General features: G+C 36.0%; 57 protein-coding genes and 2 pseudogenes (1 of these 59 running past the window's edge). 33 read left to right on the top strand and 26 right to left on the bottom strand.

The window, feature by feature from the left end; all coding sequences use genetic code 11:
* Positions 1-1,003, bottom strand: partial view of a methionine adenosyltransferase gene (gene metK, locus WFN33_RS17205; protein WP_004719464.1) — the 5' portion only. It extends 164 nt beyond the left edge of the window; the window shows 1,003 of its 1,167 coding nt (coding positions 1-1,003); the start codon lies at positions 1,001-1,003; its stop codon lies beyond the left edge, outside the window.
* 270 nt (positions 1,004-1,273) lie between these two features.
* Here metK and WFN33_RS17200 point away from each other — a divergent pair, with 270 nt between their 5' ends.
* From WFN33_RS17200 to WFN33_RS17175, 6 genes are all read left to right on the top strand, one after another.
* Positions 1,274-1,408, top strand: a complete 135-nt coding sequence (locus tag WFN33_RS17200; protein ID WP_336954234.1) for a hypothetical protein — start codon at positions 1,274-1,276, stop codon at positions 1,406-1,408.
* A gap of 163 nt (positions 1,409-1,571) precedes the next feature.
* Positions 1,572-3,560, top strand: a complete 1,989-nt coding sequence (gene tkt, locus WFN33_RS17195) for a transketolase (RefSeq protein ID WP_336954233.1) — start codon at positions 1,572-1,574, stop codon at positions 3,558-3,560.
* A 718-nt stretch (positions 3,561-4,278) separates the two neighbouring features.
* A complete protein-coding gene (locus WFN33_RS17190) occupies positions 4,279-4,557 on the top strand; it encodes a hypothetical protein (RefSeq protein WP_336954232.1) in 279 nt (92 codons plus the stop codon).
* Between the two features lie 383 nt (positions 4,558-4,940).
* Positions 4,941-5,537: a hypothetical protein gene (locus WFN33_RS17185; protein ID WP_336954231.1), complete on the top strand. Its 597-nt coding sequence runs from the start codon at positions 4,941-4,943 to the stop codon at positions 5,535-5,537.
* Complete coding sequence (locus tag WFN33_RS17180) at positions 5,489-5,932, top strand: hypothetical protein (protein ID WP_336954230.1); 444 nt, start codon at positions 5,489-5,491, stop codon at positions 5,930-5,932. The genes WFN33_RS17185 and WFN33_RS17180 overlap by 49 nt, the downstream gene beginning before the upstream one ends.
* 138 nt (positions 5,933-6,070) lie before the next feature.
* The gene (locus WFN33_RS17175; protein WP_336954229.1) at positions 6,071-6,313 is read left to right on the top strand and encodes a hypothetical protein; all 243 of its coding nucleotides are present in this window, start codon (positions 6,071-6,073) and stop codon (positions 6,311-6,313) included.
* Between the two features lie 279 nt (positions 6,314-6,592).
* Here WFN33_RS17175 and WFN33_RS17170 read toward each other — a convergent pair whose 3' ends face one another.
* Entirely contained in the window at positions 6,593-7,069 is a 477-nt protein-coding gene (locus WFN33_RS17170; RefSeq protein WP_336954228.1) for a transposase family protein, read from the bottom strand.
* Positions 7,017-7,319: a transposase family protein gene (locus tag WFN33_RS17165; protein ID WP_336954227.1), complete on the bottom strand. Its 303-nt coding sequence runs from the start codon at positions 7,317-7,319 to the stop codon at positions 7,017-7,019. The genes WFN33_RS17170 and WFN33_RS17165 overlap by 53 nt, the downstream gene beginning before the upstream one ends.
* A gap of 286 nt (positions 7,320-7,605) precedes the next feature.
* Here WFN33_RS17165 and WFN33_RS17160 point away from each other — a divergent pair, with 286 nt between their 5' ends.
* The 5 genes from WFN33_RS17160 to WFN33_RS17140 all read left to right on the top strand — a co-directional run bounded on the left by WFN33_RS17160 (position 7,606) and on the right by WFN33_RS17140 (position 10,378).
* Positions 7,606-7,935, top strand: coding sequence for a YcgJ family protein (locus tag WFN33_RS17160; protein ID WP_419327821.1), 330 nt, complete (start codon positions 7,606-7,608; stop codon positions 7,933-7,935).
* Positions 7,936-8,983: 1,048 nt separating this feature from the next.
* Positions 8,984-9,199: a cold-shock protein gene (locus WFN33_RS17155; RefSeq protein ID WP_336954225.1), complete on the top strand. Its 216-nt coding sequence runs from the start codon at positions 8,984-8,986 to the stop codon at positions 9,197-9,199.
* Between the two features lie 100 nt (positions 9,200-9,299).
* Positions 9,300-9,527, top strand: coding sequence for a hypothetical protein (locus WFN33_RS17150; protein WP_336954224.1), 228 nt, complete (start codon positions 9,300-9,302; stop codon positions 9,525-9,527).
* A gap of 70 nt (positions 9,528-9,597) precedes the next feature.
* Positions 9,598-9,804, top strand: coding sequence for a hypothetical protein (locus WFN33_RS17145; RefSeq protein WP_336954223.1), 207 nt, complete (start codon positions 9,598-9,600; stop codon positions 9,802-9,804).
* Between the two features lie 358 nt (positions 9,805-10,162).
* Entirely contained in the window at positions 10,163-10,378 is a 216-nt protein-coding gene (locus WFN33_RS17140; protein ID WP_336954222.1) for a hypothetical protein, read from the top strand.
* A 128-nt stretch (positions 10,379-10,506) separates the two neighbouring features.
* Here WFN33_RS17140 and WFN33_RS17135 read toward each other — a convergent pair whose 3' ends face one another.
* The 3 genes and pseudogenes from WFN33_RS17135 to WFN33_RS17130 form a co-directional block, all read right to left on the bottom strand.
* On the bottom strand, positions 10,507-10,725 hold the full coding sequence (locus WFN33_RS17135; protein ID WP_336954221.1) for a hypothetical protein: 219 nt from the start codon (positions 10,723-10,725) through the stop codon (positions 10,507-10,509).
* A 102-nt stretch (positions 10,726-10,827) separates the two neighbouring features.
* Positions 10,828-10,989, bottom strand: a pseudogene (locus WFN33_RS20485) (hypothetical protein); the annotation flags it as partial.
* A 75-nt stretch (positions 10,990-11,064) separates the two neighbouring features.
* Positions 11,065-11,465 (bottom strand): annotated as a pseudogene (locus WFN33_RS17130) (OsmC family protein).
* A gap of 310 nt (positions 11,466-11,775) precedes the next feature.
* Between WFN33_RS17130 and WFN33_RS17125 the strand changes: the two are divergent.
* Positions 11,776-12,354: a YceI family protein gene (locus WFN33_RS17125; protein ID WP_336954219.1), complete on the top strand. Its 579-nt coding sequence runs from the start codon at positions 11,776-11,778 to the stop codon at positions 12,352-12,354.
* An 84-nt stretch (positions 12,355-12,438) separates the two neighbouring features.
* Here WFN33_RS17125 and WFN33_RS17120 read toward each other — a convergent pair whose 3' ends face one another.
* From WFN33_RS17120 to WFN33_RS17105, 4 genes are all read right to left on the bottom strand, one after another.
* Entirely contained in the window at positions 12,439-13,473 is a 1,035-nt protein-coding gene (locus WFN33_RS17120; RefSeq protein WP_336954218.1) for a DUF6670 family protein, read from the bottom strand.
* 33 nt (positions 13,474-13,506) lie between these two features.
* Positions 13,507-14,130: a hypothetical protein gene (locus tag WFN33_RS17115; protein WP_336954217.1), complete on the bottom strand. Its 624-nt coding sequence runs from the start codon at positions 14,128-14,130 to the stop codon at positions 13,507-13,509.
* A gap of 114 nt (positions 14,131-14,244) precedes the next feature.
* Positions 14,245-15,243, bottom strand: coding sequence for an AraC family transcriptional regulator (locus WFN33_RS17110; RefSeq protein ID WP_336954216.1), 999 nt, complete (start codon positions 15,241-15,243; stop codon positions 14,245-14,247).
* Positions 15,244-15,452: 209 nt separating this feature from the next.
* Positions 15,453-15,845, bottom strand: coding sequence for a helix-turn-helix domain-containing protein (locus tag WFN33_RS17105; protein ID WP_336954215.1), 393 nt, complete (start codon positions 15,843-15,845; stop codon positions 15,453-15,455).
* A 66-nt stretch (positions 15,846-15,911) separates the two neighbouring features.
* Between WFN33_RS17105 and WFN33_RS17100 the strand changes: the two genes are divergently transcribed.
* Positions 15,912-17,135 (top strand): MFS transporter, encoded by a 1,224-nt coding sequence (locus WFN33_RS17100; protein WP_336954214.1) that lies wholly within the window; start codon positions 15,912-15,914, stop codon positions 17,133-17,135.
* A 72-nt stretch (positions 17,136-17,207) separates the two neighbouring features.
* Here the strand turns inward: WFN33_RS17100 and WFN33_RS17095 are convergent, their stop codons facing one another.
* Both WFN33_RS17095 and WFN33_RS17090 read right to left on the bottom strand, forming a co-directional pair.
* On the bottom strand, positions 17,208-17,762 hold the full coding sequence (locus tag WFN33_RS17095) for a lipocalin family protein (protein WP_336954213.1): 555 nt from the start codon (positions 17,760-17,762) through the stop codon (positions 17,208-17,210).
* Between the two features lie 76 nt (positions 17,763-17,838).
* On the bottom strand, positions 17,839-18,048 hold the full coding sequence (locus WFN33_RS17090) for an acyl-CoA thioesterase (RefSeq protein WP_336954212.1): 210 nt from the start codon (positions 18,046-18,048) through the stop codon (positions 17,839-17,841).
* 251 nt (positions 18,049-18,299) lie between these two features.
* Here WFN33_RS17090 and WFN33_RS17085 point away from each other — a divergent pair, with 251 nt between their 5' ends.
* On the top strand, positions 18,300-18,614 hold the full coding sequence (locus WFN33_RS17085) for a hypothetical protein (RefSeq protein ID WP_336954211.1): 315 nt from the start codon (positions 18,300-18,302) through the stop codon (positions 18,612-18,614).
* On the opposite strand, the gene WFN33_RS17080 is transcribed toward WFN33_RS17085, so the two are convergent.
* The 4 genes from WFN33_RS17080 to WFN33_RS17065 form a co-directional block, all read right to left on the bottom strand.
* Positions 18,611-19,144, bottom strand: coding sequence for a ClbS/DfsB family four-helix bundle protein (locus WFN33_RS17080; RefSeq protein WP_336954210.1), 534 nt, complete (start codon positions 19,142-19,144; stop codon positions 18,611-18,613). The two genes, WFN33_RS17085 and WFN33_RS17080, sit on opposite strands and share 4 nt — an antisense overlap.
* Before the next feature lie 201 nt (positions 19,145-19,345).
* Positions 19,346-19,615: a putative hemolysin gene (locus WFN33_RS17075; protein WP_336954209.1), complete on the bottom strand. Its 270-nt coding sequence runs from the start codon at positions 19,613-19,615 to the stop codon at positions 19,346-19,348.
* 321 nt (positions 19,616-19,936) lie between these two features.
* Entirely contained in the window at positions 19,937-20,653 is a 717-nt protein-coding gene (locus WFN33_RS17070; RefSeq protein ID WP_336954208.1) for a glutamine amidotransferase, read from the bottom strand.
* 67 nt (positions 20,654-20,720) lie between these two features.
* On the bottom strand, positions 20,721-21,287 hold the full coding sequence (locus WFN33_RS17065) for a TetR/AcrR family transcriptional regulator (RefSeq protein ID WP_336954207.1): 567 nt from the start codon (positions 21,285-21,287) through the stop codon (positions 20,721-20,723).
* A gap of 94 nt (positions 21,288-21,381) precedes the next feature.
* Between WFN33_RS17065 and WFN33_RS17060 the strand changes: the two genes are divergently transcribed.
* Both WFN33_RS17060 and WFN33_RS17055 read left to right on the top strand, forming a co-directional pair.
* Positions 21,382-22,128, top strand: a complete 747-nt coding sequence (locus WFN33_RS17060; protein ID WP_096734377.1) for an SDR family oxidoreductase — start codon at positions 21,382-21,384, stop codon at positions 22,126-22,128.
* 162 nt (positions 22,129-22,290) lie between these two features.
* Positions 22,291-22,878 (top strand): 2-hydroxychromene-2-carboxylate isomerase, encoded by a 588-nt coding sequence (locus tag WFN33_RS17055; protein ID WP_336954206.1) that lies wholly within the window; start codon positions 22,291-22,293, stop codon positions 22,876-22,878.
* A 171-nt stretch (positions 22,879-23,049) separates the two neighbouring features.
* Here WFN33_RS17055 and WFN33_RS17050 read toward each other — a convergent pair whose 3' ends face one another.
* Positions 23,050-23,967, bottom strand: a complete 918-nt coding sequence (locus WFN33_RS17050; protein WP_336954204.1) for an AEC family transporter — start codon at positions 23,965-23,967, stop codon at positions 23,050-23,052.
* 147 nt (positions 23,968-24,114) lie between these two features.
* Between WFN33_RS17050 and WFN33_RS17045 the strand changes: the two genes are divergently transcribed.
* From WFN33_RS17045 to WFN33_RS17035, 3 genes are all read left to right on the top strand, one after another.
* The gene (locus tag WFN33_RS17045) at positions 24,115-24,987 is read left to right on the top strand and encodes a LysR family transcriptional regulator (protein WP_336954288.1); all 873 of its coding nucleotides are present in this window, start codon (positions 24,115-24,117) and stop codon (positions 24,985-24,987) included.
* Positions 24,988-25,039: 52 nt separating this feature from the next.
* The gene (locus WFN33_RS17040) at positions 25,040-25,459 is read left to right on the top strand and encodes a hypothetical protein (protein ID WP_336954203.1); all 420 of its coding nucleotides are present in this window, start codon (positions 25,040-25,042) and stop codon (positions 25,457-25,459) included.
* A gap of 90 nt (positions 25,460-25,549) precedes the next feature.
* Positions 25,550-25,888 (top strand): immunity protein Imm33 domain-containing protein, encoded by a 339-nt coding sequence (locus WFN33_RS17035; protein ID WP_336954202.1) that lies wholly within the window; start codon positions 25,550-25,552, stop codon positions 25,886-25,888.
* Between the two features lie 133 nt (positions 25,889-26,021).
* Here WFN33_RS17035 and exaC read toward each other — a convergent pair whose 3' ends face one another.
* The gene (exaC, locus tag WFN33_RS17030; protein ID WP_004719517.1) at positions 26,022-27,533 is read right to left on the bottom strand and encodes an acetaldehyde dehydrogenase ExaC; all 1,512 of its coding nucleotides are present in this window, start codon (positions 27,531-27,533) and stop codon (positions 26,022-26,024) included.
* 359 nt (positions 27,534-27,892) lie between these two features.
* Here exaC and WFN33_RS17025 point away from each other — a divergent pair, with 359 nt between their 5' ends.
* Positions 27,893-29,074: a transcriptional regulator gene (locus WFN33_RS17025; protein ID WP_336954201.1), complete on the top strand. Its 1,182-nt coding sequence runs from the start codon at positions 27,893-27,895 to the stop codon at positions 29,072-29,074.
* A 57-nt stretch (positions 29,075-29,131) separates the two neighbouring features.
* On the opposite strand, the gene WFN33_RS17020 is transcribed toward WFN33_RS17025, so the two are convergent.
* The 3 genes from WFN33_RS17020 to mdh form a co-directional block, all read right to left on the bottom strand.
* Complete coding sequence (locus WFN33_RS17020) at positions 29,132-30,094, bottom strand: alpha/beta hydrolase (RefSeq protein WP_336954200.1); 963 nt, start codon at positions 30,092-30,094, stop codon at positions 29,132-29,134.
* A 41-nt stretch (positions 30,095-30,135) separates the two neighbouring features.
* Complete coding sequence (locus WFN33_RS17015; protein WP_336954199.1) at positions 30,136-30,978, bottom strand: SDR family NAD(P)-dependent oxidoreductase; 843 nt, start codon at positions 30,976-30,978, stop codon at positions 30,136-30,138.
* A 200-nt stretch (positions 30,979-31,178) separates the two neighbouring features.
* The gene (gene mdh / locus WFN33_RS17010; protein ID WP_336954198.1) at positions 31,179-32,351 is read right to left on the bottom strand and encodes an iron-dependent methanol dehydrogenase; all 1,173 of its coding nucleotides are present in this window, start codon (positions 32,349-32,351) and stop codon (positions 31,179-31,181) included.
* 674 nt (positions 32,352-33,025) lie between these two features.
* Between mdh and WFN33_RS17005 the strand changes: the two genes are divergently transcribed.
* Complete coding sequence (locus WFN33_RS17005) at positions 33,026-34,144, top strand: OmpW/AlkL family protein (protein ID WP_336954197.1); 1,119 nt, start codon at positions 33,026-33,028, stop codon at positions 34,142-34,144.
* A 178-nt stretch (positions 34,145-34,322) separates the two neighbouring features.
* On the opposite strand, the gene WFN33_RS17000 is transcribed toward WFN33_RS17005, so the two are convergent.
* Positions 34,323-35,861 (bottom strand): acetyl-CoA C-acetyltransferase, encoded by a 1,539-nt coding sequence (locus tag WFN33_RS17000; RefSeq protein WP_336954196.1) that lies wholly within the window; start codon positions 35,859-35,861, stop codon positions 34,323-34,325.
* A 312-nt stretch (positions 35,862-36,173) separates the two neighbouring features.
* Here WFN33_RS17000 and WFN33_RS16995 point away from each other — a divergent pair, with 312 nt between their 5' ends.
* From WFN33_RS16995 to WFN33_RS16985, 3 genes are all read left to right on the top strand, one after another.
* Positions 36,174-37,565 carry a 3-oxoacyl-ACP reductase gene (locus WFN33_RS16995; protein WP_004822281.1) on the top strand — a complete coding sequence of 464 codons (1,392 nt, stop codon included), beginning with the start codon at positions 36,174-36,176 and terminating at the stop codon, positions 37,563-37,565.
* 191 nt (positions 37,566-37,756) lie between these two features.
* The gene (locus WFN33_RS16990; RefSeq protein ID WP_336954195.1) at positions 37,757-38,611 is read left to right on the top strand and encodes a MaoC family dehydratase; all 855 of its coding nucleotides are present in this window, start codon (positions 37,757-37,759) and stop codon (positions 38,609-38,611) included.
* An 80-nt stretch (positions 38,612-38,691) separates the two neighbouring features.
* On the top strand, positions 38,692-39,954 hold the full coding sequence (locus WFN33_RS16985; protein ID WP_336954194.1) for a serine hydrolase domain-containing protein: 1,263 nt from the start codon (positions 38,692-38,694) through the stop codon (positions 39,952-39,954).
* A gap of 116 nt (positions 39,955-40,070) precedes the next feature.
* On the opposite strand, the gene WFN33_RS16980 is transcribed toward WFN33_RS16985, so the two are convergent.
* Positions 40,071-40,658, bottom strand: a complete 588-nt coding sequence (locus WFN33_RS16980) for a TetR family transcriptional regulator (RefSeq protein WP_336954193.1) — start codon at positions 40,656-40,658, stop codon at positions 40,071-40,073.
* Positions 40,659-40,772: 114 nt separating this feature from the next.
* Here WFN33_RS16980 and WFN33_RS16975 point away from each other — a divergent pair, with 114 nt between their 5' ends.
* The 5 genes from WFN33_RS16975 (at position 40,773) to WFN33_RS16955 (ending at position 49,959) form a co-directional block, all read left to right on the top strand.
* Positions 40,773-42,260, top strand: coding sequence for a SmvA family efflux MFS transporter (locus WFN33_RS16975; RefSeq protein WP_336954192.1), 1,488 nt, complete (start codon positions 40,773-40,775; stop codon positions 42,258-42,260).
* 712 nt (positions 42,261-42,972) lie between these two features.
* Positions 42,973-45,192 carry a DNA polymerase III subunit gamma/tau gene (dnaX, locus tag WFN33_RS16970; RefSeq protein ID WP_336954190.1) on the top strand — a complete coding sequence of 740 codons (2,220 nt, stop codon included), beginning with the start codon at positions 42,973-42,975 and terminating at the stop codon, positions 45,190-45,192.
* 515 nt (positions 45,193-45,707) lie between these two features.
* A complete protein-coding gene (locus WFN33_RS16965; RefSeq protein ID WP_336954189.1) occupies positions 45,708-46,445 on the top strand; it encodes a hypothetical protein in 738 nt (245 codons plus the stop codon).
* A 34-nt stretch (positions 46,446-46,479) separates the two neighbouring features.
* The gene (gene mgtA / locus WFN33_RS16960) at positions 46,480-49,227 is read left to right on the top strand and encodes a magnesium-translocating P-type ATPase (protein ID WP_336954188.1); all 2,748 of its coding nucleotides are present in this window, start codon (positions 46,480-46,482) and stop codon (positions 49,225-49,227) included.
* Between the two features lie 12 nt (positions 49,228-49,239).
* Positions 49,240-49,959, top strand: coding sequence for an MgtC/SapB family protein (locus WFN33_RS16955; protein ID WP_336954187.1), 720 nt, complete (start codon positions 49,240-49,242; stop codon positions 49,957-49,959).
* 365 nt (positions 49,960-50,324) lie between these two features.
* Here the strand turns inward: WFN33_RS16955 and WFN33_RS16950 are convergent, their stop codons facing one another.
* The 3 genes from WFN33_RS16950 to WFN33_RS16940 form a co-directional block, all read right to left on the bottom strand.
* A complete protein-coding gene (locus WFN33_RS16950) occupies positions 50,325-50,756 on the bottom strand; it encodes an acyl-CoA thioesterase (protein ID WP_336954186.1) in 432 nt (143 codons plus the stop codon).
* A gap of 227 nt (positions 50,757-50,983) precedes the next feature.
* Positions 50,984-51,787, bottom strand: coding sequence for an OmpW/AlkL family protein (locus WFN33_RS16945; protein WP_336954185.1), 804 nt, complete (start codon positions 51,785-51,787; stop codon positions 50,984-50,986).
* 482 nt (positions 51,788-52,269) lie between these two features.
* Entirely contained in the window at positions 52,270-53,424 is a 1,155-nt protein-coding gene (locus tag WFN33_RS16940) for an iron-containing alcohol dehydrogenase (protein ID WP_336954184.1), read from the bottom strand.
* Positions 53,425-53,544: 120 nt separating this feature from the next.
* Between WFN33_RS16940 and WFN33_RS16935 the strand changes: the two genes are divergently transcribed.
* Genes WFN33_RS16935 through WFN33_RS16920 form a run of 4 tightly spaced genes read left to right on the top strand, consistent with a single transcriptional unit; the run spans position 53,545 to position 57,310 of the window.
* Positions 53,545-54,048, top strand: coding sequence for a low molecular weight protein-tyrosine-phosphatase (locus WFN33_RS16935; protein ID WP_336954182.1), 504 nt, complete (start codon positions 53,545-53,547; stop codon positions 54,046-54,048).
* 40 nt (positions 54,049-54,088) lie between these two features.
* Positions 54,089-55,117 carry a UDP-N-acetylmuramate dehydrogenase gene (gene murB, locus WFN33_RS16930; protein ID WP_336954181.1) on the top strand — a complete coding sequence of 343 codons (1,029 nt, stop codon included), beginning with the start codon at positions 54,089-54,091 and terminating at the stop codon, positions 55,115-55,117.
* 13 nt (positions 55,118-55,130) lie between these two features.
* Positions 55,131-56,279 (top strand): YdcF family protein, encoded by a 1,149-nt coding sequence (locus WFN33_RS16925; RefSeq protein WP_336954179.1) that lies wholly within the window; start codon positions 55,131-55,133, stop codon positions 56,277-56,279.
* Positions 56,279-57,310: an alpha/beta hydrolase gene (locus WFN33_RS16920; RefSeq protein ID WP_336954177.1), complete on the top strand. Its 1,032-nt coding sequence runs from the start codon at positions 56,279-56,281 to the stop codon at positions 57,308-57,310. The genes WFN33_RS16925 and WFN33_RS16920 overlap by 1 nt, the downstream gene beginning before the upstream one ends.
* The last annotated feature ends 361 nt before the right edge of the window (positions 57,311-57,671 follow it).

Genomic DNA, 57,671 nt, shown 5'->3' with positions numbered 1-57,671 from the left:
AATGCTCACGAACCAATTGGATAATCAATTCATCAGATACTTTACCGGTATTAAATGTGTTGATCGAAATGGAAGTCGGCTCAGCAACACCAATTGCATAAGACACTTGAATTTCACATTTATCCGCTAAACCTGCTGCAACAATATTTTTTGCAACATAACGGCCTGCATACGCTGCAGAACGGTCAACTTTTGATGGGTCTTTACCCGAGAAAGCACCGCCACCATGACGCGCCATACCACCGTAAGTATCTACAATGATTTTACGACCGGTTAAACCACAGTCTCCCACTGGACCACCAATCACAAATAACCCTGTTGGGTTGATGTGAAATTTAGTACCTGCATGGAACATTTCAGCAGGGATAATTTTTTTCACGATTTCTTCAATCACAGCTTCTTTAAGATTGGCTTGCGAAATTTCAGGATCGTGCTGAGTTGAAAGAACAACTGCATCTAAGCGAACAGGTTTGCCATTTTCGTAGGCAAATGTTACTTGGCTCTTTGCATCGGGGCGTAACCACGGTAGTGCGCCGTTACGACGTAATTCAGCTTGTTTTTCCATTAAGCGATGTGCATATGAAATCGGTGCTGGCATTAACACATCAGTTTCACGGCTTGCATAACCAAACATTAAACCTTGGTCACCAGCACCTTGGTCTTCTGGTTTCTGACGGTCTACACCTTGTGCAATTTCAGGTGATTGTTTACCCACCATGTTAATCACAGCACAAGTTGAACCATCAAAACCTAAATCGGTATGGTGATAGCCAATTCCATTTACGGTATTGCGGACAATAGTTTCAAAATCGACATTTGCAGTCGTTGTAATTTCACCTGCAAGAACGACTGCACCAGTTTTTACTAATGTTTCGCATGCAACCCTAGCGTATGGGTCTTCTTTTAAGATTGCATCCAAGATAGCGTCACTGATTTGGTCAGCCATTTTATCTGGATGGCCTTCGCTCACAGATTCCGAAGTAAAAACAGCATACTCGCGCATGAAAGTCCTATCACAGTAATTTATAAAGACGCAATATGTTACATCGACTTCAGCCTGAGGACTAGCATTACCTGACTAAAATGCATGAATTAAATTCATTTTCATGTGTTTTTAATTGATATGCTCATGAGTAAAATTGATAAAAGATTGCGATTGGGTATTGTTTCTGGGCAAATCACCAAAAGTGTGGCAGTTTGAATTCAAGTTATCATGATTTTTTATCACGTGAAACGCTTTAGCGAGATCTTGTTCTATTGAATAATGATCAGCATGAAATTTTCAAAATTTAGACTGAATTGGATGGTGAAAGAATGTCCGAATGTAACTGCATCGCTTAAACATAATCAAATTTGTTTTGCTGATGTTGATATGTTCGATGTGAATAAGAAAAAAGACCGTTTTTAACGTTGATTTAAGACTATTCAGTATATTTTTTAATTAATTTGCAACCTAAGCGGATAAATATAGACTTAAGTCTTTACCCTGATCGCTTTTTTTAAGACAATACATCCCAGTTTTTGAATTTTCTATTCATCTTCCTATATTTTAATTTATTGGACTCTGATTTATGACAACCCCGCTGAATGAACGTCGTATAGCTAACGCAATTCGTGTATTGGCTATGGATGCTGTGCAAAAAGCTAATTCTGGACATCCAGGTGCTCCAATGGGGATGGCAGATATCGCTGATGTCGTATGGCGTGAATTTTTAAACCATAATCCAAGCAACCCACAATGGGCAAACCGCGACCGTTTTGTATTGTCAAATGGTCATGGTTCAATGTTGCAATATGCTTTGCTTCATTTAACGGGTTATGATCTTTCTATTGAAGATATTAAACAATTCCGCCAGTTACATTCTAAAACTCCTGGTCACCCAGAATTAGGTTATGCACCAGGGATTGAAACGACAACAGGTCCACTTGGTCAAGGTGTTGCCAATGCTGTAGGTTTTGCACTTGCTGAGAAAACTTTAGCAGCACAATTTAATAAAGAAGATATTCAAGTTGTAGATCACTTCACTTACTGTTTCTTGGGTGATGGTTGCTTAATGGAAGGTATTTCCCATGAAGCATGTTCACTTGCTGGAACATTAGGTCTTGGAAAACTCGTTGTTTATTATGATGACAACGGTATTTCTATTGATGGTGAAGTAGAAGGCTGGTTCTCTGATGATACAGAAGAACGCTTTAAAGCTTATGGTTGGCAAGTACTTCGTGCAGACGGTCATGATGCAGATGCAATTCGAGCTGCAACAGTTGCTGCGCGTGCAGAAAGCTCGAAACCAACGTTGATTATCTGTAAAACGATTATTGGTTTAGGTTCGCCAAACAAACAAGGTAAAGAAGATTGCCACGGTGCGCCACTAGGTAATGATGAAATTACATTAACTCGTGAAGCATTGGGCTGGAAAGAAGAGCCGTTTGTTATTCCTGCCGATGTTTATACAGCTTGGGATGCAAAAGCAAAGGGTTCAGCCTTAGAAGCTGCTTGGAATGACGTTTTTGCAACCTATGCTGCAAAATACCCAACAGAAGCGGCTGAGTTAAAACGCCGTGTCAATGGTGACTTGCCAGCAGAATTTTTGGCACAAGCGGATGCTTATATTGCTGAAGTGAATGCAAAAGGTGAAACCATTGCAACACGTAAAGCAAGCCAAAATGCGATTCAAGCATTTGCCCCTTTACTACCTGAAATCTTAGGTGGTTCTGCTGACTTGGCTGGTTCAAACCTTACACTTTGGAAAGGCGCGAAAGGGGTTGAGTCTGATCCTGCGGGTAACTATGTACATTATGGTGTGCGTGAGTTTGGTATGACTGCAATTGCCAATGGTGTAGCATTGCATGGTGGTTTCATTCCTTATGTAGCTACATTCCTTATGTTTATGGAATATGCTCGTAATGCAGTTCGTATGTCTGCATTGATGAAACAACGTGTGATCCATGTTTATACCCATGATTCGATTGGTCTAGGTGAAGACGGTCCAACACATCAACCTGTTGAGCAAATTGCATCTTTACGTGGTACACCAAATTTAAATACGTGGCGTCCATGCGACACAGTTGAAGCGTCTATTTCTTGGAAATCTGCTTTAACACGTAACGAAGGCCCTACAGCGTTAATTTTCTCTCGTCAAAACTTACCATTCCAAACACGTACTCAAGCTCAGATTGAGAATGTTGTGAAAGGTGGTTATGTATTGGCTGAAGAAAAAGGTGAATTAAAAGCGATCATCATTGCGACCGGTTCAGAAGTTTCATTGGCGATGGAAGCATATGCACAACTTGAGGGTGTGCGTGTGGTGTCTATGCCATGTGCGGAAGAATTTGTTAAGCAAGATGTTGCATATCGTGAAGCGGTATTACCATCAAATATCCGTGCACGTGTTGCAGTTGAAGCTGGACATGTAGATTACTGGTGGAAATTTGTAGGTTTAGACGGCAAAGTCATTGGTATGTCAACTTACGGTGAGTCTGCACCAGCCAAAGATTTGTTCCAATTCTTTGGTATTACCACAGAAGCAGTTGTTGGCGCTGTAAAAGAATTGACAGCTTAATTCTTACATTGTTTAAATATAAAACGCCCCAACAGGGGCGTTTTTTTACCTTTGTTAAATCTTTTAAAATAACAGACAATGGCTTTTTTTCCTTAAAACTGAATTATTAATTCTAGGGTAACAAGCTGGCAATTTTTTAAAAGCGAAATGGCAGCGTAACAGCAACAGTTAGAATAAAACCCCATCCACCTAAATCGAAAACTTTTGATACTGCAAGAGATGCAAAAGCTTGGGCCAAAGAACTTGAGGTCACCTTGAAAAATGAAAAGGTGCAAAATTTTAAACATATAGTTTTTAAAGATGCTCTGATTGAATATCGAGAAAATGTATCTATAAATAAAAAAGGTGCATCCCAAGAAATCACCAGAATAAATTACATCTTTAAAAAATATGGACTGTTCAAAGGCTTTGATAAATGTAGATAAAGAAATGCTTGTTAAATGGAGGGAATTGCGTTTAGAAACCGTTAAGGAGGGCAATTGTTCGCCGTGATCTAATAATGTTTCAAGGCTTCTTTGCATGGTGCATAGAAACAAAAATATGGTTAGGTAGTAACCCACTCAAGGATGCGTCCATACCTAAATAATCAGAGCATAGAGAGCGTGTTATTGCTGATTGGATTAATGATGATTCAAAAGTCTTAATCCCCAAGAAGAACAAGCATTGTTGTGAGATATCAGACAATGAAGCAAGAGCAGTACGGCGACTGATCTTAGATATGCAAGGTCAATCTGAAGCATTGGATGAATGGCTGGATGCTATAGTTGATCGATATTTTTATAGCAGTTCATGGCCCCAAATGGTTATTAAATCAGGTACAGTGGATATGCCAGTTATTGCTCGCGCAGAAAGGGATGCTTGTTTTGATGTGAAGTGTGGCTTAGATGCATTAAATGTGAGGTATCCATTTATTCAATATAAAGCACACTGCTTGACCCTGCACAGGGTATATGGCATATTTCTTGTTATAGTGGGCAAAGTTATGGTAATCCGCTAGATATTAAGCTCACTTTTAAGTGGGCTTTTTGCTTTTTAGAAATACAAATAAAAACAGATATTATAATACTGTAGAAAAATTGGAAATTATATGAGTAAACGGTGAGATCAGTAACCTAAGACCACTTTTATTTAGATAATTTAAAACACTATACTTAACTGTTGTTTATTAAAAAAATTTATATTCAAATTATATGGAAGTTTATTTACTCATTTCTATTTACTTTAATACGCATGAATATTGAAATTTATCTATGTTGCTTTTATTTTAAAACTAGAAGATGGAATAATTATTTGATTTATATAGGTTAAATATTTTACATATATTCTTGTTAATTATTTATTCAGGATGAGACAAGCTCAAAATTATTAAAAGGTAAAAAGATGAAAAATATATTAAGTGGCTTAGTGCTAGCATTTATGTCTAATCATATATATGCGGCTGTAACATGTGGTACGTCAACATCAACACTTCCTACTTTAAATAGTGTTTATAAATCAGGTGAGTTTAGAATTTTCTACTCATCAAATCCAAGTAATGCTGATTACATACCAAATCAAACTGATCTTAATAATAATGGTATTCCAGACTATGTTGAAAATGTAGCAATACAAGCTAATGCGACTACAGAAGCTTTAACTAGCCTTAGATTTGTTCATCCTTTAAATAGTGAACGATACGCGGGTGCGGCAAAATTCATTGATATCCATTTAACAGCTTTAACTGGCAATGGTGTAGCGTATGAAAATCCTTCAATATTTATTAATAAACCAACCAAAGAAGGTAAATGTGCTCTTAACATATATATTCGAAATAATATTGAGAGTTTTACTGGAGATTATTGGGTTACAGGAACGCACGAAATTTTTCATCTTTATCAATATGACTATAATCAATTTAAAGGTGGCTGGTACCTTGAAGGAATGGCTAAATGGCTGAAAGTCTTTTGCAATCGGGTACTCAAAATGGAGATGGCCTAACTCCATTGCCAAAAGAACAAAAAAAATTAACAGCAGAGGTTTATGAAGTACCATACAATCAATTATGGAGTCGATTAGCCGTACTTTCTGATACAACAAATGGTCAACTAAATCTTCCGCCAAATTTAATAAACCGAACATACCTAGATGGCACAAAGGTGTTTAAGGATGACAAGTTAAAAGGTTATTTATTTATTAAGAAAACTTTAGAAAGTTTGAAAATTAAATCAGATCAAATTTCTTCACAAAATGGTCGGAATCCTCATAATTGGGACGAAATAGATCAGTCTAATCCTGCTAATAGAACATTAATGTTAAAGGCAATCCAAGATTCAATGTTGCAATTTGGGATGAATCAAACAACAGAAGAACAAGAATTTTTACTTTTACAGTAAGAATATGATTTTCAATAGTTTTAAATTTAAAGCTCACTTTTAGTGGGCTTTTTTATTTTCTAAAGCTTATAAATTATAATTCAATTAACAGGCTGAATTTAGTAGTATCGACCTAGAGTTCATTGCATTGAGATAATCATGAAAAATAAATATTTATTTCTATTTGTCATATTTATTTGTATTGGTTTTTTTATTTTATTAGTTAAAGGTGAATTACAATTATCTCAATCTGGCGGTATTGAAAAGGAATGTATAGGAGTAAATATTCCTGAGAGTGTAAAATATACAAAGTCCCGACAATATTGTACTTGTTTCAATAATCAGCTTAATTATAAAGATAGCAGTAGTGCTCAAAGTTTTTGTTTAAATAAAATTAACTAAAAATAAATTTTATCCGTCAAATAGTTTGATGGATTCACCATGACCGCCGAAAGGCGGTTTTTTATGTCAGGAGAAAATGAATGACACGTGAAGAACGCCAACATTATGTAGATGTAATTAAAGCCCTCTACAAAACCTCTATTTCAGTTGATGAAGTCAAATTTCAGATGAAGTAGTAGATATTGTAGATACAATTCTTTATGCAATTCGAAATTGCACTATGAATCTTGGTATTTTTATTTCTATTGTTAATGATGTTACTTCTGAAATAGACTTCTTTCATAACTCACTTTTACTCAGTTCTAAATTATAAATTCCTGCAATAAAATTGAACCTTAAGACAAACTTTTTCCATCTATTTCGATATCGCTCTGCAAGGATTTTGAAAGTCTTTAATGTTCCAAATACATGCTCAATCCCTATTCTTCTTTTATTAATTTCTCGATTATATGTTTTTAGTAAAGGATCTAATTCACAACGTTTTTTAGCCTTGCACGGTAACAAGCTATTGGGATATATAGTATAAATCCCTTGATAACCTTTATCTTCCAGAATAAATGAATTTGTTGGGACTAAATGCAGATTGCGTTTGAACAGTTCAAAGTCATGTACAGCGCCTTTGCTCATGCATAAACTTAGTATTTGCTGAGTTTTACAGTGAATGATCGCTTGTACTTTAAGCGTATGAGTCTTTTTCTTACCACTATAGCTTTTTTTCTGTTTTTTTAGGCCTTTGAATTGGAGTTTCAGTAGCATCTACAATCACCAAATTCCAGTCTATACCTTCACCTTCGGGGATATCTTTGGGTAAATTAAACAAACCTGACTGGATTAAACTAACTTCAACTTGACGAACAATTCTGGAAGCTGTTGGCTCTGATACACCGTAACTTGCAGCAACATGAAATAAGGTTCGGTATTCTCTCCAATAGCTTAAACAGAGTAGTACTTGATCTTCAAGACACAGTTTCGGTGGTCTGCCTTTAGATGGAATTTGCATCTGCATTTGTTCAACCATTAGAGAAAATGTTGAACGAGATATGCCTGTATAACGCTTAAACTGGGAATCAGAAAGCTTTGTTAAGTTGAGATATTTCAAATACAGATTATGCTTGAAAATCTTAAATTTTAATCTATTTTTTGACAAGTTCATCAATACTCAATAATGTAATTTTTTATTTATATATTAGTTTAAAAGTAATAATTGTTTATCCTTAATCAGATTGAACTTATAATTTTGCTTTATTTTTTTAGGATCAAAAGTGAAAATTTATAAGGGATTTCTTAATCTCATTGGTTGCACATGTTTAATCATCAGCTCTTCAGTGATAGCAAAAACAAGCATTAGTGTTTTTTCACCTAAAAAAGGTGTGATTTGTGATAAATATATTTGTGCTGATAAGAAAGGTGTATCAAAATCCCTTACGGCCAAATATTTAGGGACTAAGAAAGCGAGTAAAGCTTTTTCACAAAGCAATTTTGACACATCAGCATTTACACTTTCTAATGGGGTATTTTGTGATACAAATACAAAAAGATGTCATGTAGATCGATATTTTGAGAACGGACATAGAAGTAAAGTTGATAAAAGCATGACTGATAAGCTTTTTAATTATAAATAGTTCTTTGTCATAAATAACTTAAAGAGCTCGTCTAAAGGTGAGCTCTTTTATGATCGAAATGTGGAAATTAACCAATATAATATTCTTAGCAAAAAAGAAAACCATAAAATAAACCAAGAACAAGGGCGTTACAAAAGGCAAAGCAAATTTAATTTGAAGTTAATGGGCACAAATTGGAACAGATGAAATTTTCTGATTGAAAAGAACCCAATATATAGAAATTATTTTGAGTGAACATAAAATTTTAAAAGAAATAATCATTGAAATTTGTATATTCCCATGATTATGAAATCAATTATTCAATAAATTTTTGTTATCTGATATGAAACAAAATAAGAATGATTATCTACATCAAATTAGATATGATAAGGGCAACTATTAATTTATCAATATAGATGAAATTACAAAAGACAATTGTAGAAATTTTATAACTTTAAAGGACTATGGATTGCATATTTCAAAGATTGTATTTAAGAGTTGAATAAATAATACATGTAAGATTTTTATAATTATAAAACTGTTGATTACAGTTAATAAAGTATCAGAAAAATCATTATGAATTACATTAGTCGTCATAATTGATATAAATAAGACCAAAATTAAAACATAGAATTTGCTATTAAGATATTGATTTGTCATGAAAAACTCATTGTTTAATTGTTATATTGTAACATTTATCTCTAGAGACTTGTATATTAGATATGTCATGAAATGAAAAGAATTATTTATTTGTAGAAATAATAAAGCAAAAATAATCGTAAGTGTAAGTTAATAAATGAAATTTTAACATTAAATTTTAATAACTATAAGCATTTATGAAGAACTTTTATAAATAAAATTAATATACATATAAGAAAACTTGATTATTTTTGTTTTGGGTGTACAATAAACTTAACTAGAAAAAGTCATGTTTGGTAAATCTTCTCTAAGTACCGCAGTATTAGTCATAATCCTTCGTTTTTTTCAGATTTTAAGCTCCATTCTTTATTATTTCGATGTTACAGAATAGTCAATAAAATGGCTAAATTTTTAAAAAATAGGATTTATTATGTCTAATTCAAATGTTATGAAAGGTACTGTTAAGTGGTTTAATGAAGCCAAGGGTTTTGGTTTTATTCAGCCAGAATCAGGCCCAGATGTTTTTGCTCACTTTAGCGAAATCGCTAGCTCTGGCTTCAAAACTCTTGCTGAAGGTCAACCCGTTGAATTCAGTATTGCACAAGGTCAAAAAGGCCCAAATGCTATAAATATTGTTGCTGTATAAGTAACTATAAATAGTAAAAAGAAAAGCACTAATTAGTGCTTTTTATTTTCTCTTAAAATTAATTTTAAGATTGTTAATAAGTTTGAATTTAGGATGTAAATTGTTAAAAATAAATGATTTAATTGCAAAATCTAAAAATGGTACAGAAATTCTTGTGTCTTTGATTCCTCTAAATAAAATACAAAACACACGTGAAGGCTTTAAAACAGTAGAGGTTGGAAAAAGAGTTCTTCTTTCATCTGGAATTGAAGTTGATTTGAATTTAGATGGACGGACCTTCTATGCCTCTTTAAATCAACTATTTAAATTAAATGATAGAGTTATTTAAAAAACTCAATTAGTTACTGAAAACTTAGGTGGATTCTTCATTTCTGCCAAAATTTTATTAGGATATCGTAATGCTTAAACAAAGTATCAGTGTTAAAGACCAGTTTGGAATTAAATATCTCATTCAGGCAACCGTGGATAATTATTTCGCTAATACCCAATGTTTTTCAAATTTAAAATACATTACAGTTGAAGGCGAAGACATACGACCGAGTTTTGAAATGTTTTTTCAAAGTAAGCTCACTGGTAAAATTTTTAAAATTGATAAAATCTCTTAGTTATAATGAATTTAGTGTTTTAAAGGGGATGAAGAGCAAATACCTTAATTAAAGTGGAAGCAGGTATTTACATCGCTTATTTCAACTTGCATTTTAAAAATATTAGTGTATTTATAACGTATTCAAATTTATTTGAAATTTGTTATTTCCGTGAAAGTGCAACAAAATTGCAACATTCTAAATTATTTAATTGATTTATAAGCAAATTATTTGCCCCAATTGGGGCGGTTTTATTTTGTGAACTTGGTTTGTAAATTAACTAAATTTTAGTAGCAGTTTTTTGCAATAGGTATATAGTTGTGCCATTCATTGGGTATTCATGAAACATGGTGATACATATCCCATAAGTGAGGAAAATATGAGCCTTTATGAACAAATTAGTGATGAAATTACCTTGATGGATGCAGGTGAGCAAAAGTGGATTGGGCAGGATTTGCCGCTTGAATCTATGGTTGCTGTTGAGTTACTGCTACAAGATTTTCAAGAAGATAAGTTGATTAAGATCCGCCGTAAAAACCATGAAAAGCACTCTGGTTTAAAACAGGTTGATCGTGTCTTGGTTGAGAAGTTATAAGTTTAAAAGCCCCGTAAGGGGCTTTGATATTTTAGAAATATTTTGCAGAACAATCGTACAAAAACTGACTCAAGTAAATTAGTTATAAATAAAACTTTGATAATTCAAATGATATTAACCTAGAAAATTTAAGATAAACGATCCATCATATTTTTAATACGTTTTTCAGCATCGCCCAATGAAATATCATGATAAAAATCATCTACAAATGGATGTTCCTTAGCGAGATATGGAATCAAAATAGTTCTTAAATTACCAGTTTGGGTATGAACAGACATCAGTGTCGAAGAATCACCAAATTTATATTCAGAAAGAAAATTACACAGCGACCAAAAAAGTGATTTCATGATTTTCTTTATTAAAATGATCTTAATAATCTTGAAAACTTTTTTCACCTACAAATACCCATAAGCCAAATTCGAGCTCACAACAACGATTAATAACTTTTTTTAAATACAAGGTATAAAATGGTTAACTTGATCATGGTGTGTAATCACACAAAAGTCATTATGGATAACAGCTAGATTACTTTTAGCTTCCTCGGAAAGAATTGCAAAATAATTGGGATTAGAAAAACAAAGTGTAGGCCATACGGATTGATGTAATTGCCTACATTTTTGACAGGACGTTTTGTATCATATTTTTACGCTACTATTATGAATATGTGCTTGTCCTATGCTTAGCATTTAGCATTCAATTCCCAACTCTGTTTGAATTTGAATATTTGAAGTCAATAATTTATGAACAGGACAACTTTCTGTAACTTTAAGCAGGCGTTTATGTTGCTACTCGGTGAAATCACCTTTAAGAAAAATTTTCCTTGAAATATTATTCTCAACTACTTCAGGGTTTAAAGGTCAATCTAATTGTACATGTTCAATTTTAGCCCTTTATGATTTGAATACATTTCTAAGTTGCTCACAGTACAAGCAGATTATGTAGATAATAGAAATTAAATCGGATTCTGTGCTGTATCTTGAACACCCTTATCGCTAGGTTTATCGGCATACCATGTATGTCCTTGGGGATGGGTGAGTGTCACACGATAAGGTGTCTGTGTACTTTCTACTTGAGCAAGATTTGCCATAAAATGTTCATCAGATAAAAATAGACCAGTATCATCAATATAAAATTTTCGGAAAATTTTTCAGTTTAATTTATTGCTTTATAAATTTTAGATTTGAATGTGACCTATGGTCAATGTTTTTCTTAATTACTTTTTAAAAAATAAATAATTATAAAACAAAGTCTTGTTTTGTTTTTTTAGGGTTGGATTAAGTTTTTAAAATGGTCATTATAGAATCGTTGCATATATGCAACATATCGTATTATCAATAACAGTGAATTTATACGGGAAGTGTATACACTAATATCCATTCGATAGCGAGAATATAAAGATGAACTTTAAAGCATTAACATTGGGTTTGGCCGTAGCATCAGTTACAACTTTCAGTATGGCAAAGCCTGTAGATTACAAAATTGATCCAACACATACTGCAACAGTATTTACTTGGAATCATTTCGGTTTTTCAACACCTTCAGCAAACTTCAGTGACATTCAAGGTACGATCTCTGTTGATAATGCAAAACCAGCAGACTCATCTGTCAATGTAACTATTCCATTAGCTAGTTTAAATACCAATGTAGCAGCATTAGACGAACATTTAAAAAAGGCAGATTTCTTTGATGCTGAAAAGTATCCAAATATCACTTTTAAAAGTACTAAAGTTCAAGCTTTAGGTAAAAATAAATACAAAATCACAGGTAATTTAACTGTGAAAGATGTGACTAAACCAGTTATTTTAGATGCTGTTTTAAACAAACAAGGTGAACATCCAATGACTAAAGCGCAGTCAATTGGTTTCAATGCAACGACATCATTTGACCGTTCAGCATTTGGTGTTGGAGCATACGTGCCAAATGTAGGTGATAAAATCACTGTAAATATTACAACAGAAGCGTCTGTAGCAAAGTAATATTTAAATAGATCAAAGGCTTATAAGGTGGATATAACTTGCTTTATAGGCCTTTTTTATCGCCTAGTTATAAGTTGAATTGATCTAATCAGTACGGATATCTAAATATTCAATATAACCAGTACCTTCAACTGGACTCCCTTTGAATGTACCTTTGTATTGATAGCTTCCTGCATAGCCTCCAGCCATGCCATATTGAAAATCTGCATTTGTTAGACCATCAATACGTATTAACGAATTTCCATTATTATCATTCACGCACCATGAGAAAGTACGAGGTAAACGCATTGATAAACCATTCGGTGTTATAACACGTTGAGCTTGAAATGCATGGACATTAAAATTAAATCCATTTGAATGAATACTGCCATGATCATCTGTAGAACGAATATATACTCGACGTTGCAATACAAGATTTAATGGGCCAAGAACTTCGACAAGTAGGACTTGAGTTTTCTCATCGATATTTAAAATATGATAAGTAAAATAATTGATATATAAATTTACATCTACTGCACGAGCATATTCATAAGTACAAAGTCCTTGAACTGAGGTTTTCTTACCTTGATATTCAAGAAATCCTTCATATGTACATAATAATGCCCAGTGATCATATAAACCTAATGACATTTGTGCAAAATGTGCAATTTTATCAGTCGCACGAATCTTTAAATCAAAATTGAAATCATGACCTTCACGATGCGCATGAAAATTTGGATATGTGCCTTTTAATAACAAGTCATTCCCAAATTTTAAGGATGAACCATTACTTTCCAATTTACAGTCATTTTCTACACTATAGCCATTAAAGTGTTTGTCTGTACCCACTGCTGTGCCTATTAATACATTTGCTGTATCAAGCGCAGTGGTTTGGATCAAATGTTGATTTCTAAAAATTTTTACACGTGGTTGACCAACCACAATTAAAAGATTCAAAAAATTAAATGGTACATTAAGATTCGGAATCATAACCCCATAATGAACGCAAGAATATTTTCCTCGTGGTGTATGCGTTGGCGTATTCACCTCAAAAGGTTTTCCGTTGATTGTCTCTGAACAATCGATAAAATTATGTAAAAACTTTGGCGCAGCAATGTGTTTGGGTAATAATCGTTTCATCTAAATGATCCTTAATACTTTATTTGTTAAAATTTACAGTTCTAATGAGATGCCTTGACGAGCACTTTTTATATCCAATGCACTCTTAGAAGTAATTTTAAGATATGATTTTGCAAATATTTTCTGTGATGTCTTGTTTAGGATTATTTCAAAATTTTTAGGTAGATTTATTCCTAGAGGATTGCTTTCTTTAATCGAAAGCTCAGTAAAAACACGTGTTCCCATTATATAATCAAACCACGGACGTGTAACACACCAATTGGCATTTTGATTACTAGCCATATGATGATCATAGTGCCAAGGGATCCGTTTACGCGCATATTCAGGGTCTAGGTGAGATTTTGCATGTACTCGCCAATAATTCCAAATCCCATAGTATAAGCCGGCAGTAAAAAATGGTGCAATGGGTAAAAATACAGTTGAAACCGCGGCTATACCTAACAATGCGGTTTTTTCATTATAAATTTCTGCATTTTTAAACATAGATTCACGATATCCTTCATCATGAAACACATGTGTTCTGGCACGTTTATGATGTGCTATATGTGTGAAGCAAGGGCTATTACGGTGTTTACTTGGAAATTCATGCAACCATACCTTATGTGCATACCATTCAAATCCATTCGCAACTAAAAGGCCAATTGGAAAACCTAACATCTCTAATCCTTTTCAATTAAGAAATAAACATCAGTGTAGAAAAGAACAGCTCATTTTTTTTGACTGAAAAGCTAACTCGTTAAATGTCATTAGAATCAAGTTATAGCTAAAAAATTATTTTTGCTTACGCTGGCGATAATGGGATGGCGTTTCATTTGTCCAGCGTTTAAAGGCACGTGAAAAGGCGGAAGGCTCAGAAAAACCAAGTAAATATACAACTTGATCTATGCTTATATTGGGATTCATCAATAGTTTTTTGGCCATTTTTTCACGGTAAGTTGCCAAAACTTTTTCAAAAGTCGTATTCACTTCTTTAAGATCTGCACGAAGTTTTCGTGGCTGCAGCCCTAAATGTTGGGCAATTAATTTTAAATCTAATTGACCTGATTCTAATAAACCGGAGCTGAGTAAGTTTTCTATATCATTAATTAAATAATATTTATCGACAACTTTCACCTGCTGTTTAGCAACATGCTCATGTATTTTTAATAGCATTGGTTCAGCTGATGCTGAAGCTAAGCTCAATATTTCAGCATCAAAAACTATACAGCCGTGCTGCATACCTAAACGAGTAGGGCATTTCCAGATACGTTGATATTCATCTAAGCTCGCACCTTGTTGGTATGGCAACCATATTTCTTTGGGATTAAAATGATTGTTAGTTATATAGTTCAAAAAATTAAGCATAACGCTTATGGCGCATTCTAGATAATGACGAACTGGGTGCTGAAGATTCGTGATCATTGCATTTTGATTTTCAATGTGTAAATGAGCCACAAAAGCATCAGTAAAAATTTTTTGATAACGCAAAGCTCTTTGTAAGCCGTCCCCAAATGTAGGACTACTCATAAAAATGTATTCTAATATTTCGCCTCTAAAAATGGGGAAATGTTCACCTACATGAAGTCCGATATTTTGATCAGCACTGATTTCTTCAGCTATTTCCCAAAAGCGTTGTTGGGTCGAATTATCTCGCCGAATGGTTTTGTCAGGTGGTTGTTCAGATAATCTTATTTGTGAAAATATCCGATTTGCATCCAAATTCATTTTATTTAGGGTGTGATATGTTAACCAGAGGAAAACACCAGAATCACTAGATTTGTTTTGATCCATAAATCAAAAATACCGATTTCAACATATACAATTAATACTCATAGATCAGGCTACAAATGTATAAAAGTCATGAAAATTTAAGCTTGTTTTATCATCTTAGAGAAAGCCATTTGACTGTTCAATGTCATTGCGTGCTAATTTTAATTATTGTTCTACAATCTAATTTAGCTATTCAACAAATACGCCTAACAATCTTTTTAAAATGTCTTTTATTTCTGAGCAGCCTTCTCAACTAGTCGCTTAAAGCTAGGGCATTGCAAATGCGATGGTGCAGGGCAGTCACCTACGTGGCGAAGTATGTCACGGAGTGCGATCAATTTATGAATTTGAAGATCAATCTCATCGGCTTTTTGATGAATAACACTTGGAGAAAGATCAAGTGCGCCACGACTATCGAACATTGCTGCGATCTCTTTAAGCGAAAAGCCCGCCGATTTTCCCATTGAAATCAAAGTGAGTCGTAACAGAACTTCAGAAGAAAATTGTCTACGTAATCCATGACGAGAAATTGAGAAAATCAAACCGATTTCTTCATAATAGCGTAGTGCTGAAGGTTTAATTCCACTTTTTGCTGAAACTACACCAATATCAAGAAATTTCATACTTGACCTCAAGTCAACTTGAATTAGTAGTATGTGATTAAACACCACTGCTGACAAGAGCGCAACATGACAGAGCAGACAGAATCGATAAACAAGACCCAAACTGGAATCACCATCACTTTGGCGTTATCCATGCTATTGGCATCGCTGGTGACAAGCATTGTCAATATCGCCTTACCCATACTTGCTGAGGTATTTCTACTGCCATTTAATCAAATACAGGCTATTGTAATTGGATACCTTGTCTCGCTGACGCTCTCTGTTGTCATTGCTGGACGCTTAGGTGATCGATATGGATGTAAGTCTATGCTGATCGTTGGACTGATTATATTCAGTTTGGCTTCACTGCTATGTAGTGTTGCACCTAACTTATGGATATTGGTTGCTTCACGATCATTTCAAGGAATAGGTGCGGCATTCTTAATGACACTTGCAATGGCACTGACACGTCATACCGTCAGTAAATCACAGTTGGGAAGAGCAATGGGAATGCTTGGAACGATATCAGCTTTAGGTACAGCACTTGGACCAGTGTTGGGTGGGTTTCTGCTTGTTGTGAGCGGTTGGCAAGGCATTTTGGGATTACAGTTTATACTTGCGGGTATCGCGATTATTCTGGCTTGGGTACTGCTGCCTAATGATTACATTAAAAAAGAAATTCCTGCACTAACTTCTTTGCAACCAGACACGAACATAACACAAAACCTCATGGTTAATTTGCTGGTTGCCGCCGTTATGATGACCACACTTGTCATTGGACCTTTTTATCTCAGTCTTGGTCTAAACTTGAATCAAATACAAGTGGGTTTGATTATGGGGATTGGGCCAGTGGTTGCTATCTTAAGTGGGATTCCATCGGGTCGACTTGTCGATCGTTGGGGCAGTCGCTATATCGTCACTACAGGGTTGATTTTTCTGATTATCGGTAGCTCGATGCTCGCTATCTTACCGAAATTGATGGGTATAAGTGGCTATATTATGCCGATCATTATTTTGACTTCGGGTTATCAACTGTTTCAGGCAGCCAACAATACCATGACCTTGGCAGATGTTCCCAAAGCTCGACAAGGGATGGTATCAGGACTTCTTAGCTTATCTCGTAATATGGGCTTAATTATCGGGGTTTCAGTGATGGGAGCTATTTTTTCATTTGGTGTCGGCACAAATCAACTCACTCAGGCAACGGCTTTAGCAATCATTGATGGGATGCAATTTACCTTTTTGTGTGCTGGAGCATTGATGATTGTGGGGGTGCTCATCAGTTTTGTCTCATTTCGTAGACAATATTGATAAGAAGGATTTGTAGCGTAATCGTATAAAATGAGCTAGATCTAACAAGCCCTTTTAAGGGCTTGTATGCGTTTATTTTTGTTTGGTTTCAATTAAATCACTTAAATTATAACCTAAGCTTTTAGCATAATTTAAATATTCTTCAGTTGTGGCTGGATCAAGCTGTGGAGATCGACTGAGTAACCATAAATATTTTTTGTTGGGTGTACCGATCAATGCAACTTGATAATTTTCATCCAGCTTTAAAATCCAATAATCACCACGCCCCACAGGTAACCAACGAAGTATTTTTGGTAAAAAACTTACTTTTAATTTGGAGTTCGTAGGCGCGTTTTGTACATATGCTTCGCCAATTGATTGTTGAAGCTTGCCATTTTTATCGTAACAACGATTATCTACTTTGATTGAGCCATTTTCATTTAAGGAATAATCAGCAGTAACGTTATAATCGCATTTATTTTGAAAATACATTGGCTTGCGTGCAATTTCATGCCAAGTACCCAGATACCTCTTTAAATCTACATTTTTAACGGTTTGAATCTTTTCATTTCCTGCATAAGCAAATGCCGCAACACTAAGTAATGCTATTCCACCGACGAGCGTTAATATTTTAAACTTGTTGTTCATGACATAGCCCTATATTTAAGTATTTAATATATATATTCATTATGTCGCGCCTGATGCGGGGATATTGTAATTTTGCTTACAAGTCATGTAGTTTTTTCATGTAAAAATCTCTTCTAAGCAGTCCAAGTTGTCTTTTTCTTGCGATAATTTCATCATGCTGGTAAGGCAGTATTTCAGCCAATTGATCAACAGTTAAATGGTTGTTTTCAATGAGAAAGCAATCTTGATCTGTTGACCAAGCAGAGGATAACAATTGTTTTGTGTTTGGCTTATTTCTATAGGACATGGGATTAAATTTTTTACACCTTAAATGGCTGACAATCAATAAAATTGCGAGTGATTGAATTTTAACGCTCTGCACTTTTAGCGATATAAATTTGATATATTTATATCAAATTTTGATTTTGTTACTTAATCAAGATTTTAATATGTACTTTAGAAAAACTCAAATTTTAATTGTTATCGATAAATTGAGAGGGTGATATAAGATATAAATAGTTTATGATCAGCTTAACCTAAGAACGATGAAGCAAGTTTATGAAAAAAATAACAATGGTATTATTGCTTATGCTTACAGGTTGCATTACTCCAAATCCTCATAGTTTGGTACTGATGAAACAAGAAAAACCCATTAAAGTCATGCATGAGCAACTGGATGATGAAAATACCAGTAATGAGGTAAATAGAGCATTATTATGTGGTGAATATGAGCGTGTCTATAAAACAGAATACCTGCCTGCTTTAATGAAATATGATAAATCATTAGGGCAAGAAAAACCAAAACAGTACTATTTGGATGAATTAAATAACACCATTTCTCAATATTTAGAACTGAAAAAAATAACCTGTTAAGGCTTTTTAGTTTGTTCAGTATTTATGTTGAGTTTCTTCCATTTTCTGATTTGAACTCTAAAATTGGTAAAAGGGGCGACAGTGTTGATATGAATCCATTTATACAGTGGCCAGTTGGCAGGTGTGGTTGCCCATTTACGTTGATTTATTTCAAATAGTTCTCCATCTGTTAGATTTTCAATCCAGTCTGTGACTTCTTTGACCTGTTTAGATAATAACCGAGTATTTTCTTTTAATGAATGCTGGGCATGGGTTTGATAAAAATTTTGATATAGACTTGCTAAGTTATTCCATTTATAACCTTCTTTCGGCATTGAAACGGGGAAACCTGCAAGTTCTTTGCTTTCCCATTCTAATAATAAATTTACCCATCCCAATTGATAGGATAAATTTTGGGCAGGGGTTTTATCTACAGTTGCAACTTTATGATCTTTTAAGTCTTCGGATATTTCTTCAAATTCTGTTAAATATTGATTTAATGAATTATTGATTGCAACAATCAGTTCCTGTTTAGATTGATAGGTTTTCATCTATTCAATATTCCCAAAATAAATACAATACTGTTTATATTTAGTGCAAGTTTAGATCTAATTTATTTTAATTATGAAAAGGGTGGAGCAACTCATTACCGTAGTGAATATATAGTAATGAGTCTGAAATTAATGCCAATAGAAAATGAGTCATTCAAGAAGGCTTGTCTATTGTTTATATTCCGCAGCGATTATTCAAAATTATTTAGCAGCAGCTTGCACATCGCCTTGTGCACTTCTAAACAACTTCCATTCATCAACCACTGTTCCATTTGGAAGCTTACAATATCCTGCTTCATTTCCTAATGCATTTTTTTTAATCTGAGACTCGCCTCCCATTTTTTGACAATACACACTTGCGGGATTAGCCATGCCAAGCGGTTTAGCATTTTGAGTATTTACTTCAGGGGTAGAACAGGCAGAAAGAAGTGTTGTCATGAGCACAGATGTGCCAATATATATTTTATTCATTGCAAATAAAGTCTTTGTTTTAAAGTATGAAGTATAATTAAATTAGCAAGTTTTAATGTATCTACTCTGTATAATCCTGTAGCTCAAAATAATGATGAGTACGACTTAGTATAAAGTTTAATTAAATAATATTATGTATAAATAAAGAAAATCTTTTAAATGTAAATGGTATAGTCAGTTAAATATAATAGTAAGTTAAATATGGGCAACGCAGTATTGATATTACACTTACACCAACACCGTATTTATGGGTGGAGACTAAATAGGGTATAAAAAGCACGAAACAGTAAAGTCTATTTCATGCTGATATAGATAAACAGATTATACATTTAAGTGTTTGATAAAATGCTCTAAAACCAGGGGTGATTTTAATTCTAGATTTGGCGCATATTTTTCATTTTCAGTTCGTAAATGAGGAATATTTAAGGCAGCTTTACGCAATTCACAAGTATGACCAATCAGCCATTTTTCCATATCCTCTGCTGCAACTTCGACATGGAATTGTAGTGCTAAGATATTTTGACCAACTCTAAATGCCTGATTTGTATAAATTGCAGAGCTTGCAAGTAATTCAGCCTGTACTGGCAAGTCAAACGTATCACCATGCCAATGTAAAACTTCGGTATTTACGAGTGGCAATAATGGATTATTTTGAGCCAGATTTAGCTTCAATTGACTCCAGCCAATTTCTTTTTGATGGCCTGCATAAACCTTTGCACCCAAAGCATGTGCAATCAATTGTGCACCTAAGCAAATACCAAGCGTTGGTAAATTCTTGGCTAAACGTTGTTTAAGATAAGTGATTTCATCATTTAAAAAAGGATAATCCTCAGTTTCATAAACACCAATTGGACCACCTAGAACGACGACTAAACCTTCAAATGCAAATGCTTGCTTTAAATCATCTATACCTGCTTCAAAATAACGTATGCGATAGCCCAAATCATAAAAAGTGTCTTCAAGAATACCTAAATCTTCAAAAGCTAAATGTTGAATGGCATAGATTGTCTTCGGCAAAGCGTATGTGGAGGAAGTCATGGTTTTATGATGATTTAACGAGAATATCGCTAATTTATACTAGATTCTATTGGGTTGAAAACTAAATTTATGATGTGATTTGCAACATAGAATAAATACAGTGTTTGCTTGATTCCAAAATGGTCGATTTAACCGAATCATCAGAAACACTTCTTGCTATGAGTATAGCACCTACCAGTTGACATAAGACGCCCCAGGCTTTTTCTTCACTTCCGAGGCGTTGAGTAAATAGGGCATGACCGCGCTGTAATTCTTGTTGATAGCGTTGTTTAATCTCCTCATCAGAACGTGCGACTTCTGTGGCGAGTGTTGGCAGTACACAACCATGATTTGGATGTTCAACATGAGAGAGGGTTAAGTAACGATTGAGTTCAAATTCAATCCATAACTCAGCCTGATTATGGGGATTGCTTTGCCACAGCTGAATGCTATTTTTAAGTTCATTTTCAACCAATGCTTTAAACAAATCCTGCTTGGAAGAAAAATGTGAATAGAATGCACCACTGGTCACGCCAGCAGCTTTCATAAAGCCATCTACACCGGTTGCAGCAAAGCCATCTTTTTTGGCAAGCTGTCCACTGATTTTTAATAGTTCTTTTCTTTTTTCTTCTTTATATCCAGATTTGTATCGCATATTTTCCTCGATCAAATTTTCCTTGACGCTCTTGTAAAACTATAACATAGTGATCGTTATAATAACGATCGTTATGCAAAAAGGGAAGCATGATATGCAAGATGAAATAACAACATCAAATCAGAAAGTTGCATTGATTATTGGAGCAGGTGATGCAACAGGTGGCGCAATTGCGAAACGTTTTGCCAAAGGGGGATATATTAGTTGTATGACCCGTCGCAATGCTGACAAGTTACAACCACTGATTGATGAGATTGAACAGGCAGGTGGAACAGCATACGGTTTTGCATCTGATGCTCGAAAAGAACAGCAAGTTATACAATTGATCGAAGAAATTGAAAGTAACATTGGCGAAATAGAGGTACTGGTTTTTAATATCGGTGCTAATGTTCCATGTAGCATTCTTGAAGAAACAGCGCGTAAATATTTTAAAATATGGGAAATGGCGTGTTTTTCTGCTTTTTTAACTGGTCGTGAAGTGGCGAAACGAATGGTAAGCCGACAACGCGGGACATTGATCTTTACTGGCGCGACTGCTGGTCTACGTGGTGCTGCTTATTTTTCAGCATTTGCAGGGGCAAAGCATGCACTTAGAGCTTTGGCACAGAGTATGGCGCGTGAACTTGGTCCACAGAATATTCATGTGGCTCATGTGGTAGTTGATGGTGCAATTGATACAGATTTTATTAAAAACAGTTTTCCTGATCTTTATGAGAAAAAAGACCAAGATGGTATTTTAAATCCTGAACATATTGCTGAAAATTATTGGCATCTTGCCCAGCAACCACGTGATGCATGGACGCATGAGCTAGATTTACGCCCTTGGATGGAAAAATGGTAAGTCACTTTATATTAGTAAGTTTTTTGTATGAGTAGGTTAATATAGCTAGATGACTTATCTCGATATAGCGAGAGTAAGAAGTCATGATTTAAGTTTTTTCTAGAATTATTTTTACAGTAGTACGATAAAAATATGATCAGTACAGTTAAGGAATAACACTGAATGAAACAGGTAGAATTTTATTTTGATTTGGGTAGCCCATATAGTTATTTAGGCTTTTATCAGATTCAAAAAATTGCAAAACAAAATCAAGCACAAGTGATCTGGAAGCCGATCTTGCTTGGTGGCATTTTTAAAGCCACAGGGAACAGTAGTCCAATGGCTGTGCCAGCAAAAGCCAGTTATTCGATGATCGATATGGGGCGTTGGTCAAAACTCTGGAATATTCCAATACAAATGAATCCCTATTTTCCAATTAATACTTTAAATCTGATGCGCGTGATTACAGCAGTTCAGCTTTATCAAGCTGAAAAATTCTTAACAGTGTTAAACGCTTTATTTGATGCAATGTTTGGGCATCCGCGTAATTTAAATGATATCAATGAATTTATTACCTTGCTTCAATCATTGGGTTTTAGTACAGAGCAGGTTCAAACTTGGCTTTCAGATGAACAGGTTAAAGCCCAACTAAAAAATATCACAGAAGAAGCCATTGGGCGTGGTGTTTTTGGTGCACCGACATGGTTTATTGGAGATGAAATGTTTTGGGGTGTTGATCATCTTCACTTTGTTGAGATGGAATTGGCTTAATCTTGATAAATACGCTTTTAAATTCTGATTCTATTATTTAGATGCTAGCATGAGAGAATTGCATTGTATTGTGTTACAGCTAGCCATGCCGCACAGTTATTCTATAGAAAGCCAAACTGCATTGAATCAGAAAAATATTTGATGAAGAAAGCTAATCGTAAATATAGAGGATTAAACATAAAAATGCTGTAATAGTGCAAGGATTAGTGCCAAAGTGAATACGGATAAAAGTGTTTGCATGCTGATGCTTGCTGCCATTAATTGATGATCGCCGTTTAATAGTTTGGTTAAGATATATGCGGAAGATGCGGTTGGGATAGAAAAGAAAATCATGATAGCAATCACGGCGGCATGACTTAGCTCAAAAAACTGCAAACAGATAAAGGCAATAAGCGGGATCAGCAATAATCTGATTAGGCTAATGAGCAAAGACTTTTTCAGATAAATTCTGAGGGTCGAAAATTGAATTGCTGTTCCTACACATAATAAGCCTAACATCAGACTACTACTTGAAAAAGCATTTAACAGGTTTGCAAAGCCAGACCAAATAGGGATGTTTAAAAGATTAAATGTAATTCCCAATATACAAGAGCTGATCAGTGGGTTTTTGATTAAAGACCAGAATATATTTTTAATGTTCTGTTGATCTTTATCTGTCAGAGAAAGGATCGAAATAACATTAACCAAGGGAATTGCTATAGCAAGGATATTTACCAAGATACTTTTGATTTCAGCATTATTAAGTGTTGTGGCAATCGAGAGTCCGAGATAGGTATTAAAACGAATCAAGCTTTGGACATATACACCGATCTGGGCAATAGGTGTGCGGTTTAACTTTGCAAACAGATAAACGCCAGCAATGATCATGGCCATAATTAAAAAAATGACTGTAAGAATACTGTTGAGATGCCCCATATTCATATCTGCATTTGCAAGAGAACTAAACAATAAGGCTGGAAATAAAATATAGTAATTTAGCTTTTCTGCGCCATTCCAGAATTTTTCATCAAGTATATGTGACTGGAAAAGATAAAAACCTAAACCAATCAGGGCGATGGATGGGAAAAGAATAGTAATCATTTGTAGCATGATGAACGCTCTATGCAGAACCTAATTCGACCAAGTCCCACCCACTGATTTTTTCATCTGTAAGCTAAACCCAAGTAAATTTTAATCAAGAATATGACTTATGCCTATTCATGGTAAAATGAGTCTTTACTCATGGATAGAGTAGCGATGACATTTACTCAACTGACTATTTTTGCCGTGTTGGCTGAACAGAAAAGCTTTACTGTTACAGCTCAGCGTTTGCAAATTTCTCAATCTGCGATTTCTCATGCAATTAAATGCTTAGAACAAGATTGGTCGGTCACATTGTTTTATCGCAATCATAATGAAGTTGAGTTAACTGAATCTGGCATACGGCTTTTAGTGCATGTGAAAGAAATTTTGAATATTTCTAATGTACTAAAACAAGAAATCTCCGATATACAAGGATTTCATTCTGGAACTTTAAGAATTGGATCTTTTGGTGCTTCATCTTCTAATGTACTTATTCCCTTAATTCTAGAAAAATTTAGTTTAAAATATCCAAATATTGAAGTGTTTATTAAAGAAGGAACGGATAAAGATATTACTCAATGGATTCATGATCGTACTATTGATGTTGGATTTGTAGTTTTACCCGAAGAACGCTTTGATACTTTTCCTGTGATTGAGGATATTTTTGTAGCACTTATTCCAAAGTCCTATGCACGATCACAGCAAAGTGCAGTTCGATTGGATGAATTGGCAGAATATCCTTTTTTAATGACCTCAGCAGGCAGTCAAAACCATGTCACAGAGATGTTTAGAAAAGCCAATCTGAGTCCAAAAATTAAATGTTATTTTTCTCAAATTTTGACCATTATTAATATGGTTAACAATGGTGCAGGTGTTTCAATTGTTGCTGATATGGCATTGAATAAAGAGTTAATGACACTGTTTCCCAATGTGCAAAAATTACCTTTATCACCCAATATTAAGCGGTCTATTAGTCTGGCAGTGAAGAATAAAAAACAGATGAGTCCAATTACGCAGGCATTTATTGATATTGCACAAATGGTTTAGCATTTTATCGTGAACGTTTCGCAGAAGAATAAATGACGAGTCTAAACACAGCATGAATGATTTGATTTATAAATTCATAGAACGTCCTAAAACAGCATTTATACTATGTGGCTGTGTTGCTAACCTATCCTTATGGGCAATTAGTCATATCAAAAGTTTTAGTATTTTATGGGTAATATGCTTCTTTGTTTTTACCGCATTTTCTGCATTGTTTTTGTCTGTTTATTTGATGGAATTTGTTGAGAAAAAACCAAGATACAAGATCTACTTTCAACTGTTGTTTTATATACTTTTGATCATTTTATATTTAGCATTGAATACTTATAAATCTGTTTTAGATCAGAAATTTCTTCCACAAAGTTTAGTGATGTCTGTGATTGTGTTTTTCACAATGTTATTGATGATGAATTTAAGAGTCGTGGTTGGATATAGTTTCGAACATATTAAAATGTTATGGAAAAGACCTAAATAATTTTGCTGCTGATCTCAGTATATCTGTTTGAACGCATTGGTTTATTCAACTAAACAAACAATACGAAACAGGCAATAAAGGAATGTGTTGATGAATTTAGAAACATTACAAAGGCAAATTTGCAAAAAATATGAATCAAAATATATGGAATTTAATCTGTCGGATAGGGTTGCAATTGCATTACAGAGTCTAGGCCAACAACCGATTTATGCAGTTCGAGTTGCGCTAAAAAAACAAGACAATGTTTCTTGGTTTATTCACTGTGGAGAATATTCTTCAGCTGATGATTTTTATCAACCGCTGCATGCCTCACATTTACAGCAATATTTACCTGAAATTTTACCTTATTTGGCGCTTGAGCACGGTTATCATGTCATTATTGATAAGCATGGCTATGAAGATGTTTGGATGAATCCAACAACCGACTAAATTTAGCGAATCATCGCAATCTGTATAAAATAATGAATGAATTGACAGTTATAAGGATTAAACAGCATCTTAATCATGACTAAAAAAAGCGAACCGAAGTTCACTTTTTTAAAGTGTAAATCAACTATAGAACTTAGAAGAAGCCCATTGCTTTGGTTGAATAGCTAACCAATAAATTCTTGGTTTGTTGATAATGATCAAGCATCATCTTGTGGTTTTCACGGCCAATACCAGATTTCTTATAACCACCAAATGCTGCATGTGCAGGGTAGATATGGTAGCAGTTGGTCCATACACGACCAGCTTCAATCGCACGACCCGCACGATAAGAGGTATGCGCAGAACGAGACCATACACCAGCGCCTAAGCCATACATCGTATCATTGGCAATTCTGATTGCATCATCATAATCTTTAAATGTTGCTACAGAGAGAACTGGTCCAAAAATTTCTTCTTGGAAAATCTTCATACTGTTGTCGCCTTTGAAAATGGTAGGTTCAATATAGAAACCTTGACCGACTTCCTGACGATCGCCACCCCCTGTAAGCAGTTGAGCACCTTCAGCACGACCTGTTGCAATACAACCCAAGATTTTGTCTTGTTGCTCTTGAGATGCCTGAGCACCAATCATGGTGTCTGTGTCTAAAGGATGTCCAGTTTTGATGCGTTTTACACGTTCAACTGCCATTTCAAGGAATTTATCTGCAATACTTTCTTGAACCAATGCACGTGATGGGCAAGTACATACTTCACCTTGGTTTAAGGCGAACATGGCAAAGCCTTCAAGCGCTTTGTCTAAATAATCATCATCTTTATCCATGACATCTTCAAAGAAAATGTTTGGTGATTTACCACCAAGCTCAAGCGTTACAGGAATAATATTTTCAGTTGCATATTGCATGATCATTTGACCAACCGCAGTAGAACCTGTAAAGGCAATTTTAGCAATACGTGGATTGGTAGCCAGTGGGCGACCCACTTCAACGCCGTAACCATTGACAATATTTAAAACGCCTGGCGGTAAAATATCTTGAATGAGTTCTGCAACTACTAAAATACTTGATGGTGTTTGTTCAGCAGGTTTAAGTACAATACAGTTACCCGCTGCAAGTGCTGGTGCAAGTTTCCATGCTGCCATAAGAATAGGGAAATTCCATGGAATGATCTGACCCACTACACCTAAAGGTTCATGGAAGTGGTAAGCAATGGTATCTTCATCAATTTCAGAGATACCACCTTCTTGTGCACGTAAACAACCTGCAAAATAACGGAAATGGTCAATTGCTAAAGGAATATCGGCTGCCAATGTTTCACGAATTGGCTTACCATTTTCCCATGTTTCTGCAACCGCCAGTAATTCTAAATTTTCTTCTAAACGATCTGCTATTTTCAGTAGTACATTTGAACGTGTTGTTGGAGATGCTTTGTTCCATGAAGCTTTGGCTTTATGTGCTGCATCTAATGCAAGTTCGATATCTTCCGCGGAAGAACGTGGAATTTTGGTAAAGGCTTTACCATCTACAGGAGAGACATTATCAAAATATTGCCCTTTAACCGGTGCTACCCATTTGCCATCAATAAAGTTTTCATATTGGGCTTTGAACTGTACTTTTGAACCAGGTTGATTTGGATCTACATAACGCATAAGAGTATCCCTTTACTTATATTCATGATCATTCATGATGTGTTTAATATGGCATGTATGAACAATGATTGTTTACATGATGGATTGAGCATAGAGAGTCAAAGGTAGGGAAAAGGTTGGATGAAATCCTAGAGTCATTTGCGCTATGCTTTAATCTTTGGCAATATTTTCTTGTTTATTAGAAAATTGCTAAATATTGGAAAAAATTGGTTTTATTCTACAGCTTTGGTATGAGTTGTGTTGACTCAGGTTAAGCTCACTATGTTAATGTGCTAGAGTAATTTATAAGCAGGTCCGCTGGATAAAAACAACAGAGAAAGGATAGGATATTTTTTAACGAATTACAGAGGAAGTAGCGTATGTTAAGCCAACAAGAGTTATCAAATAAACGGAGTTTAATTGAGCAGTTACGCCAAAGCAGTAGTTTGTCTTTAAAACATGCTGATCAACTCGGACAGAGTATTGCAAGTTCATGGCAACGTTCCAACTCAGCTGCGATTCCCAAAGATCGTGATGCTGCACCTTTGATGAATGTAAAACAAGAAAGAAAAACGCTGTTAGAAAAAGCAATAGAACATTGTCGGGATGAATTAACTCATATCGCAGAACAGTCAGCAATGGTTGCTGCAGTAGGGGATATCGGTAGCACTATTATTTGGTCAGCCGCAAGTGGGCAAATGCGCAATGCTGCAGAACGTGTCCATTTTATTGCTGGTGGACAATGGCGTGAAGATTTGGTGGGAACTAATGCTTTGGCACTGTCATTAAAAACCCAACAATCCAGTTGTGTGTTTTCCAACGAGCATTTTATGTCTTCTGTGCATGACTGGGTTTGTTATGCCTCTCCAATTATAGATCCATATTCCAAACAAGTTTTAGGGGTCATTGATCTTTCAACCACATGGAATCATCACAATAGTTTGGGATTATTGGCGGCTGAGCGCTGTGCCTCGATTATTCAATCGGCATTGCTAGAGTTTCAACAACAACATTTATTTATCCGTGCTTTTGCTGTGCCACAAGTGTTGTTCAATGGCAAGATTGTGGTATTGACACCACGACAAATTGAAATTTTGACCATTCTTGCGTTGTGCCCTCAAGGGATGAATCTGGAAAATTTACATCAAGCGTTGTATGGTGAACGAAAAGTGAGTGTCGGCACATTAAAAGCAGAAATGTCGCAGTTGCGTGATATCTTGGGCGGCATGCTGGGTTCACGGCCTTATCGTTTATTGGCACATGTTGAAGCAGATTTCTTGCAAGCAGAGAATGCTTTAGATGCGGGTTATACCGAATCCGCTTTAAAATTATGTAAAGGTGTATTTTTAGCTAAAACCGAAAGTCCTTTTTTATCTGCATGGCGAGACTGCCTCGAATCACGCCTAAGTGAAGCGATTTTTAAAGCCAATGAAACAGATGCTTTATTAAAACACCTTGCACATTTTCCAGAAGCGATTGATGCCGTTGAACGTCTAATTGAACTTACACCAGACGGGCATCCTGCTCATCAAATTCTAATGAAATATAAAGATGAGCATTGATTTTGCAGGATACTTTTAACTGATCATTTGCTTGCAAAGAAAAATGGATTTGAGCCTTTAAGGTTGCTTTTGAGCTAACCATGAAAAAAGTTGATGATAAACTTCTCTTCTGACTTCTGGTGCCGATAAAACCAAGTCATGTAGTCCATTTTGAATGGTCATGACATTAACATCGCCCTGTATTTTACCTGCATCTCTGACGATGTCTTTGACCTCTAAAATAACATCAGTGCTTTGAGCATCTCGGTTAAATTTCTTAGGATAGGTTGTTCTGTGAGAATGCATCACTAAGGTTGGTACATTGATCTGTACACCTGCATGAATTTCTTTTTGCGCTTCAAAAATTGCATGCACAAAGCTTAAATATACTTTGGGGTAAGTTGGTTTTTTCCACTCTAAGCTGAAATCCCATTCGCCTTGCAAATCTTTATGCAGACTGGTGACATACCATTTATTTAATTCACTTGGAAACTTTAAATTAGGTAAGCGTTTGCCCATTGCGCTGAGTTTGGGGAGGGCTAATTTTTTCTTCCAAGCAGGCATATTAAAGTCATAAAAAGGACTATTGCACCATAAGGCTTGAATAAGGGGGTGTTGTGGATAATGTGCTGCATATAATGTTGCGATCAATCCACCTGTAGAATGTCCTGCCAGTAACACCTCAGTGTGGCCTTCCTGACCAATAATCTTTAATGCTTGCGTGATTTCTTCATCATATTCATTCAAATTTAGAACATAATAATATTTTTGATGTGGTAGGTAAGAACGACCATATTTTCTTAAATCAAGTGCATAAAAATCATAATCATGTTGATTAAATTGTTCAGCCATTTCTGTTTGAAAGAAATAATCGATAAAACCATGGATATAGAGCACCGCTTTCTTGGTCGCTTGATCTGCTTGTTTGCGTACCAAAGTCGCAATGACTTTACCATCATAGTCATTTGGTAAGTTTAAGGTTAGTTTTTCATAACCCGTACCAAGGGTATCAGGTTGATATTCAATAGATTGAGTGGTCATAGCGTATTCCTGAATTTTATAGAAAAATGAAATCCGAAAAATTACAGATAGTCTTTTACCAGCGCATAGGATTCATCATATAGTTTTTGTGCCAACTTTATATCTTTGGCCCTGCCTGATTTAAACGCTGGAGTTTGTAAACTCACATAATCACCATTTCGCTTTTCCCATGACGGATCAAAAGCAATTTTTTTAATTAATTCGGCAGGCTTAGATGGTGGAATAAGACCAAGTTTAATGATTGCATATTGCCATTTGGGTAATTCACGATAAATCTCAGAATCTACGCCACCTGGATGTAATGCATTGCTGGTGACATGACTTCCATATAGTTGTTTGGCGAGGATATTACTAAAGAGCAGATTAGCTAATTTACTATTGCCATAGCTCAAAACACCATTGTATTTCTTCACTTGATCCGCGTTAAAGTTTTCAGGTTGGATACGACCTAAAAGATGCATCATTGAAGCCAAATGAATTACACGACCTTGTTGGGCTTTTTGAACCAATGGAAGAAGTTTCAATGTCCAAAGAAAAGGCCCCAGATAATTTACCCCAAACTGTTTTTCAAAACCATCAGCTGTGGCCTCAAGATCAGGTGTCATCATGCCAGCATTGTTGACTAATACATCAATTTTTTCATATTTAGCAATAATTTCATTGGCTGCTTGGTTAATTTGTTCAAGACTATTTAAATCAAGGTGAATTATGTCTACTTGACCTGTACCGAATGACTCTAAATGTTGCTGTGCTGTTTTGGCTTTTTCTAGATTACGACAAGCAATGATCACATGGTGACCATCCTTAATAAAGGTTTCTGCAGTTGCAAGCCCGATTCCGGTATTTGCACCCGTGATGATGATGGTTTTACTTGTTGTTGTCATTGCTGAAATAATCCGCTGATGTTTTAAGCATCATAGTCATAGATTGTGACTTTATCAATATATCTGACAATAATGATTGTCATTTTTTATAAGCGTATAAAAAAGGAATATTACCAAAGTAATATTCCTGAGTATCAAGCACACTTCATTGTATTTGGCCTAAAAGGTTCTCAGGCTGAGTAGAACGAAAGCGGATCATTTTACATTGCTGATTCAAAAATTTTAATGACTTGAGCATCAGTTGCTTTACGTGGATTGGTCAACATACAGGCATCTTTTTGCGCATTTGAGGTCATCACTGCATGATCTTCCGCTTTGACACCCAGTTCAGCTAAGCCAGAAGGGATACCAATAGATGAAGATAACTCACGAATTGCATCAATCGCAGCAAAGGCAGCCTCAGTAACGGTTAAACCCTCAGTATTGACACCCATTAATTGGGCAATTTTTGCATAACGGTCTGGGCAGGCAATTAAGTTAAACTCACACACATGCGGTAATAGAATTGCATTACATACGCCGTGTGGAAGGTTATAGAAGCCACCTAATTGATGAGCCATTGCATGTACATAACCTAAAGACGCATTGTTAAATGCCATACCTGCTAAATATTGTGCATATGCCATTGCATCACGTGCTTCAAGATTTTCGCCATTGGCAACAGCAGGGCTTAACCATTCGCTAATCATTGAAATGGCTTTTTCTGCACATGCATCAGTAATTGGGTTTGCAGCAGTTGAAACATAAGCTTCTACAGCATGAGTTAAAGCATCCATACCCGTTGCAGCAGTTAAAGCAGCAGGTTTTGCAATCATGAGTTTAGGATCATCAATTGCAACAAGCGGTGTACAACGCCAATCAACAATTGCCATTTTTACATGGGTATCAGTATTGGTGATAATACAGAAACGAGTCATTTCGGAAGCAGTTCCTGCTGTCGTATTGATTGCGACAAGCGGTGTCATTGGGACTTTACTTTGATCAATCCCTTCATAATCACGAATATGACCGCCACCTGCGGTAACTAAGCCGATTCCTTTTGCACAGTCATGAGAAGAGCCACCGCCTAAAGACACAATAAAGTCACAACCATTATTGTTATATTCGTTTACGCCATTATGTACGTTAATGTCTGTCGGGTTTGGTTCCGCCCCAGGAAAAATATGACTGTCTACCCCAGCATCTTTAAGATATCCAACAATAATGTCTGCAACACCAAATTTGAATAAGCCGGCATCAGTGACGATGAGGGCTTTTTTTGCCCCTAAATTTTGTGCTTTAGCACCGACTTCTTTGGCACAACCTGGACCAAAAAGTGAGACGCAAGGGATGTAAAAACCGTTTGTTTGATCTGCTATATTTTTAAAAGCCATGGTGCGATTCCTTCTACCATTGTTATTTCATCATTCCAGAAAGGTGATGTTCACCTTGAGGTTGAGTATCTGTTTTGAGGGCTAGATTGAATACCTACTAAACACCTACCAAACTTTAATAATGCAAACCTTAAACTAAGTATTTGATATTTTTATTTAAAATAAAGTAGTGAAGTTTTTCTTTATAATTTTTAAGGTGAAAATTATATTTGAACGTGAGTTTTGATTAAAAAGTACAAAAAGCTATTTTGTTGGGTGTTTTTTGCTCTAACAATTCATTTTATTTTTAAAAAGTGAATCGTTGAGTTTAATTTCGGGCATACATTTTAAAATCCATCAAAATAGAATGAATTATCAATTTATGAGAATGTGTATTGATAATTAAAAAGTTAAAATTATGTGAAAAATTTGATATTTATATAATAGTTCAGCATGGGCTTAAATAGACTTTTTAAATATACCTTTACTGTTAAATTATGCTAAATGATAAAAATAAAACAATGATATATATCATTAATAAGTAGTATAAAAAATTTAAAAATAAAATTACCTATATTTTTTACGGCTGAGTGAAAATGCTATTGATCAGAATTTTATACATAAAGATTGTTTTTTATGTATGTTTTTTAAACAGGTTGCCACGGTTCGGTAATCTCATATTTTAAGGATAAAAAATGAAAAAAATATTAACGTTAAAAAATATTGTCATAACAAGTTCATTGTTCGCGATTACCAGCATGAGTTTTGCGGGGGAGTATAAACGCTTTTCAGTATCTGCAGGTTGGTTACATGTTATGCCTCAGGGAAAAGCCAATCCCTTTAATATTAATACCAGTGTTAAAAATGGTACTAACGCAACAGTCGGAAGTATCTCTACAACCAGTTTTTTAAACTCAGTTGATCCTAATGCTATGGGGGAAGACTTAGGCGGAGTACCATTTAATCAGAAAGAGGTTTTAACTGAATTTCTCAATGATGCATTTATGCAAACCCTATTGACCGATGGTAAGGGTAATATTTTGCCAGAGGTCGCAGGAACAGCAAATATTCATGGCTTGGAAAATTGGCAAGCTAAGGGAACAGGGCTTGAAGTCGATGATGTAGATACCCTTGGTATGATGTTAAATTATTACATTAACGACAATGTTTCTTTGCAACTCATTGGTGGAATTCCTCCAAAAGTTGATATTAAAGGTAAAGGGGAAATCTTGGCACCCCTCACCGGATTAGCCACCTCGCCAAGTGACCTAGTCGGAATTTTATTTCCAGATGGTATAGATTTAAACCAAGCAATTCCAATCACCAATTTAGGCAACAAATCTAAAGCAGCTTCAGTCCGTGCATGGACACCAGCGCTTGAAGCGCAATATCAGTTTGGTCAGTCTGGTGTCAATAAATTGCGTCCATATATTGGGGTAGGGGTGATGTACTCTCATTTTACTGATATTAAATTGAACTCACAGATCAAAAGTGATCTGGTCGCAGCGGGACACATGATTCAAAACGTTTTAGATGGAAAAGCAGGGGCTGCGTTGGATGGCAAACCTTCCAGTGCAAATCCTTATGTAAGGGTTAAAACGACTGATGCAATTGCACCTATTGTAAGTCTGGGTGCTACTTATGATATTAATGAAAACTGGTTTGGTGTGGCTTCTGTTTCTTATGCCAAGCTCAACAATCAGGCTAAGATTGATGTTGTTGATGCCAAGACTGGTAAGCGACTGATTAATTCCACGACAAAAGTTGATATAGATCCATTGATTACTTATGTTGGTGTGGGGTATCGCTTCTAAAATCAACACTATTTTCCCTAAGAATAGTGAAGATTTTAAATGGTTAGCTTCGGCTAACCATTTTTTATGTTGAGCAGAATGGTCTATGCAATTTTTTTTAGCTAGATGTAGATTGATGAGCAATAAAAAAGCATCCTAAATGGATGCTTTTTTGAGAGTATTGTACAAATCAGAGAATTTATTTCTCTACGATTGCAGTTACACCTTGACCACCAGCAGCACAAATCGAAATAAGTACACGACCTGAACCTTTTTGATTAATCAATTTTGCAGCAGTTGCCAAAATGCGACCACCTGTTGCTGCAAATGGATGACCAGCAGCTAAAGAAGAACCTTTAACATTGAGTTTGCTACGGTCAATTGAGCCCAATGGTGCATCTAGCCCTAAACGTTCTTTACAGAACTTAGGATCTTCCCATGCTTTTAAGGTAGAAAGAACTTGTGATGCAAAAGCTTCATGAATCTCATAGTAGTCGAAGTCTTGAAGCTTAATACCTGCACGAGCCAACATACGTGGAACAGCATAAGCAGGCGCCATCAATAAACCTTCTTTCTTATTCACAAAATCTACCGCAGCAGTTTCAGTGAATGTTAAGTAGGCAAGGACTTCATGACCATTTGCTTTAGCCCATTCTTCAGAGGCTAATAGAACAACTGAAGCACCGTCTGTAAGTGGGGTAGAGTTACCTGCAGTCATTGTTGCAGTATCACCTTTACCAAATGCAGGTTTAAGCTTAGCCAATTTTTCAACTGAAGAATCAGGACGCAAGTTATTGTCTTTGTCTAGACCCATAAACGGCGTGATCAAATCATCGAAGAAGCCTTCATCATATGCTTTGGCCATTTTTTGATGTGAAGATGCAGCAAGTTCATCTTGAGCTTCACGCGGAATACCCCATTCTAAAGCAGTAATCGCTTGGTGATCACCCATAGATAAACCAGTACGAGGTTCACCATTTTTTGGTGCATCCATCAAGTCTTTAACATTGATTTTAGCTAAAGCTTTTAAACGGTCTTTACCTGTTTTTGCAATGTTTAATTCAAGCAATGCTTTACGTAAGCCGTCACCAAATGCGATTGGTGCATCAGAGGTAGTATCTACACCACCAGCAATACCCACTTCAATTTGGCCTAATGCAATTTTGTTTGCAACAAGGAAAGCTGCTTGTAAGCCAGTACCACATGCTTGTTGAATATCATAAGCAGGGGTTTCAGGCGCAAGTTGAGTATTTAAAACACATTCACGTGTCATGTTGAAATCACGGCTATGTTTTAGAACTGCACCAGCAACCACTTCACCTAAACGTTGACCTTGAAGGTTAAAACGTTCAATTAAACCGTTTAAAGACGCAGTAAGCATGTCAATGTTTGACGCTCGGAAATAAGGGCCATTTGAACGTGCAAAAGGAATACGGTTACCGCCAATAATTGCTACGCGACGTACAGTGTTTTGACTCATAATTTTATCCTGCTGACCAGAAGTTTGAGTTTTAGAAGATGAAGATGTTGTAACTTTTTTTGCCGTCGATGCAGTTGCTTTGCTACGTGAAGCAGCTGCTGGTGCACGAGTCGGTTTTTTAGTCGTGTTGGCTGCATTGGCATTTGTAGAATTTGTGTTGCTACTTTTACTCGTACGAGTACGAGGTTTTGATGTATTTGACACAGTTTCTTGTACAGTGCTTTCAGCGTTCGAATTTTCTTGAGTTGTTTTGCTCATAAGGCTTTTCCAAGCATGTTCGCAATATTCTTAGGGCTTACATTAACATAATTGGCTATGACTCGAATTGACTATAATGACATTTGCATATTCTTTCAGGTCAAGTCATCATTTTGGCAACTCAAGTATGATTTAACTGAAACTTATGGGTCATTAGAGATGATAGCGTTGTTGACGATTCCTCTAAGCCTTGCGTGAAGAATAACGCAAGGCATTTAAGAAAGCGCAACACAGCTAAATATCTGAGATTATACTGAAGTTAAAAGATACCTTAAGCCCCATACAAAATTAATTTGATGAGAGATAAGAAACATGTCTGACCAATACCAAGCATTTGCTAAATCTCCAATTGGTAAATTTGTCATAAAAAATTTAGGTTTACCATCACCAATCCAGCTAGACCGCTTTGAGTCAGCCACTCCTGTCGTTAAAGGTGCTGTATTATTTGGTGCAGCTCCAAAGAGTCATTTCACTGGTGAAGTTGCGCAGGTTCTTAGTAATATTCATGCCAACACTTATGCAGGGAATAACGCAGAGTTACAACAAGCTGCGGCAAAATCTGGTTTGAATGTTGGCGCTTTTAATGAAGGCGATAAAGAATCAAAATTCAAAGCAGTGATATTTGATGCATCAGGGATTCAAAATTCAGAACAATTACATGAACTACACAAGTTTTTTAATCCTGTTGCCCGTCAAATTGCAACATCAGGCCGTGTAATTATTATTGGTTTAACACCTGAAACTGCACCAACGATTAAGCAGGCGATTGCACAACGTGCATTAGAAGGGTTTGTTAAATCGGTTGGTAAAGAGTTTAAGAAAGGAATTGCTGCTGATCTTATTCTGGTTGATGCAGATGCTGCACAAAACTTGGAATCAAGTTTACGTTTTGCAATTTCTCCACGTTCAGCATACGTATCGGGTCAAGTGATTCGCGTATCTAAAGGTGATGTGATTGATATCGATTGGGCAAAACCGCTTGCTGGCAAAACTGCACTAGTAACAGGTGCAAGCCGTGGTATTGGTGAAGCGATTGCACATGTATTGGCACGTGATGGTGCACATGTAATTTGTTTAGATGTTCCACCACAACAAGCAGACCTTGACCGTGTTGCAAGTGAAATCGGTGGTTCTACACTTGCAATTGATATCACTGCTGCTGATGCTGGTGAAAAAATCAAAGCTGCGGCAGCTCAACAAGGTGGTTTAGATATCATCGTACATAATGCGGGTATTACACGTGACAAAACTTTGGCAAATATGAAGCCAGAGATGTGGGATCTGGTGATTAATATCAACTTATCTGCTGCTGAACGTATTAACGATTATTTATTGTCAAATGATGGTTTAAATGCAAATGGTCGTATCGTTTGCGTATCTTCAATTTCAGGTATTGCTGGTAACTTAGGTCAAACCAACTATGCGGCATCAAAAGCAGGTGTCATTGGCTTGGTGAAATTTACTGCGCCTGTGTTAAAAAATGGTATTACCATTAATGCTGTAGCGCCAGGTTTCATTGAAACTCAAATGACCGCGGCAATTCCATTTGCAATCCGTGAAGCGGGTCGTCGTATGAACTCAATGAGTCAAGGTGGATTACCTGTTGATGTTGCTGAAACAATTGCTTTATTTGCATCTTCAGCATCTACAGGATTAAATGGTAATGTTGTGCGTGTTTGTGGTCAAAGCTTATTGGGTGCATAATCACGCATAAGTGAAATCCTGTTTCGTTTAGGGGATTACCGCGAAGAGATTATTTGTGTATTTAAATAACGCTTTCGCTGGCTTTCTCTTGAACGAAATCAGGATGTTTAAGCTGTATCATCCGTTAATTTCCAACTGAAATGTTGGATTTTTTAAATGTTGAATAAGAATTAATTTTTCAAAGGTCCAGTATGAATACTCGCCATTTTAGTCAACTTCCTAAGCCATATTTAGCTTATCCAAAAGTGATTCAGGGTTTAATTTTTAAAAAGCCAAAAGGTGAAAAAGTTCTACCGCAAGTTGAATATGTGGTTGATTCATTCAAAATTGATCCAAATCATTTAAAAGCATATAACGAAGTGTGTGGCTTTAAAAATAATGGGTATATTCCCGCGATTTATTTAGCTGTTTTATCGCAAAGTTTACAAATGCATATGATGACCTCTGAAGCATTTCCTTTTGCAATCTTAGGCTTGGTGCATATTCGCAATCAAATTAAGCAAACACGTAAAATTGGGGTCAATGAACAGCTGACTTTATCTTGTCAATTTGGTGAGCTAAAGCCCCATGATAAAGGGGTTCAGTTCGACTTCATCACAACAGCCAAAGTTGGCGGTGACGTGGTCATGCAAGGATTAACCACCTATCTAGCACGTCAAAAAACCGATGGTTCAGTTACAGAAAAACCAAAAGATAAAAAAGAACCAAATTATCAAGTTCAGGCGGTTTGGGAAGTTTCTGAAAATACTGGTCGTCGTTATGCTATGACATCAGGTGACTTTAACTTGATTCATATCCATGCATTAACTGCAAAAGCATTTGGTTTTAAACAAGCGATTGCTCATGGGATGTGGAGCAAGGCGCGCGTTCTCGCTGGGCTTAAATTACCAGAAGCTTATGAAGCCGATGTATTGTTTAAATTGCCGATGTATTTACCTTCAACAGTAGAATTTTTAACTGTACAAGATGGTACAACAACTGACTTTTTGATTCGTAATCAAAAATCACAAAAACCTCATGTTTCTGGTGTGGTTAACGCTTTATAAGATAAAATATAAAGCCTGAGTCGAGATGATTCAGGCTTTTTTAATTAAAAAAGTTATGATTAAAAAAATAGGATAGGGCAATGAGCAGTTTAACGGACATTATTTTTGCGAGTACGAAAAATTATCAGGGCTATGTGGATGAGCGTTTTCAAGATCTCGCTGTTCAATTTAGTCGTTTGCAGGATGGTCGTAGCGAAAATGGTGGTGCTGCTTTAACTGTTTATTTTCAAAATGAAAAAGTTGTCGATATATATACGGGTAAAAAATCCAAAACTGAGCAATGGGATGAGCAAACTTTATCAGTGTGTTATTCCACTGGGAAAGGTGTATTGGCAACACTCGCGCATATTTTAGTGAGTGCAGGTTTCTTAGACTACGATACGCCTATAGTCAATTTTTGGCCTGAATTTGCTCAAAATGGTAAAGAGAAAATGACACTGCGTCATATTTTAAGCCATCAAAGTGGCTTATACGATATTCGCAATATTGTTGCTGGTGCAGTTGAAATGGCAGATTGGCAGCATATGCTCAAGGTCATGGAGCAGGCCACACCTCGTTTTGCTGTAGGAACTGATATTGCATATCAGGCATTAACATTTGGCTGGTTGGTGGGTGGTGTTTTAGAGAAAGCAACGCAACAATCTTTAACAGAGTTAATGCAGAAGTATTTGGTTGAACCCCTACAACTTGATGGTGCCTATTTTGGTGTGCCTGAATCTGAGCTAAATCGTGTGGCGCGTTTAATTCAAAAGGCAGCACCTGTACAAAAAACAGAAACAAAATCCAGTAAAAGCAAAACTAAGCACCATAAAACGTCTTTTTCCGATAAGTTGGTTGAATTAACCGGACAAAATCCGCAAGATTTTTTAGATGCTATGGTACCGAAAGGGATGCGTGATTTTAGTTTCTTTAGTGACCAAGGGCTTCAAGCAATTATTCCAGCGGCCAATGGTGTATTTAGCGCCAATAGTCTTGCAAAAGTTTATGCCATGATGGCAAATAAAGGGGTTTGGGAAGGAAAAGTTTTCATTCGTCCTGAAATATTTGCTGAATTAAGTCAAATTCAATCGATTAAACGAGATCGCGTGATGCCAATTCCTATGAAATGGCGTTTAGGCTACCACCGTGTGATTAGTATGGGTAAACGTGCCAAGCAAGGCTTTGGTCACATTGGATATAACGGTTCTGGAGCGTGGTGTGACCCGCAACGAGGGCTTAGTTTTGCCTACACCCATAATTTTGCCATTGGTTCAATCACCGGTGATTATCGTCTTTGGGGGCTGACCCAAGAAACATTACGTTGCGCCGACGGTTTACTTAAGGGAAGTAAAGGCTGGTTCTAAATATTAAGATCAAAGTGATTGAGTTTTTATAGAGCAATAGATTGCTGAGTCTTATTTTACAAAAGAATTAAAAATAAGACTGTTAAACAACTATATATAGATCCATCAATATTTTCTTAGGCAAATAACTCCATTTTCAGGATGGTTTCAACATGATGTTTAAACGAGTGTTGGTCTAAACCTTTTAAGCCAAGTTGATAGATTCCTTCTAAACCACAAACAAAAGCAATCAGTCGCCATGCAATGTCTTGACTGCTGCTGACTGTAGCAATTTTAAATTCTTGTTGGGCGAGCCCATGTTCAATTGCAGTAACCAACGAAGCATGCCACTGTTCCATGGTAATATTATAAGCTTTTTTAATTTCAGGATCTTGATCGATTAAAATCTCAGCTTCATTCCAGAGTCGTAAATAGGGTTGCGTTAGTTCAATATTTTCAAAGCCTAGCAAGAGAGATAAACGCTCAAAACTACTATCGGTTTTAATTTGATCTTCTACTTCATTGAGTTGATCCATCAATTCAATAAAAACTTCTGCCTTTAAATGCGAACTTGATTCAAAGTGATGATGTACTTGTCCTGTTGAAACTTGTGCTTCTGCGGCAATACGGCGCACAGTTAATCCATTCAATCCATCTTGTAGTGCAACACGCTTTGCTGCATCCAAAATCATAGTACGACGCTGTTCTCGGTTTAAATAATTCATCACTTTTAATACAACAAAATTTACAAAACAAATATTAAACAAAGTTGGACGTTTGTTCAAGTCTGCTTATAATGATGAAACTTGAACAAGCGTCCAACTTTAATTAGGTGTGTTATGTACCGCAATTGGGTGATTTTGGCAATCATCGTTTTAATTTATTTACCGGTTTCAATTGATGCAACGGTTTTGCATGTTGCCATCCCAACATTGAGTGCTGCTTTATCACTATCCAGTAATGAAATGCTCTGGGTGATTGATATTTATTCACTGATCATGGCAGGCTTGATTTTGCCCATGGGGGCATTGGGGGATCGTATTGGCTTTAAACGTCTGATGCTGATTGGTGCTGGTATTTTTGGTGTGGCTTCTCTCATGGCTGCTTTTGCGAGTTCAGCCTATATGTTGATTGCGGCAAGAGCATTTCTTGGTGTAGGTGCTGCCATGATTTTACCTGCAACCTTGGCAGGTGTTCGCAATACCTTTTTAGATGAAAAACAACGTAATTATGCTTTAGGTATTTGGGGAACTGTCGGTGGTGGTGGAGCCGCTTTTGGTCCACTGTTGGGTGGTTTTATTCTGGAACATTTTTCATGGGGAACCGTGTTCCTGATTAACGTGCCAATTATTATTTTGGTCTTGGTATTGACGACATGGCTGGTGCCAAAGCAAGTGGTAGAAACCAAACAACCTTTAAATCTATTACAAGCGCTCACTTTGGTCACTGCAATCTTAATGCTGATTTATTCAATTAAGACCTCTATCTATGCGTTTAGCCTAGGGATGATTTTGATTTTTGTGCTTGGATTGGGATTGTTGGTGGGATTTATCCGCCATCAATTAAAAACAACCCAACCGATGATCGATTTTAGTCTGTTTAAGAATCCTGTGATCTCAACCAGTATTGTGATGGCAATGGTGGCTATGATAGCTTTAGTAGGTTTTGAGCTACTCCTTTCACAAGAATTACAGTTTGTGTATGGATATAGTCCATTGGAAGCAGGTTTGTTTATTTTGCCCTTTATGATCGCTATTAGTATTGGAGGACCTTTTACCAGTATTTTAATGAATCATTATGGTTTACGACCTGTTGCAACTATTGGGATGCTGATGTGTGCCTTATGTTTCTTTGGCTTGGCCATGACCAATTTTGATATCGATTATATTCAAGCTTGGGTTTGGATGGTGTTGATGGGAATCAGTGTTGAAATCGCGTTATTATCTTCCACGGCAGCTATTATGTCTGCTGTACCTCCACAAAAAGCAACGGCTGCTGGTGCAATTGAAGGCATGGCGTATGAGTTAGGTGCAGGTCTTGGGATTGCGATTTTTGGACTGTTACTGTCTATATTTTATGCGCATTCAATTGTCTTGCCTGAGCATTTACCGCTGAATATCGCAGCTCAAGCAAGTTCTTCTATTGGTGAGGCATTATTGTTGACCAAGCAGTTAGAACCCGCATTGATGCAACAGGTAAAACAAGCAGCTTTTGAAGCGTTTATTCATTCACATAGTAAAGTCTTGGGCATTTCGGGTCTGATGTTTCTGGTTTTATCTGTATTTGTTTGGCGTGCTTTACCTGCAAAGATACAGATTACTGTCTAGAATATTGCGCATGATTTAAATTATGCGCTTGTTTTTATATTTGTAGTCAAGCAACTAATTGTTTATACAAGTGATTTTTATGTAGCCATTGATCTGAAATGAAGCTTTTATTTTGGTATGAACTTTTAGAAACTATTTATTGCTTATCAATTCATTTTTGAAACTTTTGAATTATAGATGGTTGTCCTACCGTGGGGGCGACAGGGATGTCGCCGTTAGGCGGGGGTATATGAGCAAAAATAAAGCACTGCTTTGTTTGTAGCGCAAGAGTGAGGCATAGCCTACGCAAAGCTATTTAAACCTTGAATGTAAGGTGTGGCATTGCAGGCTTTTTTATAATCAAAAATTTTTTCCATATAATTGATTTAATTAAAAATATTGATTAAGAGAAATTCTATTCTTGTATCTGAGTTTTTGACAGGTTGACTATAGGTTTTACGGTGTAATATAAAAGTTTGGAGAAGCGATTGAAAAACTATAACAGCCCAAAATGTGATTTGTTTAACACTGCCACGTCAGTGTTTTTTAAAGTAAAATTAGCTATTGTGTGTTTTTAAATCTATTTAAGCGATAGATAAACTTTATATTGTAGAGCACAGTGTCAAATTAGAAGAAATTGATCGAATTATCTCTAATAAAAAATAACTCTACAGTTCTTCATTCACTAATCAGTAAAAAAACAGTATCCTTAGACCTGTAACTAGGAGCTTCCATGTATCAGGTACTTGCACGTAAATATCGCCCACGTAACTTTAATGAATTGGTCGGACAGAATCACGTTTCACGTGCACTGACCAGTGCGTTAGATCGTGGACGTTTACACCATGCCTATTTATTTACTGGAACACGTGGGGTGGGGAAAACCACGATTGCTCGAATTTTAGCGAAATGTTTAAATTGTGAAACAGGGGTAACCTCTACACCTTGTGAAGTTTGCGCAACTTGTAAGGCGGTAAATGAAGGGCGCTTTATTGACCTGATTGAAATCGATGCTGCTTCACGGACAAAAGTTGAAGACACACGTGAGTTGCTCGACAATGTACCTTATGCACCGACCCAAGGTCGATTTAAGGTATATTTGATCGATGAGGTACATATGCTGTCGACGCATTCCTTTAATGCGTTATTGAAAACATTAGAAGAACCGCCTGAACATGTAAAATTTTTATTTGCGACCACAGATCCACAAAAATTACCAATTACGGTGATTTCACGTTGCTTGCAATTTACTTTACGTCCATTGGCTGTAGATGAAATTACCCATCACCTTACAGACATTTTAAATAAAGAAGAAATTGCATCAGAGCAAGATGCGATTTGGCAAATTGCTGAATCTGCCCAAGGTTCGTTACGTGATGCATTGTCTTTAACTGACCAAGCAATTGCTTATGGTCAAGGCGCAATTCATCATCAAGATGTCAAAGAAATGCTAGGTTTGATTGATAGAACCATCATTTATGATTTGATCTTGGCAATTCATCAAAATCAAAATGCACGGGTTAGTCAGTTATTACTACAATTTAGGCAACAGGCTTTAGATGTTTCACTGGTTTTAGATCAGTTTATTTCAACTTTGCATGAGTTGGCGATGTTGCAATATTTGCCTGATTTAAGTCTAAAATACAGTGCTGAAATTAATCAAAAAATTATGCAGTTATCAAAAATTGTCTCTGCACAAGATTTACAGCTTTATTATCAAATTGCCTGTAAAGGTCGAGCGGAGCTACAACTTGCAGTAACACAAGAGCAAGGCTTTGAAATGACAGTATTGCGTTTACTGGCATTTAGACCGATGCAAATCAATGAAATTGTAGTCTCTCAAGCTGAACAACCACAAAACAATCAAAATATCGCTCAAGTTGCTGTGTCACAGCAACCGCATCAAGCATCTGTTCAAGCCGGGATTATTCAAGAAGCGCAAATTCAGCAAGCACAGATTCAACAAGAACCAGCTCATCAACCACCTGTTGAAAAAAATAATGAACAACAAAATGCTGCTTTGAATGTAATTCCGCAACCAGAAAGTTACGCGCCATTAACAGAAGTACAGCAACCGCAGGTTGAGATCAATTCGCAGCGTGTAGTGAATGATTTAGATCCAGCTTTTGACGAAATAGAAGAGCTGCAAACTCAACAGCAAAGCGTTGATCATGAACCCAGTAGTGATGACTACTTGGATGACTTTGCTGAGGAAGCACAACAAAGCGCTGTAGTTGAATCAACTGTTCATAATAATCAAAATATTGAAGCGCAGTCGCCAACTGTTCAAGAGAAAATTGCAGTAGAAAATGCTGAACCAAGTTTAACTTTATTTGGTGCTGATTTGAGTCAATCGAAAAATTCTACGTCTCAGTCTAGTTTAAATAAAGATGTATTTTTTTTAGCACCTGAGAATCAGGATCAAAATGTTGAAATTGATTTAGTTGAGCCTATTCATTCTCAAACAGATACTCCAGCTCAAGTTTCTAATATTATCCCTGAAATAGAACCAGGATCTTCTGGTGAGCAACAAACGCCGCAACAGATACTTGCCTTAAAATTACAGGTCTTAGAAGGTGAGTGGACAGTTGAGAAATGGGAATATTGGTTTAGAAACAGCTCACTTTCTCCTGCTGTTCAAGAACTCGCACAGCATGGATTAATGACTGGGGATGTGAATGGTCAATCTATTTTTCAAATTTCGCAAAAATATGAAAAAATACTTAATCAAGCACAACATGATCTTGAGGCAAAATTAAAACAGCAGTGGCCGAATACTTTATTTACAGTGCAATACGGTGAAGTTGAGTCGACCACACCCTATATGATGCAAAACGAGCGTAAGCTTCGAGCTTATGATCGTGCGAATGAAATGCTTGAAAAAGAACCTTTGGTCAAAAGTTTAATTGAAGCATTGGATGGGAAGTTGGAAAATATTCAGCTCAAAGCTTAAATTTTAAAAAACATTTAGATTAAATATCATTTTAAATAAGCTCAATTTCACTGGAATTGGGCATGTTTTTATTTGCCGAAATTTAAGGAATATTCACAATTCCTTTCTGCCTGTACCAAGATAAATCATTTTAAAATCTCATCAGGTTCTCAATTTATATAAGAATTTTAATTCAAATTATGATGATCAATCTGGCATTTATAGACGTTGTTATGCTGAAAATCACTTGTTTTAAATATTTTTATGGTTATAATTGCGGCAACTTTAATTAGCGGAGACCCTAAGTGGCAAATTGTTCATCGAGGCGCTGTAGTTTATATACAGCCATTATTCGTATCTGAGCAAGAGAGCACTGCCTTTAGGAAAGCTGTCTTGCAATGAGACAGTTATAATCTGACTTTAAACTACATCCCCATTTTGACGTGAAATAGCTCAATTTTGACTTTAATTAGTTCAATTTTGGCTTGTTTTTGTGCGCACTTAGATTCATGCCGCCTCAGCAATGAGGATTACGGATGGTAATCAATCAACTTTGTATGATAGAAACAGTACTGATTACAGGCTGCTTTTTATTATTTATTATTCATAAATCAGCATATGCCGATCCTGTATTAATTACAGATGATGCAAGTGTTGCTGATCTATATACCTGTCATTTTGAAAGTAATATAAACTTTTATAAACATCAGGAGGTTAACTCCAGTTTTTCTCCAATATGCGGTATTGCCAAAAATTTGGAATTAAGCTTTCAATTGGATGATCATCTTCAAAATAAGAATCGTCATGATGTGATATCAGCTCAATTCAAACGGAATTTGAAAGCGGTGGAATCGAATAGTTGGGGCGCGGCTGTATCCCTAACAATAAGCCGAAATATGTATGGTGATAACCACTCCAGTTGGAAAGTGAATCTGCCCGTAACGTATTTATTACTGGATGATCGTTTATTTTTAAATGGCAATATCTCCTATGAACATCAGGGTAATACTCAGTATGTTTTAGCTGCAATTTCAAGCAATTATTGGATCACTGCTAAAACCTCTCTCAGTGCAGAAATCTTTAATCAAGATCATCAGTCTGTATTTTTTCAAACCGCATTTGGTTATGAGTTGATTCAAGATTTTGTCAGGGTCCAAGTGGCTTATGCAGATCGATTTGACCACCATCATGATCGCTGGTTTGGGCTGGGAGCTGAGTTGCTCACCAATTTTAAGCTCATAAAAAAATCATCTAATTCAATTCCTGTTCAATAGGAAGAAATCTTTATTGCCAAAAAAGGAGAACACTATGCTTCATAATCTATGGCAACGTTTATTTTCTAATTTCATCAAAAAATATCATATTCAACATTTATTTGAACGTCATCGTTCATTTAAAGAATTACATCAAGCAAGTTATGCCAGTGAAATTAGTAAAAAAATTTCACAAAGTTTGATCAATGCTTCCTATGAACTTTCAGACCAATTGCTCAATCATTTAAATACAACAGAGCATGGTCTGTCAGCAAAACAGGTTGAACAACGACAAGAACAATTTGGATTAAATGAGCTTGCGCATGAAAAACCACTGTCGTGGTGGAAGCATCTTTGGTATGCCTATCGCAATCCATTTAATATTTTACTTACCATTTTGGCTTTGGTGGCTTTCTTTACTGACGATATAGAAGGCACAATCATTATTACAACCATGGTTGTACTTTCTACGGTACTGCGCTATTGGCAAGAATTTAAGTCAAATAAAGCAGCCGCTGCATTAAAAGCAATGGTAAGTAATACGGCTACTGTGATTCGTCAAGTAGATTGGGATGATCCAGACCTTGAAACCATGCAATACGACCTAGATCAAGGATCTCAACAGGTTGAACTTGCGATCCAAGATTTGGTCCCTGGTGACATTATTTTATTGTCTGCTGGAGATATGATCCCTGCGGATTGTCGAATTATCTTTGCAAAAGATCTCTTTGTTTCACAAGCGTCGATGACAGGTGAATCTATTCCTGTAGAAAAGTTTGCTGATCAAAAAGATCACACTCTGCAAAATGCATTGGAACTGGAAAATATTGTTTTTATGGGAACTAATATTGTGTCGGGTTCTGCAAAAGCGGTGGTGGTAAATACTGGCACACAAACCTATTTTGGGGCATTGGCACACCGAGTATCACATGCAGATCGTGCAACGACCTCATTTCAAATGGGCGTAAATAAAGTCAGTTGGTTATTGATTCGATTTATGTTGATCATGGCGCCAATTGTATTATTTATCAATGGGTTTACAAAAGGTGATTGGAGTGAAGCATTGCTGTTTGCTTTATCTGTTGCTGTGGGTTTAACACCTGAAATGTTACCGATGATCGTGACCTCAACATTGGCCAAAGGTGCAGTATTCTTATCTCGTAAAAAAGTTATCGTTAAACGTTTAGATGCGATTCAAAATTTCGGTGCAATGGATGTTTTATGTACAGATAAAACAGGTACATTGACTGAGGATAAAATTTGTTTATCACAACATGTCGATGTAAATGGCAAGTCATCACAACGTGTACTGGTACAGGCGTACTTAAATAGCTATTACCAAAGAGGGCTGAAAAATTTACTGGATGCTGCAATCTTGGACCATGCTGCACAAGACTTGCAAGATCTAAATTTTAAATTTAAGAAGCTGGATGAAGTACCATTTGATTTTGTGCGTCGACGTATGTCAGTAGTGGTCCGCACCTTACAAGGGAATGCACGCATTATCACTAAAGGTGCGGCAGAGGAAATGTTGAAAGTCTGTTCGCATGTAGAGATAAACGACAAGATTGAGCTATTAACGCCAGAGTATCTTGAAGCTATTCAAGAAAAAATACGCCAATTTAATCTTGAAGGTCTACGTGTTATTGCCATCGCATATCGAGATTTTAATGGTAGATCAGATCACTTTTCTGTCGCAGATGAAAATAATTTGATTTTAACTGGATATCTTACTTTCTTGGATCCTCCTAAAAAATCTGCTGCACCTGCTCTAGCTCAATTGGCAGCCCATGGCGTCAATGTCAAAGTGCTTACAGGTGATAATGAGTTTGTTACTCAAAAAGTCTGCGAAGAACTTGGGTTGGATTGTGAACATGTACTTTTAGGTGGGCATGTTGAGAATATGACTGACGAAGAACTAAAATTTGCAGTTGAATATACTCAAGTATTTGCCAAATTAAGCCCAGTTCACAAAGAACGTATTGTGATGCAGCTGAAAGAGAATGGACATGTGGTTGGATTCTTAGGAGATGGTATCAATGACGCGGCGGCTATACGCAGTGCTGATATTGGAATTTCGGTGGATACAGCAGTGGATATTGCCAAAGAGTCAGCAGATTTAATTTTACTTGAAAAAAGTTTAATGGTGCTTGAAGAAGGCGTGCTAGAGGGACGACGTACATTTGCCAATATGTTGAAATATATCAAAATGACGGCAAGTTCAAATTTTGGTAATGTTTTTTCGGTATTAGTAGCGAGTGCTTTTATTCCGTTTTTACCGATGCTACCAATTCATTTGCTTATACAGAACTTACTTTATGATGTATCACAAATCGCCATTCCATTTGACAATGTTGATGATGAGTTGATCGAGAAACCGCAAAGCTGGAAACCAAATGAAATTGGGCGTTTCATGATTTTCTTTGGACCGCTTAGTTCGATTTTTGATATTTTGACTTTTGCACTCATGTGGTTTGTATTTCATGCAAATTCGCCAGAACAGCAAACCTTGTTTCAATCAGGCTGGTTTGTGGTCGGGCTACTGACACAAACGTTAATTGTACATATGATTCGTACGGAAAAAATACCCTTTATTCAAAGTCGTGCAGCGATGCCTTTGCTGGTCATGACCTTGGTCATTGTGGCTGTTGGTATTTTCTTACCAATGGGGCCTTTTGCTGAGTATTTAAAACTACAAGCTTTACCATTAAGTTATTTCTTATTTTTACCATTAATCTTGCTTGGTTACATACTGGTTGTCCAACTGATGAAAAAAATTTACATCCGTCGTTACGGTTGGTAATGGAGAACACCAATGCAACTCCAATTCATGCAACATCTAGAATTAGCGAATATGTTAGATTCTTTGATTAGTTTACTTGGCGCTTTTATTTTAGGAGGATTGATCGGGTTTGAGCGACAGTATAGACAACGTACTGCAGGTTTAAGAACCAATGTGTTGGTTGCACTTGGCGCTGCTATATTTGTTGATATTGCCAATAACTTAACAGGTGCTGATGGCTCGGTACGTGTGATTGCTTATGTGGTTTCTGGCATTGGATTTCTTGGCGCAGGGGTAATTATGCGTCAAGAAGGGAATATTCAAGGACTTAACACTGCTGCAACCTTATGGTGTTCTGCTGCCGTCGGTGCTGCGGCAGGCTGTGACCGTTTGGTGGAAGCAATATTGGCGACGATATTTATTTTGGCAGCCAATACTTTATTGCGTCCTATTGGGCACATTATCGACCGTAAGCCTTTAAATGTTGATTCGGAAATGCAACATGAAATTTATGTGGTTTGTCAAAAAGAGCACAGTAAATATGTTATGGATGAGCTGAATAAAGCTTTAAAGCGTTATCATTTTCCAGCCAAAGATTTTGATGTAGAACCTTTTGGTGAGCAAGATGTGGAAATTAAAGCGATTTTGATTGCGAATTCCGTTGAGGAAAAAGAAATTCAGCCCATTATTGAAATGTTAAATCAAATGCCAGAAGTGAGTCAGGCTTTTTGGGATCAAAATACGCTCGCTTGAAATGATACTTTATTTTTAGGATGTTGGGGATGAGTTTTTTAAGAATTAATTTTGTCTTAAATGATATAAAGTGAACTCGACTTATCTTTAACTGATTGAAAACAATGATCTTGACAGTGTCTTACTGAGCTTTCATTCAATTTCAGGGTCAGCCTGCGGCATGCCCTACTTTTTTTCGGAGGGAGGAGCTAAGCTTCGCATGGACAAGCATCTTGCAAAGTCTTGCTCCTCACCGCAAAAATCGTCGACAACCAGCTACACATTCAATAAATCGTAGAAAGAAGACTTTATGAATGAAGTCCTGCCTCAGACTATTACGGATGACGTTTCTGAGTAGCATATTTAATCAAGAACCTATATTGAACTCAGATTATATAGTTTTGCAAAGAATCTCGCATTTTTTGTGGAATCGGGGTGCTTTTTTTTGTTTCACGTTCTACAAAAACATGGATAAAGTGACCTTGTGCTGAAGCATCATTTTTACCTTGTTTGAAAATTGCCAGATCATAACTAAGTGATGTATTTCCAATTTTTGTAATCGCTACACCAACTTCAATAATTTCAGGGTAGGTGAGTTCTTCTAGAAAATGGCAAGAAGAATTTACCACCAAACCAATGATGGGTGAATGATGTATGTCAAAGTCTGCTTTGTGGATCAATAGCGCATTTGCAGCAGTATCAAAATAGCTATAATAAGTCACATTATTGACATGTCCATAAATATCATTGTCCGCCCAACGTGTTTGGATGGGTAAGATAAAGGGATATTGGCTGCGTAATTTTATTTCTGGTTTCATTTTGATTGATTCATTTCTATAGATTAAATATTTAGAATATTTTCGCTGTTAATCACGAAGTCAATTCTTTATATGGTTTTATAAACAAGTAACTTTATAGATGAATTTTGCATTTTTTTACAAGTGTTTTGGTTAAAACATTCACGATCAAGTTTGGGCAATAAAAAAGCTCATTAAGTATAACTTAATGAGCTTTTAAAATTTACAACTGATTCAGTTCAAATTGATTAGAAACGATAACCAAGACCTAAATAAGTCACGATTGGTTTAATTTCAATGCTGCTTTGGCCTGAAATTAAAGTTGTTGGTCCGCCTAACGTTGTACCATTTACATTTAATTTTGCTTTTGTTGTCAGATGCGCATATGAAACAGAAGCAGTTGCATACCAATTTTTATTGATATTGAAATCTGCACCTAGAATTGCAACAGGAGCAAACGCATCATCAACTTTAACTTTACCTAGTTCAGGTCTAAACGCGCCGATAGGTGAAGCTTTTAATGCATCATTGATTGCTGGATCAGTCTCAACATTTGAGAAATGAGCATACATCAAGCCAGCACCCACATAAGGGCGGATCTTGTTATTGATTGAACCAAAGTGATAACGAGCTGAAAGCGTTGGTGTATAAGCATCTGTTGTTGCAGCTTTATCAAATTTATTCAAATCAACTACAGTTAGGCCATGAACTTTAATGCTACCTTGACCAGCAAGTTCCATTTCAGGAGGAGCACCTAAAGTTAATTCAAGTGAAACGTTATCATTGACAAAATAATCAAGCATCAAGCCTGCAGTATCTGCATTTTGTACTTCAAAACCTGCATCAGGGTTATTAGCTTGTATATTTGCCAGAGGTCCTAAGAAAGGACTATTACCAGTTTTACCATTGACGCCTTGTCCTTTACTTTGAGGCATAACATGCAACCAACCAGCAGAAACACCAAAAGTCTTACCATCTGAAGTTGCTGCGTGAGTAACGTTGCTTAATCCAAATGCTGCTAATGGCAGAATCGCTAATGTAAGTTTTTTCATAAAATGATTTTCCAATACTATCAGTTGTCTTAATTTTCCGATTAAGATCCGGCGCGATTTTAGAGTAATTATTTTAAAAATTAAATAAAAATTAAATAAAAACTCATTACTAGGCAGTCATAAAAATAGTCATCTAATAGAGTATTTTTTTGAAAATTAATGAATTTTAAATTATTTCATTAAAAAAACTTTAAGTTTAATTGATTAAAAAATATAACAAACATTATAAGTCACGTTGATTTTTCACATATTAAGAATAACCAACTTCAACTTTAAAGTAGTTTTTGCGTGGTTACATTTTGAGTTGAAATGTAGTCAAATTGATGAGATATACCCTATGTGCATACTATGGTTTATGTTTGTATAAGTTATATAGAAGATATTTGAAAATAAAACACGAAGATGAAATATACTAACTTATCTCAATGTTTTATTTAGAAATTTATTTAATGTATGACTTCGTAAATGAATACTGATAACTTTTAATAAATCGTTTGATAAATTTTTAACGCATCTAAGTGGCTTAGCGGTCTTGGATTATTTTGTAAAAGACGTGTCTGAAGCATTGCATCGGATGCCAATCTGTCGAGTTGGTGTTCTTGTACATTTAAATCTCGTAACTTCAAAGCCAACCCACTGTGATCCAAATGTCTCTGCATATGATCAATAAATAAATCACACAAGCCGTCTGTGCTACCTTTACTATATGGATCAATCCATTGCATTAATTCTGCGTAATGTATTTTTGCTTCAGGCGCATTGAATTTTAAAATTTCCAATAAAACTAAAGCATTGGTATGTCCATGTGATAAATGAAAATGACCGCCCAACGGATAAGCTAAAGCGTGAACAGCACCTACTGGAGCATTGGCAAAAGCTTGTCCTGCAAGCATAGAGCCAAGTAACATATTCTGACGAGCTTCTAAATTTGTACCATCAGTTAATACTAATTTTAAATTTTTATTTAAAAGTTTAAGTGCTTGTTTAGCAAGCATGTCTGCATAAAAATTCTTTTTAATTTTAGAAGTATAGGCTTCAATTGCATGCACCATAGCATCGATACCTGTTGCTGCTGTGATATGTGCAGGTAAGCCTGAGGTAAAGGTTGCATCTAAAATTGCGACATCTGCATATAAAATTGGAGAAACAATTCCAGTTTTGGTTGTTTCACCTGTCGTGACAATAGAAATGGGCGTTACTTCAGAGCCTGTGCCTGCTGTGGTTGGAATAAGAATTAAAGGAAGGCGAGGGCCTTTGACATTATTAACCCCATAGATTTCCTGAATACTTTGTGATTGCTTTGGATTTGCCAATATCGCAATGAGTTTGGCAACATCCATAGAGCTACCACCACCGAAGCCAATAACCACATCTACTCGATTGTCTTTGGCGAATTTAACTGCCGATAAAACAATTTGCTCTGCTGGATCTGCCTGTACATCGGCATAAATTTCATAGTTTAAATTGCATTGCGCTAAAATTTTTAATAGCGGCAAATGCAGTGCGTGTTGAATCATGCCTGCATCTGTCACGATTAATGCTTTGTGGTATTGATTGCCTAATACTGTACTGAGTTCTTGGATTGATCCTAAACCTGAAATAATATTGGCTACAGTTTGGAATTGAAAATGACTCATATGTATTATCCTTAATCTATCATCACAAATTAAACATTATTGTTTTAAGCTTCTATAGGATTCGCCTGCTAAATAACTTAACATAAGACTTTATAAAAGAAATGATCATTTGAGGTTGTTATGTCATCCAAAATGCCATACAAAGTTTTATGTGTGTGCTTAGGAAATATTTGTCGCTCACCCACAGCAGAGGTGGTTTTACGACACTATTGTGATGAAAAACGATTAAATGTAATTGTGGATTCAGCTGGAACGAGCAATTATCATCCAAATAAATCACCCGATAGTCGTAGTCAAAAACATGCAATAAAAAGAGGCTATGATCTTTCTAGCTTACGTGCTAGACAATTAAAAATACAAGACTTTTTAGAGTTTGATTTGATTCTTGCCATGGATCATGAAAATCTTGCGGATATACAGCATTTGTATAACCAAGCCAGCAGCCAATTTGGTCTTGCTCAAATTAAAGCTAAAATTGCTTTAATGAGTGAGCACGATTGTATTTATCCACAACAGGCGCTTCCAGATCCTTATTATGGTGAAGCTGATGGATTTGAACGTGTACTTGATCAGTGTGAATCAAGTAGTTCGGCTTGGGTACATGTGTTTCAACAACAGTTTTAATGCACGTGATTGAAATATTTTTAGGAAATAAATTTAAGTTATGAATATTGAATCACAGGTTCAACTCAAACCTTTCAATACATTGAGTTTGAGCTCGATTGCATCACATTATGTCAAAATACAATCTATTGTAGATCTTCAGCAAGCATTACAGTTTTCTAAAGCACATGATTTAAACGTTTTATTGCTTTCAGGTGGTAGTAATATAATGTTGCCTGAACATATCCATGCGCTTGTTGTTGCTATAGATATACAAGGTGTTGAATTTTTAAGCGAAGATGCAAGAAGCAAAACAATCAAGGTGGGTGCTGGGAAAGTTTGGCATGATTTTGTGTTGTGGACGACCACACAACAGCTTTATGGTTTACAAAACCTGGCTTTAATTCCTGGTTTAGTCGGCGCATCGCCTGTGCAAAATATTGGTGCGTATGGTGTGGAAGTCGGTGAATTTATTCAATCTGTGGAAGTCTATGATCGTCTATCAGCACAAACTCTTTCAATTCAAGCACGAGATTGCCAGTTTTCTTATCGACACAGTATTTTTAAAGATAATCCAGATCGTTATGTCATTACCCATGTAATTTTTAAATTACTTAAACATGCTGATTTAAAAGTAAATTATGGAGATTTAAAAAATGCGATGATGGGAGATATGAGTGCTGAAAACTTACAAAAGCAAGTGATTCAGATTCGTCAAAGTAAGCTCCCGAACCCGAATGAATACCCAAACGTGGGAAGTTTCTTTAAAAATCCAATTATTAAGCAACAAGAGTTTTCACAATTAATTGCAAAATTCCCTAATATTCCACATTATCCTCAAACAGGGAATCAAGTTAAAATTGCAGCGGGTTGGTTGATTGATCAATCAGGTTGGAAAGGTAAACAGCTTAATCAGGTAGGAATGTTTCATAAACAAGCTTTGGTATTGGTGAATTATGCCGATGCAACACTGAAAGATGTACGCGCAACGTATCAGGCAGTACAAAAAGATGTTTTTGAGAAGTTTGGTGTGCACTTAGAACCTGAACCTGTGCTTTATGATGAATTAGGGTTAATCGAAAACCATTAGATTGAGTAAATATATGGTCAAACCGCATTGGATGGTCAGATTTCTACGAATAATTGCCATATTATTTGTATTGTTCGGCTGTTTGGTCGTTTTTTGGTATACGCCATTTTATTCGACAATGATGGTTAAAATCCTAAATAGTATTGTTCCCGTTGAAGTGAATCGGGTGGCAGCAAAGAGCCAACAAAATGCTGCGCTTTCGGAGGCTGAAAACTTAGAACCTGGGTCTGATTTATGGATTGCTCGACAAGCCTATCTTAAGCTGATGGATGAAGCGATTAAGAGTAAAAATGCACAGGATTTAATCTTACTTCAGTTACGATATAAAGCCTTACAAGAAAAAATTGCTAAAGAGCAAAAAAATGAAGAACTACAACAAAATAAACCCGTAATTCCTTTAGTTTCTGAACGTGCTGCATCAGATGTTGTTGAAAATCAGTCGAGTGATGTTGTTAAAAACTTATTGGATTTAAATAGTGAAGACAATAAAGCACTAATGGATGAATATTTAACATTCTTAAAAAAACATAAAATTGATGAAAAATTACTTCAAGAAAACTCACACACATTGGCAAATGAATTGTCCAGTTCGCAGGTACAAGAAGATCTTGAGAGTTTGCCAACCAAAACCAGTGAACAACCGAAGCCCATCAGTCAGCCTTATGCAATTGTAGTCTTGGGTGGTGGTTTAACTTTAGATAAAAATCAAAAAGATATTATTGTTAATGACTATACTAAGCTAAGACTTGAGACAACCTTGGCCTTAGAAGAAAAAAATAAGCTTCCTATTGTACTCAGCGGTGTAGAAGCGCCCTATATGCAAAAATGGTTGTCTGACCGTGGTGTTCAAGCAAAATTATTAGAAAATAGGAGTATGAACACATGTGAAAATACACGTTTCAGCTCATTACTTTTACAAAAGAAAGGTGGTGCACCCACAGTATTATTAATTACCGATCGTTATCATATGCCTAGAACACGTCGGTTATTTGCATTAAATGGTATAGAAACAATTCCTGTCAATGCACCTATGCCAACTCAATTAACAGCATGGCAGCCTAGCAAACAAAATTATGATCATAGTCGTAGAGCCAATTATGAAACTTTAGCAACAATCCGAGATATGTTGTTTGGTTCGAGTGGCTGTAGAGAGGTGCCTTAATGGCAGATATTCCATTTTTAAATCCAACAATTCTAAAGCAACTCGATTTACCTATACCAAGTCGAGATACAACACCACAACTATTAGAAGCCTTAAACTTAAATCGTGAATATATTCCAAATAAAGAAATAAAATCCTATCAACGTCTTTATGGTTTTGATCAACTGGACTGTTTGCAATGGCAAGGTTTTATTGATATGCCATTGTTTAAATTACATGTGCAAGTATTCAAACCTAATATAGATAAAATAAAGGGCACTGTGTGTTTATTGCACGGTTATTTAGAACATAGTGGTATTTATCAGCCGATTGTGAAAGAAATACTTGAACAAGGTTTTAGTGTGATTACTTATGATTTGCCTGGGCATGGGCTGAGTAATGGTTCTCCTGCAAATATTCAAAATTTTGATCATTACCAACAAGTGTTACATGCGGTCTATCAATATGTAAAAAATGCAGAGCAGCTTCCGAAGCCATGGTTGGGAGTGGGGCAAAGTACAGGTGGTGCAATTTGGATGCATCATTTACTTGAGTATGCACAAAAACGTGAGAATCCAATTGTGGATCGGGTATTACTGCTTTCACCATTAGTACGACCGGCAAAAACAGCGTGGTGGCATAATTCTATTGGTTTAGGAATTATTCGAAGAATTAAAAGAGAAGTCCCTCGTCATTTTAAAAGAAATAATCATAATCCTGAATTTTTAAGATTTGTACGCCTTAAAGATCCTTTACAGCCCAGAATGATGGGAATGGATTGGATTTTGGCAATGTCTAAGTGGATGTTAGAAATGGAAGCTTTTCCAAAGTGCCGCATTCCAGTTTGGTTGGCCCAAGGCGCACAAGATCAAACTGTAGACTGGAAATATAATATTGATTTTGTACGTCGACAATTTAGATTACAGACCCTATTGATTCTTGAAGAAGGATCGCATCAATTGATTAATGAGCGGGCAGATATACGTGCAGCATTAACGGGATTAATTCCTGCGTTTCTACATGCACAATCTTCTGGTGACTATTTTGAATGATCGATTTAGCTTATTTTTAAGCTGAATTTCTCAAATTGCTTAAAAAATGAGTGAATTATGCGGTTTTTTGAGTATTTAGATTAAAAAACAATCACACAATGCATTTTGTTGAAAATAGGGCTTGCGCTGGTTTAAAATCTGTATAGAATACGCAGCATCCCGACGCGATACAGCAAACGAACTTAGCTTAGAGGGTTAAGTTGTTAAATGTTTATTGCGTCTTATTTATCACTGACGAAGTGATAAATTAATCATTAAGAGAATATGAAGAACAACTTGTGTGGATTTTTACTGATTGATTGATCGAAATATTATCATTGATTGATTGGTTTAAATTACTCGAAGTTTATTTGAGAGAATT

Source organism: Acinetobacter sp. AS167, from assembly GCF_037152175.1.
In the GTDB taxonomy this organism is placed as follows: Bacteria; Pseudomonadota; Gammaproteobacteria; order Pseudomonadales; family Moraxellaceae; genus Acinetobacter.
This window is presented reverse-complemented; position numbering and strand designations above follow the sequence as displayed.

Coding starts and splice junctions, on each gene's coding strand:
- WFN33_RS16985 (WP_336954194.1), top strand. CDS start 38,692: ATGAGCAGTTTAACGGACATTATTTTTGCGAGTACGAAAAATTATCAG.
- WFN33_RS17035 (WP_336954202.1), top strand. CDS start 25,550: ATGAATTTAGAAACATTACAAAGGCAAATTTGCAAAAAATATGAATCA.
- WFN33_RS17025 (WP_336954201.1), top strand. CDS start 27,893: ATGTTAAGCCAACAAGAGTTATCAAATAAACGGAGTTTAATTGAGCAG.
- WFN33_RS17140 (WP_336954222.1), top strand. CDS start 10,163: ATGAGCCTTTATGAACAAATTAGTGATGAAATTACCTTGATGGATGCA.
- WFN33_RS17050 (WP_336954204.1), bottom strand. CDS start 23,967: ATGCTACAAATGATTACTATTCTTTTCCCATCCATCGCCCTGATTGGT.
- WFN33_RS17090 (WP_336954212.1), bottom strand. CDS start 18,048: ATGTCCTATAGAAATAAGCCAAACACAAAACAATTGTTATCCTCTGCT.
- WFN33_RS16990 (WP_336954195.1), top strand. CDS start 37,757: ATGAATACTCGCCATTTTAGTCAACTTCCTAAGCCATATTTAGCTTAT.
- WFN33_RS17020 (WP_336954200.1), bottom strand. CDS start 30,094: ATGACCACTCAATCTATTGAATATCAACCTGATACCCTTGGTACGGGT.
- WFN33_RS16935 (WP_336954182.1), top strand. CDS start 53,545: ATGTCATCCAAAATGCCATACAAAGTTTTATGTGTGTGCTTAGGAAAT.
- WFN33_RS17145 (WP_336954223.1), top strand. CDS start 9,598: ATGCTTAAACAAAGTATCAGTGTTAAAGACCAGTTTGGAATTAAATAT.
- WFN33_RS16995 (WP_004822281.1), top strand. CDS start 36,174: ATGTCTGACCAATACCAAGCATTTGCTAAATCTCCAATTGGTAAATTT.
- WFN33_RS17120 (WP_336954218.1), bottom strand. CDS start 13,473: ATGAAACGATTATTACCCAAACACATTGCTGCGCCAAAGTTTTTACAT.
- WFN33_RS17170 (WP_336954228.1), bottom strand. CDS start 7,069: ATGCTACTGAAACTCCAATTCAAAGGCCTAAAAAAACAGAAAAAAAGC.
- WFN33_RS16950 (WP_336954186.1), bottom strand. CDS start 50,756: ATGAAACCAGAAATAAAATTACGCAGCCAATATCCCTTTATCTTACCC.
- WFN33_RS16975 (WP_336954192.1), top strand. CDS start 40,773: ATGTACCGCAATTGGGTGATTTTGGCAATCATCGTTTTAATTTATTTA.
- WFN33_RS17015 (WP_336954199.1), bottom strand. CDS start 30,978: ATGACAACAACAAGTAAAACCATCATCATCACGGGTGCAAATACCGGA.
- WFN33_RS17075 (WP_336954209.1), bottom strand. CDS start 19,615: ATGAATAAAATATATATTGGCACATCTGTGCTCATGACAACACTTCTT.
- exaC (WP_004719517.1), bottom strand. CDS start 27,533: ATGCGTTATGTAGATCCAAATCAACCTGGTTCAAAAGTACAGTTCAAA.
- WFN33_RS17065 (WP_336954207.1), bottom strand. CDS start 21,287: ATGCGATACAAATCTGGATATAAAGAAGAAAAAAGAAAAGAACTATTA.
- WFN33_RS17060 (WP_096734377.1), top strand. CDS start 21,382: ATGCAAGATGAAATAACAACATCAAATCAGAAAGTTGCATTGATTATT.
- WFN33_RS17135 (WP_336954221.1), bottom strand. CDS start 10,725: ATGAAATCACTTTTTTGGTCGCTGTGTAATTTTCTTTCTGAATATAAA.
- WFN33_RS16940 (WP_336954184.1), bottom strand. CDS start 53,424: ATGAGTCATTTTCAATTCCAAACTGTAGCCAATATTATTTCAGGTTTA.
- WFN33_RS17055 (WP_336954206.1), top strand. CDS start 22,291: ATGAAACAGGTAGAATTTTATTTTGATTTGGGTAGCCCATATAGTTAT.
- WFN33_RS17085 (WP_336954211.1), top strand. CDS start 18,300: ATGAAAAAAATAACAATGGTATTATTGCTTATGCTTACAGGTTGCATT.
- WFN33_RS17180 (WP_336954230.1), top strand. CDS start 5,489: ATGGCTGAAAGTCTTTTGCAATCGGGTACTCAAAATGGAGATGGCCTA.
- WFN33_RS17155 (WP_336954225.1), top strand. CDS start 8,984: ATGTCTAATTCAAATGTTATGAAAGGTACTGTTAAGTGGTTTAATGAA.
- WFN33_RS17000 (WP_336954196.1), bottom strand. CDS start 35,861: ATGAGCAAAACAACTCAAGAAAATTCGAACGCTGAAAGCACTGTACAA.
- WFN33_RS17175 (WP_336954229.1), top strand. CDS start 6,071: ATGAAAAATAAATATTTATTTCTATTTGTCATATTTATTTGTATTGGT.
- WFN33_RS17070 (WP_336954208.1), bottom strand. CDS start 20,653: ATGACTTCCTCCACATACGCTTTGCCGAAGACAATCTATGCCATTCAA.
- mgtA (WP_336954188.1), top strand. CDS start 46,480: ATGCTTCATAATCTATGGCAACGTTTATTTTCTAATTTCATCAAAAAA.
- WFN33_RS17100 (WP_336954214.1), top strand. CDS start 15,912: ATGACAGAGCAGACAGAATCGATAAACAAGACCCAAACTGGAATCACC.
- tkt (WP_336954233.1), top strand. CDS start 1,572: ATGACAACCCCGCTGAATGAACGTCGTATAGCTAACGCAATTCGTGTA.
- WFN33_RS16925 (WP_336954179.1), top strand. CDS start 55,131: ATGGTCAAACCGCATTGGATGGTCAGATTTCTACGAATAATTGCCATA.
- WFN33_RS17040 (WP_336954203.1), top strand. CDS start 25,040: ATGAATGATTTGATTTATAAATTCATAGAACGTCCTAAAACAGCATTT.
- WFN33_RS16945 (WP_336954185.1), bottom strand. CDS start 51,787: ATGAAAAAACTTACATTAGCGATTCTGCCATTAGCAGCATTTGGATTA.
- mdh (WP_336954198.1), bottom strand. CDS start 32,351: ATGGCTTTTAAAAATATAGCAGATCAAACAAACGGTTTTTACATCCCT.
- WFN33_RS17105 (WP_336954215.1), bottom strand. CDS start 15,845: ATGAAATTTCTTGATATTGGTGTAGTTTCAGCAAAAAGTGGAATTAAA.
- WFN33_RS17005 (WP_336954197.1), top strand. CDS start 33,026: ATGAAAAAAATATTAACGTTAAAAAATATTGTCATAACAAGTTCATTG.
- WFN33_RS17185 (WP_336954231.1), top strand. CDS start 4,941: ATGAAAAATATATTAAGTGGCTTAGTGCTAGCATTTATGTCTAATCAT.
- WFN33_RS17200 (WP_336954234.1), top strand. CDS start 1,274: ATGAAATTTTCAAAATTTAGACTGAATTGGATGGTGAAAGAATGTCCG.
- murB (WP_336954181.1), top strand. CDS start 54,089: ATGAATATTGAATCACAGGTTCAACTCAAACCTTTCAATACATTGAGT.
- WFN33_RS17115 (WP_336954217.1), bottom strand. CDS start 14,130: ATGTTAGGTTTTCCAATTGGCCTTTTAGTTGCGAATGGATTTGAATGG.
- WFN33_RS17125 (WP_336954219.1), top strand. CDS start 11,776: ATGAACTTTAAAGCATTAACATTGGGTTTGGCCGTAGCATCAGTTACA.
- WFN33_RS17165 (WP_336954227.1), bottom strand. CDS start 7,319: ATGCAGATGCAAATTCCATCTAAAGGCAGACCACCGAAACTGTGTCTT.
- WFN33_RS16980 (WP_336954193.1), bottom strand. CDS start 40,658: ATGAATTATTTAAACCGAGAACAGCGTCGTACTATGATTTTGGATGCA.
- dnaX (WP_336954190.1), top strand. CDS start 42,973: ATGTATCAGGTACTTGCACGTAAATATCGCCCACGTAACTTTAATGAA.
- WFN33_RS17045 (WP_336954288.1), top strand. CDS start 24,115: ATGACATTTACTCAACTGACTATTTTTGCCGTGTTGGCTGAACAGAAA.
- WFN33_RS17190 (WP_336954232.1), top strand. CDS start 4,279: ATGCAAGGTCAATCTGAAGCATTGGATGAATGGCTGGATGCTATAGTT.
- WFN33_RS16920 (WP_336954177.1), top strand. CDS start 56,279: ATGGCAGATATTCCATTTTTAAATCCAACAATTCTAAAGCAACTCGAT.
- WFN33_RS16955 (WP_336954187.1), top strand. CDS start 49,240: ATGCAACTCCAATTCATGCAACATCTAGAATTAGCGAATATGTTAGAT.
- WFN33_RS17110 (WP_336954216.1), bottom strand. CDS start 15,243: ATGGATCAAAACAAATCTAGTGATTCTGGTGTTTTCCTCTGGTTAACA.
- WFN33_RS17080 (WP_336954210.1), bottom strand. CDS start 19,144: ATGAAAACCTATCAATCTAAACAGGAACTGATTGTTGCAATCAATAAT.
- WFN33_RS17095 (WP_336954213.1), bottom strand. CDS start 17,762: ATGAACAACAAGTTTAAAATATTAACGCTCGTCGGTGGAATAGCATTA.
- WFN33_RS16965 (WP_336954189.1), top strand. CDS start 45,708: ATGGTAATCAATCAACTTTGTATGATAGAAACAGTACTGATTACAGGC.